Origin of the sequence: Lentibacillus sp. JNUCC-1, from assembly GCF_009741735.1 — a bacterium.
In the GTDB taxonomy this organism is placed as follows: Bacteria; Bacillota; Bacilli; order Bacillales; family Amphibacillaceae; genus Lentibacillus_B.
This window is the reverse complement of the sequence record NZ_WHOH01000001.1, coordinates 2,076,175-2,133,845: the sequence shown is the minus strand read 5'-3', so window position 1 is coordinate 2,133,845 and position 57,671 is coordinate 2,076,175. Positions and strand designations below refer to the sequence as shown.

The 57,671-nt window shown below is 43.0% G+C and carries 52 protein-coding genes and 5 pseudogenes (2 of these 57 only partly in view); 17 read left to right on the top strand and 40 right to left on the bottom strand.

What is annotated here, in order from left to right; all coding sequences use genetic code 11:
* Window positions 1-1,469: pseudogene (locus JNUCC1_RS10045) on the bottom strand (IS3 family transposase) (it extends 93 nt beyond the left edge of the window).
* A 279-nt stretch (window positions 1,470-1,748) separates the two neighbouring features.
* Between JNUCC1_RS10045 and JNUCC1_RS10040 the strand changes: the two are divergent.
* Window positions 1,749-3,032, top strand: a complete 1,284-nt coding sequence (locus JNUCC1_RS10040; RefSeq protein WP_156645274.1) for an IS110 family transposase — start codon at window positions 1,749-1,751, stop codon at window positions 3,030-3,032.
* Window positions 3,033-4,023: 991 nt separating this feature from the next.
* A pseudogene (locus JNUCC1_RS10035) lies at window positions 4,024-6,023 on the top strand (acetoacetate--CoA ligase).
* A 59-nt stretch (window positions 6,024-6,082) separates the two neighbouring features.
* On the opposite strand, the gene JNUCC1_RS10030 reads toward JNUCC1_RS10035, so the two are convergent.
* The 7 genes from JNUCC1_RS10030 to JNUCC1_RS10000 all read right to left on the bottom strand — a co-directional run bounded on the left by JNUCC1_RS10030 (window position 6,083) and on the right by JNUCC1_RS10000 (window position 10,476).
* Window positions 6,083-7,105 carry a DUF4097 family beta strand repeat-containing protein gene (locus tag JNUCC1_RS10030; RefSeq protein ID WP_156645273.1) on the bottom strand — a complete coding sequence of 341 codons (1,023 nt, stop codon included), beginning with the start codon at window positions 7,103-7,105 and terminating at the stop codon, window positions 6,083-6,085.
* Between the two features lie 98 nt (window positions 7,106-7,203).
* On the bottom strand, window positions 7,204-7,593 hold the full coding sequence (locus JNUCC1_RS10025; RefSeq protein WP_156645272.1) for a thiol-disulfide oxidoreductase DCC family protein: 390 nt from the start codon (window positions 7,591-7,593) through the stop codon (window positions 7,204-7,206).
* 86 nt (window positions 7,594-7,679) lie between these two features.
* Window positions 7,680-7,835 carry a hypothetical protein gene (locus JNUCC1_RS10020; RefSeq protein WP_156645271.1) on the bottom strand — a complete coding sequence of 52 codons (156 nt, stop codon included), beginning with the start codon at window positions 7,833-7,835 and terminating at the stop codon, window positions 7,680-7,682.
* A 91-nt stretch (window positions 7,836-7,926) separates the two neighbouring features.
* Window positions 7,927-8,112, bottom strand: coding sequence for a hypothetical protein (locus JNUCC1_RS10015; RefSeq protein ID WP_156645270.1), 186 nt, complete (start codon window positions 8,110-8,112; stop codon window positions 7,927-7,929).
* A gap of 86 nt (window positions 8,113-8,198) precedes the next feature.
* Window positions 8,199-9,641: a sodium/pantothenate symporter gene (panF, locus tag JNUCC1_RS10010; RefSeq protein ID WP_156645269.1), complete on the bottom strand. Its 1,443-nt coding sequence runs from the start codon at window positions 9,639-9,641 to the stop codon at window positions 8,199-8,201.
* Window positions 9,638-9,922: a YhdT family protein gene (locus JNUCC1_RS10005; RefSeq protein ID WP_156645268.1), complete on the bottom strand. Its 285-nt coding sequence runs from the start codon at window positions 9,920-9,922 to the stop codon at window positions 9,638-9,640. Before JNUCC1_RS10005 ends, panF begins: the two co-directional genes overlap by 4 nt.
* 128 nt (window positions 9,923-10,050) lie before the next feature.
* On the bottom strand, window positions 10,051-10,476 hold the full coding sequence (locus JNUCC1_RS10000; protein ID WP_156645267.1) for a DUF4064 domain-containing protein: 426 nt from the start codon (window positions 10,474-10,476) through the stop codon (window positions 10,051-10,053).
* A gap of 264 nt (window positions 10,477-10,740) precedes the next feature.
* Here JNUCC1_RS10000 and JNUCC1_RS09995 point away from each other — a divergent pair.
* Window positions 10,741-11,234: pseudogene (locus JNUCC1_RS09995) on the top strand (hypothetical protein).
* Window positions 11,235-11,297: 63 nt separating this feature from the next.
* Here JNUCC1_RS09995 and JNUCC1_RS09990 read toward each other — a convergent pair.
* The 3 genes from JNUCC1_RS09990 to csaA form a co-directional block, all read right to left on the bottom strand.
* Window positions 11,298-11,498 carry a hypothetical protein gene (locus tag JNUCC1_RS09990; RefSeq protein ID WP_231784113.1) on the bottom strand — a complete coding sequence of 67 codons (201 nt, stop codon included), beginning with the start codon at window positions 11,496-11,498 and terminating at the stop codon, window positions 11,298-11,300.
* 105 nt (window positions 11,499-11,603) lie between these two features.
* Window positions 11,604-12,437 carry a squalene/phytoene synthase family protein gene (locus JNUCC1_RS09985; protein ID WP_197431694.1) on the bottom strand — a complete coding sequence of 278 codons (834 nt, stop codon included), beginning with the start codon at window positions 12,435-12,437 and terminating at the stop codon, window positions 11,604-11,606.
* Between the two features lie 61 nt (window positions 12,438-12,498).
* Window positions 12,499-12,831: a chaperone CsaA gene (gene csaA / locus JNUCC1_RS09980; protein ID WP_156645266.1), complete on the bottom strand. Its 333-nt coding sequence runs from the start codon at window positions 12,829-12,831 to the stop codon at window positions 12,499-12,501.
* 285 nt (window positions 12,832-13,116) lie between these two features.
* On the opposite strand from csaA, the pseudogene JNUCC1_RS09975 reads away from it, so the two are divergent.
* Window positions 13,117-14,278 (top strand): annotated as a pseudogene (locus JNUCC1_RS09975) (MFS transporter).
* A gap of 707 nt (window positions 14,279-14,985) precedes the next feature.
* Here JNUCC1_RS09975 and JNUCC1_RS09970 read toward each other — a convergent pair.
* A complete protein-coding gene (locus JNUCC1_RS09970; RefSeq protein WP_156645265.1) occupies window positions 14,986-15,768 on the bottom strand; it encodes a GGDEF domain-containing protein in 783 nt (260 codons plus the stop codon).
* On the bottom strand, window positions 15,744-16,397 hold the full coding sequence (locus JNUCC1_RS09965; protein WP_197431693.1) for a hypothetical protein: 654 nt from the start codon (window positions 16,395-16,397) through the stop codon (window positions 15,744-15,746). Before JNUCC1_RS09965 ends, JNUCC1_RS09970 begins: the two co-directional genes overlap by 25 nt.
* Window positions 16,398-16,735: 338 nt before the next feature.
* On the opposite strand from JNUCC1_RS09965, the gene JNUCC1_RS09960 reads away from it, so the two are divergent.
* The 4 genes from JNUCC1_RS09960 (at window position 16,736) to JNUCC1_RS09945 (ending at window position 20,412) form a co-directional block, all read left to right on the top strand.
* Complete coding sequence (locus JNUCC1_RS09960) at window positions 16,736-17,905, top strand: AI-2E family transporter (protein ID WP_156645263.1); 1,170 nt, start codon at window positions 16,736-16,738, stop codon at window positions 17,903-17,905.
* A 21-nt stretch (window positions 17,906-17,926) separates the two neighbouring features.
* Window positions 17,927-18,202, top strand: a complete 276-nt coding sequence (locus JNUCC1_RS09955) for a hypothetical protein (RefSeq protein ID WP_156645262.1) — start codon at window positions 17,927-17,929, stop codon at window positions 18,200-18,202.
* A gap of 33 nt (window positions 18,203-18,235) precedes the next feature.
* Window positions 18,236-19,135 carry a DMT family transporter gene (locus JNUCC1_RS09950; RefSeq protein ID WP_156645261.1) on the top strand — a complete coding sequence of 300 codons (900 nt, stop codon included), beginning with the start codon at window positions 18,236-18,238 and terminating at the stop codon, window positions 19,133-19,135.
* 209 nt (window positions 19,136-19,344) lie between these two features.
* On the top strand, window positions 19,345-20,412 hold the full coding sequence (locus JNUCC1_RS09945; RefSeq protein ID WP_331713739.1) for an RNA-guided endonuclease InsQ/TnpB family protein: 1,068 nt from the start codon (window positions 19,345-19,347) through the stop codon (window positions 20,410-20,412).
* Between the two features lie 159 nt (window positions 20,413-20,571).
* On the opposite strand, the gene JNUCC1_RS09940 is transcribed toward JNUCC1_RS09945, so the two are convergent.
* On the bottom strand, window positions 20,572-21,018 hold the full coding sequence (locus tag JNUCC1_RS09940) for a DUF2512 family protein (RefSeq protein WP_156645259.1): 447 nt from the start codon (window positions 21,016-21,018) through the stop codon (window positions 20,572-20,574).
* Window positions 21,019-21,148: 130 nt separating this feature from the next.
* Between JNUCC1_RS09940 and JNUCC1_RS09935 the strand changes: the two genes are divergently transcribed.
* Together JNUCC1_RS09935 and JNUCC1_RS09930 are read left to right on the top strand one after the other, a co-directional pair.
* Entirely contained in the window at window positions 21,149-21,607 is a 459-nt protein-coding gene (locus tag JNUCC1_RS09935; protein ID WP_331713698.1) for a YaiI/YqxD family protein, read from the top strand.
* Window positions 21,608-21,646: 39 nt separating this feature from the next.
* A complete protein-coding gene (locus tag JNUCC1_RS09930) occupies window positions 21,647-22,243 on the top strand; it encodes a DNA-3-methyladenine glycosylase (protein ID WP_156645257.1) in 597 nt (198 codons plus the stop codon).
* A gap of 253 nt (window positions 22,244-22,496) precedes the next feature.
* Here the strand turns inward: JNUCC1_RS09930 and JNUCC1_RS09925 are convergent, their stop codons facing one another.
* The 8 genes from JNUCC1_RS09925 to JNUCC1_RS09890 all read right to left on the bottom strand — a co-directional run bounded on the left by JNUCC1_RS09925 (window position 22,497) and on the right by JNUCC1_RS09890 (window position 27,648).
* Window positions 22,497-23,306: a hypothetical protein gene (locus JNUCC1_RS09925; protein WP_156645256.1), complete on the bottom strand. Its 810-nt coding sequence runs from the start codon at window positions 23,304-23,306 to the stop codon at window positions 22,497-22,499.
* Window positions 23,306-24,061 (bottom strand): hypothetical protein, encoded by a 756-nt coding sequence (locus JNUCC1_RS09920; protein WP_156645255.1) that lies wholly within the window; start codon window positions 24,059-24,061, stop codon window positions 23,306-23,308. The genes JNUCC1_RS09925 and JNUCC1_RS09920 overlap by 1 nt, the downstream gene beginning before the upstream one ends.
* Window positions 24,045-24,938, bottom strand: a complete 894-nt coding sequence (locus tag JNUCC1_RS09915; RefSeq protein ID WP_156645254.1) for an ATP-binding cassette domain-containing protein — start codon at window positions 24,936-24,938, stop codon at window positions 24,045-24,047. The genes JNUCC1_RS09920 and JNUCC1_RS09915 overlap by 17 nt, the downstream gene beginning before the upstream one ends.
* The gene (locus JNUCC1_RS09910) at window positions 24,939-25,325 is read right to left on the bottom strand and encodes a GntR family transcriptional regulator (protein WP_156645253.1); all 387 of its coding nucleotides are present in this window, start codon (window positions 25,323-25,325) and stop codon (window positions 24,939-24,941) included. It lies immediately after the preceding gene.
* A 120-nt stretch (window positions 25,326-25,445) separates the two neighbouring features.
* A complete protein-coding gene (locus JNUCC1_RS09905) occupies window positions 25,446-26,096 on the bottom strand; it encodes a hypothetical protein (RefSeq protein WP_231784112.1) in 651 nt (216 codons plus the stop codon).
* A gap of 85 nt (window positions 26,097-26,181) precedes the next feature.
* Window positions 26,182-27,081 (bottom strand): M23 family metallopeptidase, encoded by a 900-nt coding sequence (locus JNUCC1_RS09900; RefSeq protein ID WP_156645252.1) that lies wholly within the window; start codon window positions 27,079-27,081, stop codon window positions 26,182-26,184.
* Window positions 27,082-27,112: 31 nt separating this feature from the next.
* The gene (locus JNUCC1_RS09895) at window positions 27,113-27,421 is read right to left on the bottom strand and encodes a hypothetical protein (RefSeq protein ID WP_156645251.1); all 309 of its coding nucleotides are present in this window, start codon (window positions 27,419-27,421) and stop codon (window positions 27,113-27,115) included.
* A complete protein-coding gene (locus JNUCC1_RS09890; RefSeq protein ID WP_156645250.1) occupies window positions 27,418-27,648 on the bottom strand; it encodes a helix-turn-helix transcriptional regulator in 231 nt (76 codons plus the stop codon). The genes JNUCC1_RS09895 and JNUCC1_RS09890 overlap by 4 nt, the downstream gene beginning before the upstream one ends.
* Before the next feature lie 431 nt (window positions 27,649-28,079).
* On the opposite strand from JNUCC1_RS09890, the gene JNUCC1_RS09885 reads away from it, so the two are divergent.
* The 4 genes from JNUCC1_RS09885 (at window position 28,080) to JNUCC1_RS09870 (ending at window position 33,386) form a co-directional block, all read left to right on the top strand.
* Window positions 28,080-29,428 (top strand): IS3 family transposase gene (locus JNUCC1_RS09885; protein WP_442915443.1). Its coding sequence is split into 2 segments (ribosomal slippage): window positions 28,080-28,542 and window positions 28,542-29,428, totalling 1,350 coding nucleotides; the frame shifts between segments, so codons are not numbered across the junction.
* Between the two features lie 598 nt (window positions 29,429-30,026).
* Window positions 30,027-31,229: a DUF58 domain-containing protein gene (locus tag JNUCC1_RS09880; protein WP_156645249.1), complete on the top strand. Its 1,203-nt coding sequence runs from the start codon at window positions 30,027-30,029 to the stop codon at window positions 31,227-31,229.
* A complete protein-coding gene (locus JNUCC1_RS09875) occupies window positions 31,226-32,437 on the top strand; it encodes a DUF4129 domain-containing protein (protein WP_197431692.1) in 1,212 nt (403 codons plus the stop codon). The genes JNUCC1_RS09880 and JNUCC1_RS09875 overlap by 4 nt, the downstream gene beginning before the upstream one ends.
* Before the next feature lie 13 nt (window positions 32,438-32,450).
* Window positions 32,451-33,386: an AAA family ATPase gene (locus JNUCC1_RS09870; RefSeq protein WP_156645247.1), complete on the top strand. Its 936-nt coding sequence runs from the start codon at window positions 32,451-32,453 to the stop codon at window positions 33,384-33,386.
* 19 nt (window positions 33,387-33,405) lie between these two features.
* Here the strand turns inward: JNUCC1_RS09870 and JNUCC1_RS09865 are convergent, their stop codons facing one another.
* Window positions 33,406-33,873, bottom strand: coding sequence for a hypothetical protein (locus JNUCC1_RS09865; protein WP_156645246.1), 468 nt, complete (start codon window positions 33,871-33,873; stop codon window positions 33,406-33,408).
* Window positions 33,874-34,125: 252 nt separating this feature from the next.
* On the opposite strand from JNUCC1_RS09865, the gene JNUCC1_RS09860 reads away from it, so the two are divergent.
* Window positions 34,126-34,611: a hypothetical protein gene (locus JNUCC1_RS09860; RefSeq protein ID WP_156645245.1), complete on the top strand. Its 486-nt coding sequence runs from the start codon at window positions 34,126-34,128 to the stop codon at window positions 34,609-34,611.
* Here the strand turns inward: JNUCC1_RS09860 and htpX are convergent.
* Both htpX and JNUCC1_RS09850 read right to left on the bottom strand, forming a co-directional pair.
* Window positions 34,597-35,484: a zinc metalloprotease HtpX gene (htpX, locus tag JNUCC1_RS09855; protein WP_156645244.1), complete on the bottom strand. Its 888-nt coding sequence runs from the start codon at window positions 35,482-35,484 to the stop codon at window positions 34,597-34,599. The genes JNUCC1_RS09860 and htpX overlap by 15 nt on opposite strands.
* A 12-nt stretch (window positions 35,485-35,496) precedes the next feature.
* A complete protein-coding gene (locus JNUCC1_RS09850; RefSeq protein ID WP_156645243.1) occupies window positions 35,497-36,045 on the bottom strand; it encodes a LemA family protein in 549 nt (182 codons plus the stop codon).
* Window positions 36,046-36,188: 143 nt separating this feature from the next.
* Here JNUCC1_RS09850 and JNUCC1_RS09845 point away from each other — a divergent pair, with 143 nt between their 5' ends.
* Window positions 36,189-36,950, top strand: a complete 762-nt coding sequence (locus tag JNUCC1_RS09845; protein ID WP_156645242.1) for a DUF3891 family protein — start codon at window positions 36,189-36,191, stop codon at window positions 36,948-36,950.
* 57 nt (window positions 36,951-37,007) lie between these two features.
* Here the strand turns inward: JNUCC1_RS09845 and JNUCC1_RS09840 are convergent.
* The 8 genes and pseudogenes from JNUCC1_RS09840 to JNUCC1_RS09805 form a co-directional block, all read right to left on the bottom strand.
* Window positions 37,008-38,263, bottom strand: a pseudogene (locus JNUCC1_RS09840) (MFS transporter).
* Window positions 38,264-38,503: 240 nt separating this feature from the next.
* Window positions 38,504-39,205, bottom strand: a complete 702-nt coding sequence (locus JNUCC1_RS09835) for a response regulator transcription factor (RefSeq protein WP_156645241.1) — start codon at window positions 39,203-39,205, stop codon at window positions 38,504-38,506.
* Between the two features lies 1 nt (window position 39,206).
* On the bottom strand, window positions 39,207-41,831 hold the full coding sequence (locus JNUCC1_RS09830) for an ATP-binding protein (RefSeq protein WP_156645240.1): 2,625 nt from the start codon (window positions 41,829-41,831) through the stop codon (window positions 39,207-39,209).
* A gap of 150 nt (window positions 41,832-41,981) precedes the next feature.
* Window positions 41,982-42,920 (bottom strand): carbamate kinase, encoded by a 939-nt coding sequence (gene arcC / locus JNUCC1_RS09825; RefSeq protein WP_156645239.1) that lies wholly within the window; start codon window positions 42,918-42,920, stop codon window positions 41,982-41,984.
* Complete coding sequence (locus tag JNUCC1_RS09820; RefSeq protein ID WP_231784110.1) at window positions 42,910-43,683, bottom strand: DUF2877 domain-containing protein; 774 nt, start codon at window positions 43,681-43,683, stop codon at window positions 42,910-42,912. Before JNUCC1_RS09820 ends, arcC begins: the two co-directional genes overlap by 11 nt.
* Window positions 43,684-43,828: 145 nt before the next feature.
* On the bottom strand, window positions 43,829-45,091 hold the full coding sequence (locus JNUCC1_RS09815; protein WP_156645237.1) for a DUF1116 domain-containing protein: 1,263 nt from the start codon (window positions 45,089-45,091) through the stop codon (window positions 43,829-43,831).
* A 117-nt stretch (window positions 45,092-45,208) separates the two neighbouring features.
* Window positions 45,209-46,951: an acyl-CoA synthetase FdrA gene (gene fdrA / locus JNUCC1_RS09810; RefSeq protein ID WP_156645236.1), complete on the bottom strand. Its 1,743-nt coding sequence runs from the start codon at window positions 46,949-46,951 to the stop codon at window positions 45,209-45,211.
* 171 nt (window positions 46,952-47,122) lie between these two features.
* Window positions 47,123-48,451 (bottom strand): uracil/xanthine transporter, encoded by a 1,329-nt coding sequence (locus JNUCC1_RS09805; RefSeq protein WP_156645235.1) that lies wholly within the window; start codon window positions 48,449-48,451, stop codon window positions 47,123-47,125.
* 439 nt (window positions 48,452-48,890) lie between these two features.
* On the opposite strand from JNUCC1_RS09805, the gene JNUCC1_RS09800 reads away from it, so the two are divergent.
* Window positions 48,891-50,555 (top strand): PucR family transcriptional regulator, encoded by a 1,665-nt coding sequence (locus tag JNUCC1_RS09800; protein WP_197431690.1) that lies wholly within the window; start codon window positions 48,891-48,893, stop codon window positions 50,553-50,555.
* Window positions 50,556-50,762: 207 nt separating this feature from the next.
* On the opposite strand, the gene JNUCC1_RS09795 is transcribed toward JNUCC1_RS09800, so the two are convergent.
* The 7 genes from JNUCC1_RS09795 to allD form a co-directional block, all read right to left on the bottom strand.
* The gene (locus tag JNUCC1_RS09795; RefSeq protein WP_331713697.1) at window positions 50,763-51,896 is read right to left on the bottom strand and encodes a YfcC family protein; all 1,134 of its coding nucleotides are present in this window, start codon (window positions 51,894-51,896) and stop codon (window positions 50,763-50,765) included.
* A gap of 44 nt (window positions 51,897-51,940) precedes the next feature.
* The gene (locus tag JNUCC1_RS19230) at window positions 51,941-52,159 is read right to left on the bottom strand and encodes a hypothetical protein (protein WP_331713696.1); all 219 of its coding nucleotides are present in this window, start codon (window positions 52,157-52,159) and stop codon (window positions 51,941-51,943) included.
* A gap of 20 nt (window positions 52,160-52,179) precedes the next feature.
* Entirely contained in the window at window positions 52,180-52,566 is a 387-nt protein-coding gene (locus JNUCC1_RS09790) for a RidA family protein (RefSeq protein WP_156645233.1), read from the bottom strand.
* A 71-nt stretch (window positions 52,567-52,637) separates the two neighbouring features.
* Entirely contained in the window at window positions 52,638-53,957 is a 1,320-nt protein-coding gene (locus JNUCC1_RS09785) for an allantoinase (RefSeq protein ID WP_156645232.1), read from the bottom strand.
* A 26-nt stretch (window positions 53,958-53,983) separates the two neighbouring features.
* Window positions 53,984-55,336, bottom strand: a complete 1,353-nt coding sequence (allB, locus tag JNUCC1_RS09780) for an allantoinase AllB (protein ID WP_197431689.1) — start codon at window positions 55,334-55,336, stop codon at window positions 53,984-53,986.
* Window positions 55,337-55,370: 34 nt separating this feature from the next.
* On the bottom strand, window positions 55,371-56,756 hold the full coding sequence (locus tag JNUCC1_RS09775) for an NCS1 family transporter (RefSeq protein ID WP_231784109.1): 1,386 nt from the start codon (window positions 56,754-56,756) through the stop codon (window positions 55,371-55,373).
* 385 nt (window positions 56,757-57,141) lie between these two features.
* Window positions 57,142-57,671: the 3' portion of an ureidoglycolate dehydrogenase gene (allD, locus tag JNUCC1_RS09770; protein ID WP_331713737.1), read on the bottom strand. It continues 520 nt past the right edge of the window; 530 of the gene's 1,050 nt are visible here — the last part of the coding sequence; its start codon lies beyond the right edge, outside the window; the stop codon is at window positions 57,142-57,144.

The following is a 57,671-nucleotide window of genomic DNA, read 5'->3' as shown; positions in this document are numbered from 1 at the left end:
GCGTTCTGGATGATGTTGCTTTGCTTGTTCATATACGTCATGCCTTTTTGCCAATATATCTTTAAATTCTCCACTATGGCATTGTGCAGGGGTCACGAAATTTAAACCGCTGTGTAAATGAACCTCGTTGTACCACTTAATAAACTGTCCTGCCCACTTTCTCGCATCCTCCAAGGAAGCAAACCCTTTATGAGGGAACTCAGGACGGTACTTAAGTGTGCGGAACATTGCCTCCGAAAATGGATTGTCATTGCTTACGCGCGGCCTAGAGAACGAGCTTTGAATGCCCAAGGTCTCAAGTAACCCAAGGAATGTCGCGGCCTTCATAGGGCTGCCATTATCAGAGTGTAGTACCAAAGGGCTGCCTTTTATCCCCTCTTTAAGCACAGCTTTCTTTACGAGTTTCTCAGCGTATTGGGCCTCCTCTGATTCCCATACTTCCCAACCCACAGCTTTGCGACTGAACAGGTCAAGAATCAAATACAGTCGGTAGAACAGTCCTTTCACAGGCCCCCCAAGCCATGTGATATCCCATGTCCAAACTTGGTTCGGCGCAGTTGCTAGATGGCTTTCAGGAACCCGTCTTTTGGGCTTCTGACTGCGGCCACGATGATTCTGCATTTCTTCTTCACGCAGTACGCGATAGAAGGTCGATTCAGATGCGATATACTTCTCCTGATCGGCCAGTTGCGGCACAATCTGAGTAGGAGGTAAATCGGCATATTCTTCTCGGTTCACAACTTCTAAAATTTCTGCCCTTTCTTCTTCCGATAGTTTATTTTTAGGCGTGGGCCGTTTGGCATGCGGGCGTTGATCGACTTTGACATCGCCTTCAGACACCCACCGCTGATAGGTCCGCACATGAATATGCAATTCTTCACATGCCTTTGAAAGACGTGCGCCATTTCGATTAGCTTCTTGAATCAATTCCACGGCACGTGCGCGATCTGGTGGGCCTATCATTCGTCCTCTTGGTCCCCCCAAATCGCTCGGGCCTTTTTTCTTAGGAGTAACAATGCGGCAGCTTCTGCCAGCGCCTTCTCCTTTTTTTGAAGATCCTTTTCCAATGTTTTGGATCGCTGTTTTTCCTCTTTTAGTTGTCCAGTTAACGCTTTGGCTTGGTTAAAAGCATTGCCGTTTGCCTGAAGGCAAACTTGTTGCCAAGCATTAATCTGTTCACGGTACAAGCCTTTCTTGCGGCAATACTCCGCTATCTCCTCCTCATTCATGGCATATGTTTCCATAACAATCAAAAACTTATCTTCACTGCACCAACGGTCGCTGTTTTGTCCGTTTCCAGGTGTTGCCGCACCTGACTCCCTGGCCTCTTTCCGCCATTTATACAACGTTGCGTCGGAAATACCTACTTCCTCACTTAATGCCTTTACGGATTCATTTTGTGGTGGCATCATCCGCTTCACTATCGCAGCCTTTCGTTCTTCTGAATAACGTATCCCATTATTTGTCATTACGATGACCTCCGTGTTATTTAGTTAATCATACCACGTTTGCCTCGTACGACAACTATCCTAACAGAGGGGGGCCACTTAATAACATAAAGTGATTGGAGCGGAGGGAAGTCGACTCCTGCGGGAACAGCACGAGTCCGAAGACCCCACAGCGAGTACATTAAGGAGCATTCCTGTAATGAAGAAATTTGAGGTTTGAACAGAAAAGAGCCCTCTTGGTATAGTACAGGGTGTCATGATCATGACCCCGAATTAAATAAATACCAAGGAGGACTCGCAATGAATTATAACCAAAATCACAAAATCGCGCAAATCACAGAATCCACATTGATCGTGGGGATTGACATCGCAAAAGACAAACACGTAGCTCGCGCACAAGATTATCGAGGTATTGAATTTGGCAAACGATTGATCTTTGAAAATCGAATACACGGTTATCAAAAGCTGCTTGATTGGGTAGCTAGGCTTCAAGAGGAAAACCAAAAGACACATGTCATGTTTGGCGTTGAACCGACTGGCCACTTTTGGAAGAGTCTAGCCTACTACCTGAACGCCAAAGGTTATGACTTTGTGTTAGTTAACCCGATGCATGTTAAAAAAAGCAAAGAGCTGGACGACAATTCGCCCACAAAAAATGATACGAAAGACGCACGTGTTATTGCACAGATGGTTAAGGATGGTCGATACTCTGTACCGAACCTTCTTGACGGTGTTTATGCCGAGTTAAGGGAAGGGATTAAATTACGAGATCAACTCACCAAACAGCTGATGATTGTCGAAGGACGCATCCAAAACGCCATACAACGGTATTTTCCGGAGTTTGATGATGTGTTTAATGACTGGAATGGTAAGACAGCTATTTGTACACTGCGTGAATTCCCATTCCCATCTGATATTCAGGATATGACCCCTGAAGACGTGCTTTCAACGTGGAAAACAGTCGTTAAAAGTGGTGTGGGCATCAAACGTGCCAATCAGCTTGTCCAAGCTGCCCAGAAAAGCATTGGTGTTCAGATAGGTTTGCGCTTTGCCAGGCAGGAATTACAGACTCTGCTTGATCAATATGAATTGTACAACCAACAACTTGTGTCATTGGATAAAGAGATCGAAACACTTATAACAGATCTACCTGGAGCTAAAGAAATGATGGCTATTAAAGGCATTGGTCCCACGACAGTGGCCACGTTTTTCGCCGAGGTCGGAGACCTCTCCAACTACAGTCATCCCCAGCAAATTGTAAGTATGGCTGGTCTATCCTTAAAAGAACACAGCTCGGGTAAATTCAAAGGGCAAACACGAATAGACAAGCGTGGACGCAAGCGATTGAGAAGAGCGATCTATTTAGCTGTGCGCCCACTGGTAGCACATAATTCGACGTTCAAGACATTGCATCATTATTACACCACGCGTCCCGATCGTCCTTTGAAAAAGCAACAATCTCTGATCGCTTTGTGCGGTAAGTTGATACGTGTCTTATTCGCCATTGGCACGAAGCAGTGTGAATTTGATGGAAGTAAACTACTACAAGGACTACCTGAATTACAAACAAGTCAGGTGGCATGAATATTGATGTTAACTACTCCACGTAGATAAGTGGTTCTGAATGAGCGATTAATAAACCTTTTTAATTCATTTGGGATGTTTCAACAAATGCATCTGATGGCCTTAGGATTGAACAAACACCAATAGTGCAGAGTCGGAGCTTATTTAACCCATTCGGGCAATAGACCCAGCTAAGGAGCATTTCCGACCTCCACCTTGTGGATACGCAGGACGAAGGAATGTATGGATAATAATCCCGTGATACATGGGAGGGTGAGCGACCATAAGTTGTGTGGAGATTTTCAGCACGGTTATCACGTCTCTTGTCACCAAATGTTCACAATTTGGGCGTTAGGATGGCATAGACTACGTCCGAAATTTCCGAAATCAACACCTGATACTCAACCCGCATTCAATATGTCAATGAAGTGTTTGAGTAATTCTAAGAAAGTAAGAGCATTTTGGAGATATTTTAATTATATAGAGGGAGGGTCGACTAAGACCGCCCTTTGCGGGCAACGTCGACATACCCCTTGCCGGGGCAAGGAGGCTGAGGCCGTGCCCGCGGCTAGAAGACACTGTTTAAGTGGTTTTCTTGAACAGATGTCGCACTTGAGCTGTGATAAAGTTAAAGCGACTTCCCGCAGCGGAAATCACGACGCTCTCACAAACATATATGGTTCAATTTGGATATATCGGAAATTTTGCATGCGATATCGGAAATTCTGAGGTTATATCGGAATTTTTGAAGTGTATATCGGCGTTTTCAACTCATATATCGGAAAATCACATGAAATTGCCATATAAGTCGTAACTTAAAACTTCCCCGAGAATTTTTATGTAGGTTTATAAAGTTTTCTTTGGTTCGCTGTTTGTGTCTACTGAGATGGGAAGTTTGTGGATGTGTTAATCAGTCTTGGGCTTGGCTTGTTTTGAGGTAATGATCTCTTTGCAGTCGGTAAACGTTTCCAATATAATGGAAGGTACAGATAGATGATGGGGAGTGGATGATATGTCACATATTAAGGAAGGCACATTGTTGTGGGAGCCTGATTCCAAGCGAAAACAAGCCTCCAACATACAGACCTATATGCAATGGCTTAAAGACAAACAGGGGAAGGATTTCAGCGGTTATCACGATCTATGGAAGTGGTCTGTCAACGATATTGAAGGATTCTGGGCGTCGATCTGGGATTACTTTGACCTGCAGTCAGATCATCCATACAAAACCGTACTCACGACACACGGCATGCCTGGAGCACGTTGGTTCCCGGAGACGACCGTCAATTACACAGAGCATATTTTCCGGGACCGCAATTGGGATGAACCGGCAATTATTCACGCTTCTGAAATGCGAAATACGGCGGAACTCTCTTGGGGTGAGCTCTACCGAAACACGGCCGCGGTTCAACAGACGTTAAAAATGCTCGGTGTACGAAAAGGCGATCGAGTGGTAGCGTACGTGTCGAATATACATGAAACCATTGCCTCGTTTTTAGCCGTGGCCAGTCTTGGAGCCATCTGGTCGAGTGCTTCACCTGACTTCGGCACTGAGAGTGTCATTGACCGATTCAAACAAATTGAACCAAAAGTGATGATCACCGTCGATGGATACAGCTATAATGGCAAAGCTTTTAACAGGTTGGATACCATTGAACAAATTCAAGACGAACTGCCGACACTCGAAGCCACGATCACCATCCCATTTTTAAATAAAGATGCTGATTTTTCTCAGTTAAAACAGCCTGTCCATTGGGAGGATATCGTTCAACACGCAAATGACAGCGAGGTGACTTATACCCGTGTGCCATTTAATGATCCGTTATGGGTACTCTTTTCTTCCGGCACAACTGGTGCACCAAAACCGATTGTACAAAGCCAGGGCGGGATTTTGCTTGAACACCTGAAAGCTCTCACCTTCCATATGGATCTCGGACCTGATGAACGCTTTTTCTGGTTTACAACGACCGGTTGGATGATGTGGAACTTTCTTGTGGGCGGTTTGCTTACAGGCAGTAGGATCATTTTATATGACGGGAGCCCTGGTTATCCCGATGTGAAAATGCTATGGGCGTTCGCTGAGGAAACAAAGATGACCGTCTTTGGAACGAGTGCCAGCTATATCACCGCATGCATGAAAGATGATACATTGAATCCAGGCGCACAATATGACTTATCCCATTTAAAAAATATCAGTTCAACCGGATCACCCCTTCCGCCTGAGGGTTTCCAATGGTGTTATGATCATGTAAAAGAAGATCTCTGGATTGCATCAGCCAGCGGTGGGACAGATGTTTGTACGGCATTTATTCTTGGCGTGCCTACATTGCCGGTGTATGCAGGGGAGCTCCAATGCCGCGGGCTAGGTGCAAAGATTGAAAGCTTTGATGACGAGGGGCGCCCATTGATTGAAGACGTTGGAGAACTTGTTCTGACAGAACCTTTCCCGTCCATGCCGATCTATTTTTGGAATGATCCTGACGGCAGCCGCATGCATGACAGTTATTTTGATATGTATGACGGAATTTGGCGGCATGGTGATTACTTGAAAGTTACCGACAGGGCACATGTGTGATCTATGGCCGCTCAGACGCCACCATTAACAAAGGCGGCATCCGGATTGGCACGAGTGAGATCTACAGGGCCGTTGACACCGTCTCGGGCATTGCTGACAGTTTGATCGTTGACGTCCCATATGGAGATGATTCCTTTGTGCCCTTGTTTGTTCAAATGAAGGACGGTTATGAACTGACCGATGAGGTAAAGCAATTCATTGTAAAAGAAATCAGAACCCAATGTTCACCACGCCATGCGCCAACAGCGATTTATGAGGTGTCCGATTTACCTGTGACGTTAAACGGCAAGAAGCTTGAGGTGCCGATTAAAAAGATTTTAATGGGGCAATCTCCTGATAAAGTCGTCAATCATGGTTCTTTGAAGAATCCTGAAACGCTTGAATACTTTGTCTCGTTTTCCAGGGATGAACTCAACAGGACAGAAACGAAAAATTAAATACGATAGAATAATCCCCTAAGTGCTGCCGTTGCACTTGGGGATTATTTTGTGATGACCTATCTGGAGTCCGAGATTCTGATGCGCCCTGTTGAGGTTTTCAGTTTAAAAGACTGTGTCCCATTGCCAATGACAGCTGTCTGCCTCGCACCCTGCCTATGAACATGTTCAAATGATAAGTTTGTACTGATGTTTTCAGGAGGCGCTGATATGTTAAAGGCAGCATCTGGCGTTTCTTCAAACGTAACGCTGATATGACCGCTTGTGGACGTTAAATCAAGCGAGCTGTCTCCTTTAACACCGAAATCCAGTTTACCAGAGCTGATACGCCCCATAGCATGACCGCTAAAACCATGTATTTTCGCATGACCTGAGGATAATTTAACCGTCCACTCAGCCGCTTGAATATTTTCACCTCTGATATGCCCAGACGATAGTTTGCATTCCACCTTGTCCCCAACTCGAATTTGCTCTAATCGCATATTTCCTGAGGACGCTTTCAGCAGCAATGAATTTGTTTTCAAGTTTAGGATGTTCATATTCCCCGAACTCAATATAACTTCTGCTTGATCACATTGTATATGGTGCATTTGCATATTTCCTGAAGAAGCTTTTAATGATATTTCCGGGGCGTTTATTTCAGCTAGCTCAATATTACCGGAAGTGGCTTGCAATGCAATCACTTCAGCCTGAATTTCACCCATTTGAATATTGCCGGATGTTGTTTTAACCGACCAGCGTTCTGCAACATCAGCCGGAACCGTAACTTGCAGACGACATGCAGGTAAAAAACCAAAATGAAAGTTTCTTTTCTTTTGGTCGGAACGTTTGGCATAGATCCGGCCCTGGTGATCATCGAAGTCGTGTTCCAGTTCAGGTCCTTCAGCAAAACTCTCCAATACCATATCCACTCTGTCTTGATTGTGAAGCTTAACCTCTACATTGGTCATGTCTGTTTCTATCATCAAATCCGTAAGATCACCAATTTCAACAGAGGCCTCCTTTATCGTCTTTTCAGGAGTATCGTGAACTTCCTTCCAGATGCTGTCTACCACCGTTTTAAAAACACTTTTTTTCTCCATCGTCACCCCGCCCCATCTTTTTGGTCTTATATTAAGTATACATAAGCCTTTTCAATGAAGCACCAAGCGTCGGAATGATTTTGTCTCAGTCCAGAGACTTATAAAAAACGTTCTTTATCTTCCACAGTTGGCAATGTGCACGCTTCTTTCTTGCCAAACCAGCGATACCTGTTTTTCGCAACCACATTATAGAAAAAGTCTCTAATCGGCCTGGGCACGAGCAAAAATGCATAGAAGATCTTCCAAGGGAAACGCAGATAGCGACACATTTTCAAAGCAGCTGTTGATTGAATAAAGGCCCTCCCTTGATCGATAAGGACAAAACTATCGGTATCCTGAGGCACACCATACTCAAGAAGCAGACGCTCCCCTACTTCACTTTGCAACGAAGCAAACTTAAAGTGACGGTGAGGGTCTCGCTTGATTATAAACTGCACACTCGCATCACAAAAATGACAAACCCCGTCAAACAATACAATGCCGCTCATTGCCCCCACCTCCTCTTAATCTTTTATACATGAACTGGCTATGTAGACAAATATGAATGATTTAAGAATTCACCAACAGAATTATTTTACGATGCCACTTTTTCACAACTGAGTTCGTTAACAGTCTTATCAATAAGGTCAGTCATTTCCTGAACAAACGATTTCAATGGCTGTCCCTGCCAGAGTAATAACGCGAGACTTTCAGCTTCAATCGCTTCTTGTGATGTTGCTTCTTTTAGCATAGTAACCTCCAAGTTATTATTAAGGTGACCATCTGCCAACCTCTATTATCTCGATAAAAATAGGCATAAACTTCCTTAGCAACTCATCTTATTATTCATTATCCAAATCATGATCGAGGAATGATTTCTTGGTCTCTTTAATCTCATGTTTCTCTTCTATAAATTGGCCAACAAATGATTTGTTAATGCCATCTTTTACAGCAGTAGAAATGACGATATACAAAATGAATAGGCCTATAATCCAGAGAATAATAGAACCTATCAGAGATCCTGCCATTTTTAAACCTCCCTCAATATTAGATGGGCCAGTCTTATCCTTTTCAGAGAACGAGACTGACCCAGATGTAAATCGTTATTCAATAATCAAATACCCGTAGCAAGCCCCGTCTTCCTTACTGTCGCCAGACTAACCAGCACGTAGGCCACGAAAGATGCAACGACCGGCATGACAACTGTGTGAAGGCCGAATGGGCTTGGGAAATAGTAATAAGACACGATATATAGACCGAGGCCGACAAACATGGATGTTAATGCCCCATATTTGTTACCCTTTTTCCAATACAATCCCATGATAACGGGCCAGAGGAATACAGCTTCCAGGCCGCCAAATCCAAATAGATTCAGCCAGATAATTAATTGCGGTGGGTCAATCGCCATAATAAAAACGATGACGCCGAGTAGAGCGGTAATCCCGATACTCATTCCTTTAATGCGCTTACCCGACGCTTTTGGATCAATATAGTTCAAATAGACATCCTTGACAACGGATGAACTGACCAGAAGAAGCAGTGAATCCACTGTAGACATGATGGCCGCCATCGGAGCTGCCAGAACCGCACCCGCGAGCCACGGCGGCATCACTTCAAGCGCAATGAGTGGCATGACTTTATCTCCGACTTCTATACCTGGTAGAATGGGACGGGCAAACACACCGATTAAATGCATATTCAGCATAATAAATCCAACAACAACCGTTCCAATGATAATCCCCCGGTGCATGGCCCGGGTGCTTTTATATGACATCGCCCTGACAGCGATTTGCGGTAGGGCAACAACGCCGACGCCGACTAGAATCCAAAAAGAGGATACATAGGCCGGTGTCAATGTTTTCTCAGCCCCGTACGGTGTAACCAGGTTGGGGTTCTCTGCCTGGAGGGCTGCCATGATGTTGGGGATCCCCCCACCTGCCATAATGACCGCAAAGAGTAAAATAAGCGTCCCAACAAACATAATCGTTCCCTGTATGGCGTCTGTAAGTGCAACGGCACGGAATCCTCCGATCGTGACATAGATCAGAACCGATGCAGCAAAGATAAATAAGGCTCCGAGATAAGACAGCCCTGTCAAGGATTCAATGAGACGTGCGCCCCCGATCCATTGAGCAGCCATTACCGAGAACAAAAATAAAATAATGCTGATTGCTGAGAGAAGCACTACCCATTTTGACTGGTAGCGTTCTTTCAAGAAGTCAACCATCGTTACTGAATCAAAACGACGCGTCACTATGGCGAATTTTTTGCCCAGAACCATAAGTACGAAATAACCTGTGGCAACCTGAGTCATCGCGAGCAGCACCCAGCCCAGTCCTTGAACATAAGCCGTTCCAGGACCGCCAATGAAGCTGCTGGCACTGCCATATGTAGCTGTCATGGTCATGGCGAGCATAAACCCGCCCATGCTGCGGCCGCCGAGAAAATAGTCATGTAAAAATGATGTTGATGTTTGCAAACGTCTGGATACCCAGAGACCGGAAACGAAAATGATTAACAGCAATAAAACCAATGGAAATAATGCCTGTGCATTCATTCGGACGGATCCTCCTCATCTTCAAGCGGCATATCGGTGAAAAACCCTTTTACAACAATGGTCACAAGCAAGACCATAACAACAAAACCGATCACACAGCTGTAAAAGAACCACTCTGGAAGACCCAATATGTATGAATACTCTTCAGGTGACGCATCTCCCAGGCCATATGCAAAACCATACCACCAAATAAAATTGAATAAAACAAGTCCAACGCCGATCAGCGCTTCTTTATTGGCGATTTCAAAGCGTTGATCAATCGTTTGTTTTGGATTTTCCATAAGACCTCTCCTCTCTACTACCTAACAATATAACGCAAAAACTAAAAAAGCGAAACATCTTTTTGAAAGCGGTTTTTTATACACCAAAAAGGCGTAATCCCTTAAAGGGGGATCACGCCTTTTGGGTGTTACATTTCCACTGTACGTGGCGGCTTTCTGACCAGTGCCATAATACCGGCAATCAGATAGAAAAGTGCACAGAATAATCCCATGAATGCTGTCGCGATTGTACTTATTACGGCTGTTACAATGAGAATAATCCCGGCTGCTTTCGGCATCTTATTGCCCTTGAGCATAAACATCGCCACAATCCCTAAAATAATTGCGATAATCGATACGACAATGACGTACCAGCCCAAGCCGCCTACAACGTCCAGAAGGTCATTAACCTCTTGAGCAGACATCGTTGGATCTTCATTGATCATTTCAGAAGTAACGTCATTTTTTATGTCTTCATTACTTCCGATCATGCGAATGAATATTCCTACAATTGCAAGGCCAGCATAAACAACAGCCCCCACAATACTCAGAATGACTTCCGCTGTTCTCTTCATCTTTCAATCCTCCCATACCCTATGATTCTATGTTCCGGTGATGAACACATTATGAACAATATACCATATGAACATAAAAGTATCGATCAATATTCAATTATAGGTGTCCATCAATCCGTGTGCTCTTTAATACGATATACATGAATGGGAAGTTTCATGTTATTTCTTTTTCTTTGGGACTTAGCCCATTATTCCCGGAAGTCATCCCACTTTGGACAATTGCACCATATGTTATAAGGAGAAAGCTTCAAGGAGGATAAATTTATGAATGATTTCGAGCACAATTTTCCACCGCATGATGATGAGCGTCAATTCAATACAGGTCAATTTCTAGGCGGATTTTTTCAGGGCTTATTTCCTGGCAATCCGTATGGTGGTTACCCCAACTACCCCGGCTATCCGGGGCCAGGTGGTTATCCAGGCGGTCCGATGCCGGAATTCCCTGGTGAGCCATTCCCAGGACAGCCGGGGGCGGGTTTCCCGGTCAGCCAGGAGGCGGCCCTACTGGTGGCCCACCAAGCAGTCCTCCCCCTTCCTTTACACCGCAAGAATCACAATATCAGCTTAAAGCTGTTGACCCCGGATCTATCCGCGGATGTATGTACCGCTACACGTATATTTGGCTGAGAAGACATTCGTTCTGGTTCTATCCGGTCTACATCGGTCGTGAATCAATCGCAGGATACAGGTGGTACGGAAACCGTTGGGTTTATTATGGCATTGATCTCGATCGCATCAGATCTTTCCAGTGCTATTAAACAAAGATTTTAAAAAGGTGCACCTGATAAAATCAGGGCACCTTTTTTACCTTGAGTGCCGGACTAGCCACTCATTCTAGTGATTAGGGACTTAACCCCGAGGTAAATCAAAACAGCGGCGAATACAACGACAGCCAGACTGCCGACGATTGCCAGAAAATCAGCAATGCCTTGTGTGATCGCTGCTGATGCTGGAACATTTGCAAGCGCAAATCCTGCCAACATCGCTGCCAGGTACAATAACACAAGCTGATACATCATCATCCCTCCTCATCATTCAGTGTATGAAGAAGAGTTGATTCGTGACTAAACACATTCTGTCATAATGAAAAAACGCGCTTATGTCATAAACGCGTTTTCAAGAGCATACTAATTTTTCTCTTCAATAATATGATCAACGGTAGATTCAACTTCTTGACGGCTCATTTTCTCTCGACCGCTACGCATAGCGTCAAGTGTTTTTTTGGCCAGTGCCAGAGGGATTTTACAGAATAACATAATGTTGCGTGTCTTAATAGCTTTCATATACTCATCAGCCAGTGCAAGGTTGTTTTCAGCATAGGCGAACACCTCATCACGTCCCCAGCCTTCAGGGATAAACCGGACACCTCGTTCAGCATAATCCTCATCCTGGTTTCTCAGAATGTTCACCGCTTGAAGCCCACGACCATAGCCAATGGCCAAGTCACGGTCAGTTTTCGTGTCATCATACCATTCCCAGATGTCCGATAGCATGACACCAACAAGTCCAGCCACATAATAAGTATAATCATCCAAGTCTTCTCTTGTCTTGATGTCCCAGTCCTGGCGTGCCCACTTGGCCATACCCGTCGCCATTTCACTCGTGGAAGATTTCACCTTACCCACGATTTCCGGCGGACATACAGTCAGCCAGTCTGCAAGTCTGAGAGATACTTCGGGCAATATATGTTCATATGGTTTGAGTAGGTTACGATATGCTTTTTCGTCGAATTGCGGCTGATCGAGAAGGACTTGTGTTTCATCCAGCAAACGTGCTTTTGTGTCATTATCAAGATCTTCATGGTCTTCAATTTCATCGATTGCGCGCATGCAAAGGTAAGCTGATCCGACAGTGTTTTTCAAAACAGGTTTCAGCAATGTAATTGGTATGTAAAATGTCCTGCTGGTCAATTTAAGCATATTCATAGCGTCTTTTTGCAATTCTTTATCTTTCTTCAACATCATTGTCCTCCTTGACCTTATTGGTCTCTTTCAGTATACCAAAAATTGCTCCATAACCCTATTAAGAAATTTTGGTGCCATTTTCAACTGGATCATCAGGCCTTAACAAGACCACGTCATCTTTTCCAGGGGTGCCGCCAACAACCAGTACTTCGGATTTGTACCCAGCAATCCTCATAGGTGGGAAGTTTACCACCGCTGCCACTTGCCGCCCAATGAGGTCTTTGGGCTCGTACCTTTTCGTAATCTGGGCAGAAGATTGCTTAATACCCAGTTCAGGACCGAAATCCACCTTTAATTTAATAGCAGGTTTTCGCGCTTCAGGAAATGGTTCAGCCTCGATCACTGTGCCGATTCGCATGTCCAGCTCCATAAAATCTTCTATTGTTGCCATAAACATACCTCCTAAGTATTTTGTCATATATATTTACTTTCTTCTGGCATTCTTTAATGTGATCACAAAGGCAAGCAGGGCACCGACCAATGCTATTATGGCCAAAATAATTGAAGCAGCAAACATAGCGTGCACCCCTTTCTCTCATTTAAGGATACCAAAACTGGCGCAAATGCGCTAACATTCAAGTATTCACTGCTGGCCCGCAGCTTGTATTTCTTTCTGTTTACGTATATCATAAGAAAGGCAACATGAGGATTTTCACAAAGAAAGGCGTTATATAAGATGGATAAAAAGGTTTACTTCTTTATGATTGTATCGTTTGTTGTCGGTATGGTGGAATTAATCATCGGCGGCATACTCGATCTCATAGCAGATGATTTGCAGATCAGTCTGGGTCAAGCAGGATTTTTAATTACGATATTCTCGCTTATCTTCGCGATTGCCGGACCGATTCTTTTATACATGACTTCAAATATCGAACGGAAAAAACTCACGCTGATGTCGCTTGTGGTGTTTCTGGCAGGAAACATCGTAACCGTGTTCAGTCCGACCTATTCGATTGTTTTCCTTGGACGGATCATTTCAGCGATCAGCGGGGCACTGCTCATTATTTTATGTCTTGTGATGGCACCGAGTGTCGTGGAACCAAGATATCGCGGCCGGGCGATCGGCGTGGTGTCAATGGGTGTGAGCGGTTCCCTCGTACTTGGCGTTCCGATTGGCCTTGTCATTGGCAATGCTTTTGGATGGCGGGCGCCGTTTGTATTAATCACCATCCTGACAATACTTGCGATGATTGGGTTATGATCTTGATGGAGCGTGTTCCGGCGCGCCCTCCCGTACCAATCCGGACACAGCTTGCCACACTGAAAAATCGGAATGTGCTTTTTTCACATTTGACGACGTTTCTCTTCCTGGCTGGACATACAACTCTTTACGCCTATTTACGCCCCTTTTTGACCGAAACGATGGGGCTTGAGGGAACGATGATCAGTGTCGTTTATTTCGTGTTTGGAATTGCAGCGGTCAGTGGCGGTGGAATCGGCGGCGCTCTTTCAGATACACTTGGTACCAGACGAACAATTCTTGGATGTATTATACTATTTGCTTTGTCGATCTTCGCTATACCTTATAGCACATTTGCAGTCAGTCTCTTCTTGCTTGTGACAGTGATATGGGGGCGTTGAGCTGGGCAATCACGCCGGCGATGCAGAGTTTCCTGATTCAAACCGCTCCTGAAACATCTGATATACAGCAAAGCCTGAATAACTCCGCTCTTCATTTTGGGATCGCATTTGGGTCTTTTATTGGCGGTATCGCCATCGAACGAATGGCAGTCGTTCACAATGCGACGTTAGGCGGTTTGCTCGTAATATTGTCCTTTGGAACCGCGCTTCTTGCCATCCGCGCGGGTTCTACAAAACAAACAGCACAGGGGTCATAACCATGATTCCCTGTGTTTTTCGTTGTACGAATCGTTATAATTACTAATCACAATTGCGGTAAACTGCGAACTAACTTATGACTGCCTCATGCAGCCGCTCGGGGAAAACACTCCGCGTCCAGTGGGCACTGATGAGCCTCCTCGCGCTGAAAGATCTGCTCGTCGTGTTGCAAGTTACTTCAATGGTGTCGCACTCCTCGCAACTCGTAGCGTATTCGGTGAGGTTATGCTCGTCGCTGTGGGGTCTCATTTAGGCTTTTGCTCCCACGGGAGTCTCCGTGTTTTCCCCGAGCTAGTTGAGTGGCGCTCACCTTCCTGCTGGCCTTCTTAAGCAGAAGGATCGTCCAAGCCATTGACAAACATAAAGTGATTGGAGCGGAGGGAAGTCGACTCCTGCGGGAACAGCACGAGTCCGAAGACCCCACAGCGAGTACATTAAGGAGGGTCGGCTAAAACCGCCCTTTGCGGGCAACGTCGACATACCCCTTGCCGGGGCAAGGAGGCTGAGGCCGTGCCCGCGGCTAGAAGACACTGTGAAAGTGATTTTCTTGAACAGATGTCGCACTTGAGCTGTTATAAAGTTAAAGCGACTTCCCGCAGCGCAAATCACGATTCTCTCATTGTGGTGGTTAGTTGCCAGAAGCAGTCATTTCAAGTTTTCACTGGTTCGCATTTTGTGTCGATTGTTCTTTAAGTGATGGTGTTTGTTAAACTTGGTGCTTTGTGGCGTATTTGGATTGATACATGGCGATGTCGGCTTTTTTGCATAGCTGTTCGACGTTTGTGCCGTCGTCGGGAGCAAATGATAGGCCGAGGCTGGCAGAGATGTGCAGGTTCGCCCATGCTTGATTTTCGGCAATAAGTCGCTGAACGTCATGAGCTATCTTATCGGCAACTTCATGAGCGCCAGAGCGATTTGTGTCTATCACCACAATCAAAAATTCATCGCCTCCAAACCGGAATGCCTGGTCTTTTGCAGTCAGATTCTCGTTAATAATCCGGGCGACCTCCCGTAGCATTCGGTCACCTTCATCATGGCCCAAATAATCATTGACTTGTTTAAAGTTATCTAGGTCCATCATTATAAATGCTGTCATCTCATTCTTGCTTACATTGCCTTTCCGGTTATAATCGGCAAATGCCGCCCGGTTTCGGAGCCCTGTCAATTCATCGTGAAACGCCAGATGCATGGGAGTCGATACCCATTTGACAATTAAATAAGACAACAATATGCTTACAACCACCACACTAAGCAATTGGATTAGGAAAACCCGTTTAAAGTGAAGCAGCGTTTGATTTAGTTCATCATGGTTGTATATAATTTCAATCGCTTTTTGTTGCGTCGTGCCTTTATCGAATTCTGAAGCATATGGGACATATCTGAATGTCGTAAGGTCTTTCCCTTTTACCTCTCTAATTTGATTGACATTAAGGCTTTCTTCAAAAGCTTTGCGTCTCTCCGGGGTCAGATGCTGCTCGGAAGTTGGCATTCCAAATGTCTGCCCCCCAGATTCAGCACATGGATGTCGTCGACGAGATCGTATTTGTCTACCAATGTTTTAATCTCACCAAAGATGTTAAACTGCTGAAAAATATCATCAGTATCCAGATATTTGCCCAGTTGTATTAAATACTCCCCATCGTCTGTCCCCGCATAGCTGTACTTTTTAACACGTCCGCTAGACTGTTCGATGTCCATCCCGTCATGGTGGAACTCTCTCAAACGACGTCTTTCTTCCAGCATTGGAATGAGCTTGGAACAACAAGCATTAAAATTAAGTCCTATATCTGGTTCATAACTGCTCGCAATAATGGTGTTCTGTTTATCAATTATGTAAATATCCATACCCGTCTGGTCTTTAAGTTCTGCATAATTCCATGATCTGACATCAGGTTCTGTCTTATACAGGTTAAGAAGCTCAGCAGTTGTTTCTCTCATTTGCTCAGCCGTGTTTTGATCGAAGAAATAATACGCTTTTTCGATTGTATGTAGAGATGCCTCAGCGGAATCTTCAATTTTCTCAAGCCGGAGCTGATTATTATGTTCAGTTGTTTCCTTCAATCTGTTATAATCTACTGTTAAGATTGTTATTGTTACAACACAAGCAAAAGATATCATCAATATAAATAATTTCAGTCCAAAATGGCGAATCACTGCTTAGGCGCCTACTTTCCATTTTTTAAGTTAGTTACATGTGCCCGTGTCTTTAGACCTAATTCACGGGCGTATATATTCTATCCGAAACCTACATAGCTCGCAAGGTTTCCGTTTTAATAATATAAAATCGTTATCATTGTAACATAATAATCGCTATTGCCTTCCAATTTATACCATATTTAATTTCAAAGTACACACAGAACATGGCGTATCTTCTGCAAAACTTTTATAATGTTATTTAAGAGAGAGATCCTGTACTTGCAATGAAGTAAAAAATCCAATACCAAAAGGTGAGTCGAATGAACACAAAAACATTCAGTCGCTTTATGAAATTCATGGGTGGCCGTGATTTAGCTTATGGATTGCTCATACTAATATTACTTGGCATTACAATCTATATTTACAATAAAGTATCGTTTATCTTCCATCCATTAATTGTTATCTTTTCGACGATCGTACCGCCAGTTATTCTGGCATTTATTGCTTACTACTTAATTAATCCTATTGTTAATCTGTTGGAAAAAGCGCATATTAAGCGCGTATGGGGCATTCTTATCATTATTCTCGGTATCAGCGGACTTTTAACAGGGGTCATTTTACTCTCGGCGCCTGCCATTGATGAGCAGGTAACAGACCTGGCACAGAAATTTCCTAAGTACATTACAAAGATGGCCGATGATTTTCAAAAATGGGTGAACCATTCGTTTCTTGGTCCGTATTATGATCAAGGCTATGAATGGGTGACCAGTCATTTAAGTGATCTTCCTTCTAAAATTACGACCTATTTGGGCGGCGCCGTCGAAGGGATCCGCAACGTGGCCAGCACCTTGACCCACATTGTTGTGGCGATAGTGACGTTCCCATTTATTCTATTTTTCCTGCTGAAAGATGGGGACCGATTCAAGCAATATTGCATTAATATTTTGCCGCCAAAATACAGAAATGATTTGAATCAGATTTTGAACAATATGGACGTGCAGGTCGGATCTTATATTCAGGGCCAGATTATTGTAGCGACTTGTATCGGTGTGCTTTTGTTCATCGGGTATTTGGTTATCGGACTTGAGTTTGCTCTGACGCTTGCCATAATTGCAGCTGTTACCAGTGTTGTCCCATATCTAGGACCTATGATTGCGATTTCGCCTGCTGTGATTATTGCGATTGTGGACTCACCATTTATGCTTTTAAAGCTTGCGATCGTGTGGGCAGCTGTTCAATTTCTTGAGGGTCATTTTATTTCGCCGAATATTATGGGCCGCACAATGAAGATCCACCCATTGACGATCATTATCGTACTGCTGGTTGCGGGGAATTTGTTCGGACTTGTTGGGGTGATTCTCGGGATCCCGGGCTATGCGATTGTTAAAGTGATCGTGCAATATTTGTACGGGAAATTCAAGAGACGGTACAACCGCTTTTACGGTGACGAGTATGGAGAGTATGAAATTAAGGGAGATCATAACGCCTAATTTTCCTGCTGGGGTGATGGTATGTGGATTTTGCTCGATGTTCTTGAGGTTCTTTTCTTTTCAATTGATATGCGAAACCCTGAGGAACACGATATCAATCGAAACATTGCTTATTTGAAAAAAGAACAGTGGTTTCAAGATTTACTTAACGATTCTGCCAATCAGCGTGTTGTCACAAGAAACAAGCAGGTGCGTAAAGTGATCGGGCGCATGAATCCTGATAAAATGCACCGTGCTGTCTATCATGATCGCCAACAAACGAAAATCACACACACGATATTGAAAAATACAGGTTAATCTTTTTGTAAAAGAACTGGAAGGAGGCTTCATATGAACCAACGTGCAACACTTCTTGCAGGACTTGTGATCGTGATCTGGGCTTCGTCTTTTGCCGGTGTAAAAGCAAGCCTGCTTGGCGGATACACACCGGCCCATTTGGTGCTCGTCCGTTTTCTGGTTGCATCAGCTCTTTTTATGCTGTATGCCCTACTGCCAGGTGTTCATTTAAAACTTCCACGAAAAAAAGATTTACTTCGAATTGGTGTGCTTGGATTTTTGGGCATTACGGTTTATCACTCTGCATTAACGTTTGGTGTCCAGACCATCACAGCAGGCAGTGCCAGTTTGATCGTTGGTTCTGCCCCCATCTTCACTGCCATCATTGCCTCCATCGCTCTCAGAGAACGGATGGAATTATTCAGCTGGATTGGGTTAGGTGTCGGGTTTTCTGGCCTTTTGCTTATTACATTTGGATCATCACAATCAGCGTTCTCCCTTTCAGGAGGAACGCTGATTGTCCTTGTAGGCACGATCGCAACCTCTTTTTTCTTTGTGTTCCAAAAACCGTTATTCAAACGTTACAAACCGATTGAACTGACGGCTTATTTCACGTGGGCCGGAACCCTGCCAATGCTTGTATTTATGCCCGGACTCGGCGGTAATCTCATGGAAGCGACGACTGGTGCTCACATAGCAGCCTTGTTTGTGGGGATATTCCCTGCCGCTATTGCATACGCCATGTGGGCCACGGCCCTATCATACGGCAATGCCGGCCCGGTTACTGCAATGATGTATCTGGAACCTGCCATTGCCATTCTAATTGCCTGGATATGGCTGGATGAATGGCCGAGTGTGCTTTCATTAACTGGCGGCGCCATAGCAATTTCAAGCGTCTTTATCGTGAACTTTTTCGGGAGAAAGCGGTATGGAAAGAGAGGGAATGCCAAGTGAGCCCCTCAGGAATTTCGAGCTGAATATCGTTGTTAGGACCACAAGACAGCCATTACCGTACTAATGAGCGGGAAAGCCCATTCCTTCAGGTGTGGGATGAGAGCGAATATATTAAGACATGATCTTAAAAATAAAAGGTTCAAAACAATTAAAATAAAACTGGAACATATGTTCTTGATTTGATATAATACAGTTGAGGAGGTGAAATGGTGCCAACAATTTCTCTGAAAGTAGAATTGCTAAAGCCGACAATAGAAAAACAAAATGTGTATCAAACAATGACACAAACAAACACGGATTTCGCTAATTGGCTTTTAACTTATGACGATCTGAACAAAGCGACATCCAAAGTATTCAAGCTGTTCTCATCCAACAAACAACTGCCCTCAGCAGTTGTTAATCAAACGATTCGGGACGTGAAAAGTCAAAAGAGACACCAAAAAGCGAAAAAATATAAACGGCTCTGGTGTGCTTTCAATAACCAAAACGCCAAAATAGAATATGACAGGCTTTATAAAATCAGCTTCCCGACACTTGAAAAACGTATCGGCGTGCCTTTGGTCGTCCGACCGTTTCAGCAAAAATGGCTCGATAAGATTTTAAACGGTGAAGCCAAACAAGGTACGGTTGACCTTTTTAAAAAGAGAGGCCGCTGGTTTGTGACAATTGCCATTTCCTATGACGTAGAAAAAACGACCAATGAGAAGGTATTGGGTATTGACCTTGGGTTGAAAAACATCGCCACATGCAGTGTCGGCACGAAAAGTTTATTTTTTAAAGGCAATCAAATAGCCTTCAAAAGAAGAAGATTTTCTTCAAGAAGACGCCAGCTGGGCAAGCTGAAAAAACTTCAAGCTATCAAAAAATCAAAAGATAAAGAGTCCCTTTGGATGAGAGAAATGAATCATACCATATCCCGTCGAATCATACGGTTTGCCAGGTCCAACGGTGTTGGACTGATCAGAATGGAAGATTTGACAGGTATTCGCATGGCTAAATCAAAAAAAGAAGCAGGCAGAAACCTAAACAATTGGAGTTTCCATCAGCTTCAGACATTCATTCAGTATAAAGCAGAAATGGCAGGCATCACGGTTGAATATGTCGTGCCAAATTATACATCGCAAACATGTAAATGCGGAAATTGTGACAAGCAAAACCGCAATGGTTTGAGGTTCAAATGTAAAAAGTGCAGCTATAAAAACCACGCGGATTTAAATGCAAGCATCAATATCGCAAAAGCCCTGTCAGGCATCTCCAAACATAAACAAGTTATATAACTCGTGTACCGGTAACAGGTATACCGCCAATTGCGGTACAATTCATAACGCAGTTGGACGGGGCCATGGCAGCCCCCTTAACTTGAGGCTAGTTCAAAACCGAAAGGGACCGCGAACGTCTTAGCACTCGAGAATCCCACTGCTTTAGCTGTGGGAGTGTCAATTGTTATCATCTGATGGTTCTTGTTCGCCTGGGTCCAGTTCTTCCGAAAATTCCGTTTGAAGTTGACCAGTCCATGCTGGTGTGGTCGCGGTAGTCTTCTCCTCTGTTTGTTCTAAAATCATCCGATGAATAAAAGGTTCCACGAACGATATGAAAAATGCTGCCGTTAGTGAAAGTGCCATAATTGGCTGGTCTGTCCCAATCGAATAATTCCCAAGCAGCCACAACCCGACAAACAGTAAGGCGAAATCGCTCAGGGTTGCTGTAAGATTGCCCGCTGTTCTCAAAATGAGCACGTCTCCAATGACATATGTCGTTACAGTCATAATAAGACTGATCAGCAGCAAATTAGGAATCGTCGTCGCGTTTGTCATCCCAAAGATTGAAAGCACCAATACTGAAATTGCAATAAATTTAATTCCAAGTATTTTTAAATGATTCATTTTGCATCCCGTCCTTTTTACGAATATATAAGTAGTATTTGCCAATTGAAGAGAATTATAACGATGTTTGACAAATGAACGGGGATTCGCTTAGATGGAGAAAGAATGTACCTTAGGGAGCGATGGAACAGTGATGATTTTTGTGGATGCTGATGCAAGTCCAGTTAATAATATAGTAATAGAAGAAGCTCAAAAGGAAGGTTTACCTGTAAAGCTCGTGAAAAGTATTAACCATTTTTCACATGATGAGAAACAGCCTGGTGTTGAAACAATCTATGTCGATGCTGGAGCAGATGCCGCAGATTACCGAATTACGGGGCTCGTTGCGCGGGGGGATATTGTCATAACACAAGATTACGGACTCGCCAGTCTATGTTTGGCAAAAGGCTGCTACGTCCTGCATCATAAGGGTTTTGCTTATACGGCTGATAATATTGACCGCCTCCTGACCATGCGTCATGCTGGTGCCAAAGCACGCCGCGCTGGTTATAAAACGAAAGGTCCTAAGGCGCTTACTGATGAGGACAAGAATACTTTTCGAAGGCTGTTGGTCCAAACGATTAAACGCGCCGATCAACGGGAAGAGTGACTATAAAAATGAACTGTATGGAATAGGAGTGCTTGATGTATGGATTTGCAGCCACCTTTTCAACCATTGCCGCCGGAATTTTACCAACAACCGACGTTAGAACTGGCTCGGTCACTGGTCGGACATATCCTTGTGAAAGATACCGAGGAAGGCCTAACCGCTGGTGTTATCGTGGAAACAGAAGCATACTTAGGTGAGCATGACCAGGCTGCACATAGCTTCGGCAAACGCCGGACAAAGCGGACAGAAATCATGTTCAGCGAACCCGGGCATGTGTACACCTACACCATGCACACCCACTGCCTCATTAATGTGGTCGCCGCCGAACCCGGCAACCCCCAGGCCATCCTGATCCGGGCAGTAGAGCCAGTGTACGGCATCGAATTGATGCAGGCCCGTCGTCCTGTTGATAAAATGAAAAATCTCACCAACGGGCCAGGCAAGCTCACAAAAGCCATGGGTATTGAGATGAGTGACTATGGCCGGACATTTTTCCAGCCGCCACTCATCATTGCGGAGGGGGCGTCTGTTGAAAACATCGCAACAGGCCCACGCATTGGCATAGACAACTCCGGGCCCGCGAAGGATTACCCGTATAGATTTTGGATAAAGGACAACCCTTACCGGTCGAGGTAGGATTTCCCAGTAAATAGAAAAAGCTCATGCCAGGGGATTCGTGCTTGGCATGAGCTTTTGAGCGTCGTAATGAACGGCTTGAGCGAAGAAATTTTCAGCCCGAGCGAAGAAATAATCCTAATGAACGAAGAAATTATCGGCCCGAGCGGAGAAATAATCCTAATGAACAAAGAAATTATCAGCCCGAACGAAGAAATTAAATTCATAAATGAAGCATTAAGGTGTGTGTGTGTGTGTGTGTGTGTGTGAAGCTTTAATTCTGCTCCTCTCTCTCGTTTCTCCACTCGTCAATGTAAAGATCTACAGGGTCCAAAGTCATGCCAGAAGGAATTCGGATGTAAAGCATTTGAGTACTGAACATTCGTCCATCCTCCACGTCTATCCAAGGATCATCCTCACTCGCCACGATCCTATCCCCACTATCAAAATGCGAGTCATTTGAAAACTCTTCTTTAATTTCGGCAAACCAGTCGTCTTGAGTAAACTGCCTAATTGTAAACTCTTGCTTCATCATGGATATTTCTTCTTGTTTTCGCCTTGGCGTTTCCACAATAAGTCCGTTACTCTCCAGATTTACCGAGGTTTCTGGAATCAACCCTGTTGTGATATCAATTCCCTCAATCACATTAGGGGTCACATACAACGTTGCTTCAATTATACCGTCATTTTCTTTTTTAGTCTCAACAACCACATTCAAGTTATCCTGCTCTTCACCATGAACGATAAGATTCAACTCTTGAGCATCTGTTTCCATTTTCCATTCATCCACCGTGTAATCCTGAAGTTCATCCTTAAAATGATCCATCTCAGATGTCATGTATAAACTCGGCACCTTTTCTTTTTCAAAAACCCGCTCCGACACGACATCAGATTCAGCTTGAAGCGGGAGAAAAAATGAAACGACAAACGCCGCTACTAAAACAATGGCATACAACGAGAGCACCCAATTTCTAATCACATCGTTTCTTTTACCAAGTCTGGATATCCGAATGCCAAGCACAACAACCATAGCAATTACAAATAACATAATGGTAATTGGCATCAAACTTTGTAAAGCAAACATCAGGCTCTAACCTCCTTTTTCCCTAACAAGAAGAACGCCCCGGTAAACAACACGACAGCCGTAATCGCTGTTTTCAAGATAAATAACAGCAGATTTGTTTCTCCAGCATAAAATATAAAGATTTCCCCTATGACTGAGGTATCTATAGTCCATTCATCAAAAAACAAAGCGCCAACGAACAGTACAGGAAGTAAAAAGATAAATACGCGATGCAGCTGAACCATACTCCCGATCAAATACCCCAACGCACCAAACATCAATAAATAAAACGTTGCGCCTAGAATACCAATTAATGGATCTAAAACAGGTGAGACGTCATCAATCATCCCTATGAAATTGTCTTTTTCTGTAAGATAAAATGTCAAAATCCTATATAAGTAATTGACCAAAGTAGCAGTAACAGCCCCGATCACACTTGCAGTTATCAAAAACAATATATTAGCAATGTGCTGAGATGTGTGGTTAGTGACAAAGAGAAAATCATCTTCACGATATGCTCGTGTCATCATAGTTATGGCGTTGATGGTAACCCACAAAAAAGTGAAAATTAAAATCACATCACCTGTGTATGAATTCAAGGACACATACATGCCGTATCCCCCGCCGCCACTAGAACTGACAGGGCCGCTCGAAAACAACAATGCCATAAGCTGCAACACAACGAGAGAGGTAAACACCTGATGATATGCTTTCAGTTTATAGCGATACTGTTTCCAAACCACTTGCCCCATCGTCACTTTATTTGAAGACATCATCAATTCCCCCTTTCGCTTTGGCTGTCAGGTATATACACGCATCACTCGGGCTTATCGGGGCTACTTGGATGCCCATTTTTTCAGCCTGATCTATCGGAAAGTCACGCTTGACAACCGCTTGCATTGTCTCTGTTGCGATCTGTTTTTTATCATGCACCGTCTTATCATACAACCATTGTCCAAGCACAGCAGACGGCCCTGTCAGGCGCACTGCATATTCCTGCAGCTCCTCTATGGGCAGGTGGAGAACCTTTTTCCCCTCATCAAGCAAAAGGACATCTTCAAGCATATGGTCCAGCTCATTTAAGTAATGGCTTGATACAATAATGGTCCGCGGATGCGCGAGATAATCCTTTAAGAGCAGCCTGTAGAAGTCTTTCCTTACCGAAGCATCCATCCCTGTCGTTGGCTCATCCAATATGGTCAAAGGCGAACGGGACGCCAGCCCAAAAATAATATTGAACGTTGTTTTCTTACCTTTTGACAGCCGCTTGTGCTTTTGTTTGGCAGGCAGGGCAAAGTAAGTCATCAGCTTCTGGGCAAATTCCATATCCCAGTTATGATAAAACCGTTCGCCTTCTTTTAGTAATTCACCTAATGTCAATGCATCAGGAAAGACCATGTGATCATCTACTAAGATGCTGTTTGCAGAGACGTCCAGACTAGTAAATGGCCGTTTCCCAAACACCATAGCCTCTCCTGATGTTTCTTTTAAGAAGCCCGCGAGGATTTTCAACAGGGTTGTTTTACCCGCTCCATTGCGCCCAATGAGGCCCGTAATGGTATTTGGCTTGATTTCAATCGTTAAATCCCAAAGTGCATAATTGCTATGAAACGTTTTTCCCAGTGTCTTTGTCTGTATAATTGGCGCCTCCATTTACTTCTCCCCCTTAAAATCATCAATTGTTTCCTGAAGCATATCGATCAATTCTTTATGATCAATTTGCAGATGCTGAGCTTCAGACACAACTTCGCGAAGCATCCGCTTTAATGTTTCATTCTTTCTTTTCTCCAAAACGCGGTCTCGGGCCTGGTCTGTTACGAACTTTCCTAAACCGCGTTTGTTGTATAGAATGTCTTCCTCAAATAACATATTTAACCCCTTGGCAGCAGTGGCGGGGTTGATGTTAAACATGTCGGCGAGCGTATATTGGGAGTGGACTTTATCATGCGGCTTAAACTGCCCATTCAATATCTCATTTTCAATCCACTCAGCAATTTGTATGTAAATGGGTTTCGTGCCATTCATATCAAGCAAGCGCATACGCCCCCTTTCTTTAAGTGATTCAGTGCATTAGTTGTGTAATGTAGTGTATTACGCCGTTCCGAAATTGTCAATACAAAAAATGCTTCCTCAATTAGAAGAAGCATTGTAAAGCAGTTGTTATACGGATTTTTTTTGATCGGGAAAGACAGTGTAGGACCAGGATGCAATCGTATCTATTGCAAAGACAACGGACCACACCTTACTGATCTGGGCAATCGTTTCATGCGTATAAGGCGACCCTTCCGCACCTTCATTGGCAAACCAGGAGAAGTCAGTCAGGTAATAAATGAAACTATGACTCTGGTCCCCGACATTCAGCCAAAACATATAATGTACCACGATAAAAATAGAGGCATGAATATACCACCACAACCGATTTTTTCGGGCAATGACAGCAGGATCCTTAGCCCGCTCCATCTGTTCAATATCTTTTTCAGTCAGGAGTTGTACTCCACGCCATTTCCCGACTTTTTCCTTGATATATCGATCGAGTTTTTTGAAGTCATTGATGCCAAACGTTACCGCATAGATCAGGAAAATCCCCACCACGATCTGGAAATTGGAAATCTCACCGGTTTCGTTGTAAACCAGCCAGGCTAGGGCGGCTTCTATAATCATGGTCAAGAGGAATAGACCCAGAAACCATCTGCTCAGTCTAACTTTAGAAAATGCATACCTCAGCAGCAAAAAAGCAATCAAAAAAAGAGATGACAGCACTTCAAGGCTGATAAACACTTCCCATTGATAAGTTACAAATCGACTCGTCATCACGTATCCCCGCTTATTTAATATTTCCTTATTTGAGTATGACGGAAGGGGTTAAGTTTAGCAACCTTGTTGTCGGCTTAGCAAGTCACTGCCAGACCAAACTGTTCCGTACCAGAAATCGTCCATCAAATTGAATTGGAACACCTTCACCATTTCGTTCTGCGTGAATGTGCAAGTGGGGCTCAGAAGTATTGCCTGAATTCCCGACATAACCCAGCAACTGACCTGTTTCAACCCCTTCGTTTTCTTGAACAGTCACACTCCCTTCCTGCATATGAGCTATAAGGACATTGACATCTTCTTTGTCACAACGGATCTGCACAAAATTTCCTTCTGGCTTCTCAGGATTGGCTTCAGGCGGTGTCAAGTCCGGCATATCGTTACGCGCTTCTATAATTGTTCCAGCGCACGGGCTGGACAACTTAGCGCCGTAAATGGCATATTTGTCAAGTTCTTCTGGATACATACCTGACGTGCGGATTCCGAGTTTATTTAACTGCACAACATCCAATGCATAGCGTTGTTCAGGATGAGCATTATGATAATTAATGCTCGTCGAAGCACCGCCATGTCCAACATAATACGTGCCATTTTTTAATGGGAACTCGAGCTCAACCGCTTCTTCATCAGGGGAATATCCCGAGAAAATCCCAATATGATAAGAACCGAATAAAAGTGCTAACGCAATGTAAAAAACAAACATCCCTTTATCTTTACCCGTATATTTCGCGGCGGGCATTGTCCTGATCCGACGCCAGCCCACATAAAGCACAACAATCAGAATCAAGGGCCAGAGATACCTGAGATAATAACTGGTCCAATCCCACCGTCCGGAGAAAAACACCCATGACGTATAAACTATAAGCATTATAGCCTGCAGCACCCAATCGAGTTTTCCTTTAAACTTGCCCATTAAAAGAGACACAACCAACACAGCTGGCAGAATCACTTGAAAAAATAGCAGCTGCACAATTGCAAATGTCAATTGACTCTCCTCCTTTCATTCATCGTATGCCTTATAATTTTCGTTTGTAATACAGAATGGCCACGCCGTGTACAATGAAAGTTATTAAGATTAACACCCAAATATAGGTGCGGTAACCTTCGTATGGCATACTGTCGGCAAAATCATTGTATACCGTCTCGATGAGCCATCCAATCGGTAAAATTGGAGAAGCTACGATATATGATTTGTTGGTAATCATTTGTCCCCGTTCATCTTTCCCTTCTGAACCCCATTGAAATTTAAAGATGACATACAAAGAGGCCAAGAAAAAAGGGACGAGTACCAAAAACGAAATCCCTTTAAATAATTCAACGGTCAATTCGGATCACCTTCCTTTTTCTCATACTGAAAAACATCATTTATGTCTACGTTAAACAGATGTGCCAATTCAAATGCGAGTTTCAGAGATGGATTGTATCGGTTATTTTCAATAGAAATAATCGTTTGCCGGCTTACTCCTACCCGTTCTGCGACTTCCTTTTGTGACCATTTCCGCTCTGCCCGCAGAACGGCAAGACGATTATATAATATTCCTGTTTCTTTCAAGGTTAAAGCCACCTCCCACCTTATGGTAATATATTTTTTACATTAAGTAAAGTATTTTTTACATAAAAGGTATTTGTGATGTAATAAATACGTTCACTAAGTTTAAATTCTGCCCTTCATTTAAGTGCTACGATCGTTATCATCAGCTTTCTTTTCATTGTAAGATATGTCATAATATAGGAATATACTGTCTTTTAGCAAAATCACTTTCTAGATTAAAGATGCTTTCGTATAGATTGTTGTTATTTATTAAAGCACAATATAAGTAAACTGCGAACTAACTAGTTAGATTTAATTTGGGATTTTATGACTGCCACTGGCAACCGCTCGGGGAAAACACTCCGCGTCCAGTGGGCGCTGATGAGCCTCCTCGCGCTGCTGAGCTGCACCCCTAATGTTGGACACCATATCCAACATTAGGAGGTATAAAAATGTCCAAGTTTACCAAAGTTTTTAAGTTACAAATAGCTAAAGACTATGTGGGCGGAAAGTTCAGTTACCGAGACCTGGCAAATAAACTCAACATTGATGAATCTGTGATTAGGTATTGGGTGTTGTTATTTCAACACCATGGTGATAAGGCATTTGATTTTCCCTATACAAACTATTCGAGAGCCTTTAAACTAAAGGTAATAGAATTCATTAATGAAACGCATTATTCCATTCGAGAGGCATCTGCCATTTTCCATATACCTGATCCTTCTATGGTTCGAAGGTGGAGGAAAAAGTGGGAGAAAAGTGGAGAAGATGCCCTTGAATCAAGAAAGGGGCCTTCTGTTATGAATTCTCGCACTCAAAAGAACAAGCAGGAACCTGAGAATCAATCAATAGAAGCTATGGAAAAAGAGCTCGAATACCTTCGTATGGAGAATGCTTATTTAAAAAAGTTGAGAGCCTTGGTTCAAGAAGACCAATCACCAACAAAACCAAAACAAAAGTAATACTTGAACTAAGGCATAAATTCCCGGTGAGTAAGCTTGTAAAGGTTGCAGGTATTAAAAGAAACACTTATTACTACAACGTCAATCTTTTAAAACAACCGGACCCTGATCGCAAGTGGAAAAGAAGAATTAATTTTATTTATCACCGACACAGAGGCCGTCTTGGCTACCGTCGCATAACAGATGTCCTTAAAGAAAAAGGCCATGAAATAAATGAAAAAAAAGTACTTCGGTTAATGAGAGAGCTCGGGATCCATTGTGTCGTCCGAATGAAAAAATACAAGTCGTATAAAGGCCCATCAGGCAAGGCAGCACCAAACGTTCTTGAGCGTAACTTCAAAGCAGAAAAGCCGAATCTAAAATGGGTTACTGATGTAACGGAATTCAGGCTGTTTGGCGAAAAACTGTACCTTTCACCTGTATTGGACCTGTTCAACGGGGAAATCATTACGTACACACTTCAAAACAGGCCTACGTTCGATCTGGTGGAAAAGATGTTAGATCAAGCCTTGGAACACAAAAAGGACAGCGACGAACTGTTAATTCATTCTGATCAGGGCTGGCATTATCGAATCCCCCGATATCGGAAAAAGCTCGAGCAACATAACATTACACAAAGCATGTCCCGCAAGGGGAACTGTTATGATAATGCCGTCATAGAAAACTTTTTTGGGATACTAAAATATGAATTCCTGTATTTAGAGGAATTTGACAGCATTGAGCACTTTAAAAAAGAACTGGAAGACTATATTTATTACTACAATCATTTAAGAATCAAATCAAGATTAAATCGAAAAACCCCAGTAGCTTATCGTAAGCTCTTTGAGTTAAATGCATAAAACCGAGTGTCCAATTTTATGGGTCCAGTGCACTGCGCGCTGTGGGGTCTCATCTAGGCTTTTGCTCCCACGGGAGTCTCCGTGTTTTCCCCGAGCTGAGTGAGAAGTGTCGACCTTCCTTCTCGCTTTCGTGGGTAGAACGGTTGAAAGTGTGAATCAGCATATAGGGATTGAAAAACATTAACGGAAATAAATCTCATAGTAAGCCAAGATTATCACTAATAAGGAACCTCACCTGTCAGTGGGCGGCCCAAGAAGTGTTCACGTTCATACCTGATTTCTTAAGTAGAACCGTCCAAGTCACTGAAAGAACATAAAGTGATTGGAGCGGAGGGAAGTCGACTCCTGCGGGAACAGCACGAGTCCGAAGACCCCGCAGAGGTGGTTTTCCTCGAGGAGGCTAAGGCCGTGCCCGCGGAAAGCGACTTCCCGCAGCGCAAATCACGATACTCTCATTGTGGTGGTTAGTTGCCAGAAGCAGTCATTCAAGTTTTCATTAGTTCGCAGTTTGTGTCGACTGTTCATTAGGTGTTTAACTATGAATCTGGCATTTTTCAGAAATGAAGTCTTACAATAAATTTTAGGATGTGTGATATGAATGTGGGAAAAAACATCCAGTCTTGAGTCAGACCATAAAAATGATTTGATGTTGTTTGCTTCTGGTATTCTCATTTTTATCGGTGGACTCACAGGTAAACCGCTGCTTTTCATGATCAGCGGGGTCTTTATTTTATATTATCTTTTAAACTACATATATGATAAAAACATCAGCGACAAACTTCTGCTCAAGAATGAACAAGAAGTCATCAGACTCTTCCCTGGAGATCAAAGCATTCTTTCTTTTACGTTCGAAAATAAATCCAGATATCCATATTTAAATGGAAAATTACGTTTTGATACGGGGAATGCCATTTCTATAGATACGGATGCAAACCAACCCGGCCAGAAAGAACATCAGCATATACTTCCATTAACCATGATCAGCAAAGGTAATACAGTACTTGAAGTTCCTATATCTGCTAAAAAGAGAGGATCCGTAAAAATAGTCAATATTGATTACCGTTTCCCTCACCTGTTTAAATTTCATCTCATTCAACTCTCTTATCTGCCATACTTTCAAAAAGAAATCATTGTTTATCCAAGGCCGTTAGTCATTCCTGGCCTAGATGATTATTTTCACACAGCCCCAGGTGAACAGCGTTTTTCAATGTCCCCTTTTGAAGATATTGAAAACCGGATTGGTACACGTGACTATCAATATGGCGATCCATTTCACCGTATCAATTGGAAAGCATCTGTTAAAGCACAGCAACTGCAAACACATACATATGAAAAGGTCATTGATGCCTCGCTCGTATTTATCATTAATCTGGAACCGCAAGAAAGCTGGAATACAATGGCATCAAGCAGTCAGACCGAGAAGAATCTTTCTTATGCCGCCTATTTGAGTCAGTTTGCAACAGAGCGGAAGTATCCTTTTGAGTTGTACCTGAACATAAGAAAATCCGGATCAACGCCATATGTACACTTGCCTGAAGGCGCTGGAATGTCTCATTATATGCGCAGTCTGGAATTGCTTGCGCGTGTCAATGAATACCCAATCACATTCCCAGCAGAGCAGATGATGTATCGAATTGGCCAGGCATTCAGCAGACCTAAAACCATGATCATAATCGGTCCGATCTCGGATAGAACAAAGCGAATATTGAATGAATGGAGCACATTTCATCGTGTCATTCATCTCTCAGAAGCGGCCGATCAAGCATTCCTTCGTCCTATAGGAAGGGGCAGTGCCTCTTGATCAAAAACAACTCTGTTCTTATAACATTAACAGCCCAGTTCCTGTCTGAAGGGATTCTTGTATTTCTGTTGTTCAGCCCTGTATTTTATTATTATTACGACTGGATACCTTATTGGTCCTATCTATTCGTGTTATTATTCATTGCATTTTTCTTTATGGTTCTTTCCCGTTTTACCAAGCAATTTTTTTGGTATATCGTTGCGGCCCCTTTTTTATGTGTTTTATACATATTGGCCGGACTTCCAATGGTACCAAGTGCTGCTTTTGCCGTTGTGCTGACATGGCGTTATAGCAAGCTCCGAGACGACGTTTATTTGGAAATCAGCATCAAATACTTTCAGTGGACTGCTGTTCTCGTCGCTGTCCTGACTTTTTCTTATAACAATTGGGAAGTCGTTGGTTTTCTTCTCCTGCAATTGTTCATCATTATATTTGGTCATATGGCCAGCAACGCCGCAATTGTTAGCAGAGATAAACGCAGTGCGTTGATTAAAAAGTTAGGTTTGATACTCAGCGGTATGATTCTTGTGGGCAGCACGGCCTTAGTACTGCTTAAGGTGTATGGAGTGAATGTTTTTCTTTTGTTCTGGAGCAGTGTCATTGTGCCAATATGGGACCTTGTTGTTACAGTTATCGCTTTTGTCGCGAGTCTGCCGATTTATTTATTCGAGTTGTTGAATATCGAGCCATCGGAGATTCAGGATTCTGAGGATGAGCAAGAAATGAATACCGGATCGAATGCCGATACTTTAAGGCACACCATAGATGACAACTCTTCAACTGACGCTTTTATCAGTTTTGTTTATATTCTGCTTGGAGCGATCCTCCTCGCGATATTGTTAATTTACGTTTATCGAACAATCAGGCGAAGGTTCATGACTGATGAAAGTGATACACAATCATCAGCGTTAGTTACATACACAGCAGAAAACGCTGGAAAGGACAAACAGAACGTATTTACCAAGTTGAACCGTTTCTTTAACCGACAGCCGAGTCACCCTGTTCGTAAAATGATTTTTCAGTTTGAACGAAAAGCAGAGAAAACTGGAAACGGACGCGAGCCTTCAGAAACACTACAAGAATGGTTTAAACGTGTCAGCTTGGATGTGGATGTTTCTGCATACGAGAAAGTGCGTTATGGAGAAGTTGATGTTTCAGAAACAGAAATCAAGCAGTTAAGAGAAGCGCTGAACGCGTGGGAATTTTAATGGGGGTTTAAAAATGGAAAATATACAGCTTGCAAAAGAGAAAATCAACCAAGTGATTTACGGAAAAGACAATGTCGTCGATCTATTCTTTATCGCCTTGCTCGCAGGCGGACATATACTTTTGGAAAGTGTGCCCGGGACTGGAAAGACAAAACTGGCAAAAAGTTTCGCAAAAGTCATGGACGGAAGTTTTAGTCGGGTACAATTCACACCTGATGTACTGCCAAGTGACGTAACGGGCATACGCTTTTTTAACCCAAAAGACCAACAATTTGAGCTTCGAGTTGGCCCGGTGATGACGAACGTTTTTTTGGCAGATGAAATAAACCGAGCTACTCCAAAGACACAATCAAGTCTGCTGGAGGTCATGGAAGAATTTCAAGCAACGGTGGACGGCGAGACAGTTTATATGCAGCCGCCTTTCATTGTGATAGCAACGCAGAATCCGGTGGAAAGCAATCATGGTACTTTCCCTTTGCCTGAAGCACAGCTGGACCGTTTTTTATTTAAAATAGACCTTGGGTACCCTGCCGCAGAAGAGGAAAAAAAGATTCTTACAGCTTATCGTCAAAACGATCCATATGACGAACTTGAAGCAACTCTGACTAAAGACGAAATCAATGACATGCAAAAACAGGTTAAAGCAGTCACTGTTTCAGATGTTGTTTCAGATTATCTGCTGGCACTTGTCCACCAGTCCCGTGAAAATCCTGATGTAGAATTGGGGATCAGCCCGCGCGGTATGCTTGGATTAATGCGGGCTGCTCAGGCCAAAGCATACTTGGAAGGCCGCAATTTTATAACGCCGGAAGATGTCAAAACGCTGGCGTCATATGTCTTCATTCACCGTCTCATTTTAACCATGGAAGCCTCGATTACAAAAACGCCCAATCAGGTCACTAATGAGATCATGAGACAAGTCCCGGTTCCAGTTGAGGGAAAAGTTTAAAAGTGAGACGCTCGCCTCTTCAACGTTGGCCGTTGTTCGCGTTTAGACGAGGTGCACTGAATAATTGCCCTTTCTGAAGCACATGGCTTAAGAAACTTGCAGCATCACCTTCAAATGTGAAAAAGCGCGCTTGGTTTTCCTGATCAAAGACGAGAAGGTACGGATTGTCTTCCGTTGAATATAAAATAACGACCTCATCGATTAATTCGTGAATCCATTGGTTATTGACCTCAACGGGTGGGTTCAATGGAACTCTGATCATGTATCCTTCATTGGGAAGCGGACTTACATCTCGGTACACATCTGTTAAGTGTTGTAAAAATGACCCCGCTTCCTGTTGCAGTTGTTTTGATGGAGAAGCTGTAAAGACAACTTTTCCCTGGACAGTGTCAAACACTTCGATATCTCTTGTCTCTGCAAATGTAGAGGATTGACTGAAGAAAATAAGGGCTAAAGCAGCTGAAGTTACTATGATAAGTTTTTGCATAACTATCACCTCATGAGTTAGTATCCCCACATGTGATTATGCATACAAAAAGCTTTGAAGATATTGGTGTACCGGACGGGATATCGGCGTTCACGATAATATATCAGCGCTCATGACAATATATCAGCGATCACGATAATATATCAGCGATCATGACAATATATCGGCGATCACAGCAATATATCAGCGCTCACAACAATATATCGGCGATCAGGACAAGATATCGGCGATCACGATAATATATCAGCGCTCATGACAATATATCGGCGATCACAGCAATATATCAGCGATCACAGCAATATATCAGCGATCACAGCAATATATCAGCGATCAAGACAAGATATCGGCGATCACGGCAAAATATCAGCGCTCACGACAAGATATCAGCGCTCGGACCAAGATATCAGCGCTCAAGACAAGATATCGGCGCTCGGGCCAATATATCGGCGCTCAGAACAATATATCAACGCTCGGGCCAATATATCGGCGCTCAGAACAATATATCAACGCTCAAGCCAAAATATCAGCGCTCGGACCAATATATCAGCGCTCAGAGCAATATATCAGCGCTCAAGCCAAGATATCAGCGCTCGGGCCAATATATCGGCGCTCGGACCAATATATCGCCGCTCAGAACAATATATCAACGCTCAAGCCAAGATATCAGCGCTCACGCTTCTCATCGTCCCCATCAAAAAAGAGCCTTCTCACGAAGGACTCTTTTTACATTTGCTGTAGGCGCTCAATGCGACTTTCGATTGTGGGGTGTGTTGCAAACCAGCTGCCGCGTTTCTTGCGTTTCTTTTTTAAAGGCACATCGATGTACATGGCCGCAGTCGCACTGTCGGCATGTTCAACATCTCGGGGATCACCACTGATTTTCTTTAAAGCGTTGATCATCCCGACAGGATTACGTGTTAGTTCAACAGCAGTTGCATCCGCCAGATATTCGCGATTCCTGGAGACGGCTAGCTGAACAAATTGGGCAGCGAGCGGGGCCAGAATCACCAATACGAGCGCAACGATCATCAGGATTGGGTTCTGTTTCTGATTGCCGCGGCTGCGTCCTCCGCCAAAGAGAAGCATGCGCGATCCAAAATGGGCAAGCATTGCAACCACGCCTACCAGAGCGATACAGATCGTCATCAGTCGAATGTCGTAATTACGAATATGCCCGATTTCATGCGCCGCAACACCAGCGAGTTCTTCTCGGTTTAACTTATCCAATAAGCCGGTTGTAAAAGCGACAGCCCCTTTCTCAGGTTTAATGCCTGTCGCAAAAGCGTTTGGAGAAGGATCATCCATCACATACACTTTAGGCATTGGGATTCGAGCTGCGATTGACAGTTCCTCAACGACATTAAACAGCTCAGGGTAATCTTTTTTCTGAACCTCGCGGGCTTTAGCCATGCTGAGAACTTGAGAGCTGGCAGATAAATACGTGATTGGAACATATATCGCTAAGATAATGACCGTAATAATCAGTCCTGTTAGCGGATCATTGCCAAACAGATATCCAATCGCCCAACCAATTACAAGGACCAATACGGTAAACAGAGTGACTAGAAAAACCGTTTTTCGTTTATTGTTTAAAATCTGTTTATAGAGCATAGGCGGCCTCCGTTAGAAACTCACATCTGGCACTTCTCGTTCTTCTTCTGGAATCGTGAGCTGGTCCTCCCGATTAAAGTTGAACATGCCGGCAATGATGTTGGTCGGAAACGATTCCCGCTTAATGTTATAGTCGGCTACTGTTTTATTGTACAACTGACGAGAATATGCCACTTTGTTTTCCGTTGTTGTCAACTCTTCCTGCAGGTTGAGGAAATTCTGATTGGCTTTCAAGTCTGGATAAGACTCCGACAAGGCAAAAATGGACTTTAAAGTACCCTGAATTTCGTTGTCTGCGTCAATTCGCTCCTGAGGTGTCCCGCTGACAAGCTGATTCCGGGCTTGAATAACTTTTTCCAATGTTTCTTTCTCATGCGTTGCATACCCTTTTACTGTGTTGACCAGATTTGGAATCAGGTCATGACGGCGTTTCAACTGAACATCGATCTGACTCCATGCCTCCTGTACCCAATTGCGGTACTTCACAAGGCTGTTGTACGTTGTCATCAGAAGGATCGCAGCAATCACGACCACAGCAATAATAATTATGATCGTCCACATAATTTCGTCTCCCTTTCTCAAGTAAAATATATGATCTATTATAGCATATACGGTTCAGCCTGCTTTAATGTTTCATATTCGCTGTTTAATGGTGCTTTGCTGTGTTAAAATAACGGGAAATGAAGTAAGAAGGAGGGTCTGAAGTGATTGTACGTGAACGCCCTGATGCTTTTGTCATGATTGAACAACATCACCATGCCCGTATATCCCGTGACGTAATTAAACATTGGAGCGGGAAGGCACTAGAGGATGAGCGTGATAAAGATTCAGTGCTCTATGCTATAGAACAGCATGATCGCGCCTGGATTCCCTTTGACAAGGCGCCCCTATGGAACGATTTTAAACAAGCCCCATACACGTTTACTAATTTCCCTGATCCGATTAAGACGGTCATGTATAAAAATGGCATAGATCAAGTTGAAGCACATGACCGTTACGCTGCCTTGCTTTGTAGCGAACATTATGTCCGTTTTATGGAAGAAAACACTTTGCAAGAAGCAAAGGAATTTGTTTCAAGCGAAAAAAATCGGCAGAACCGTGTTATAAGAGACATCGACGGGTTTGATTCAAATAAGTTCGCCATGCATTATGAACTTTTAAAGCTGGCAGATAACCTTTCACTATATATTTGCCTAAATGAACCGGGCGTCCCGAAAGAGAAAGAACATCCATTCTTTCGTGAAGGCATACCTATAGGTCCTGCATTAGGAACCAGACGCCTAAATCTAAAATGGGCCGATGCTCATACCATTCATATGGAGCCGTTCCCTTTCAGAGAACATATAGACGTCCAACTAAACGAAACCCTTGTCATTAAAAGAAACATTCATGAACTTGGCTTAATAAATGCTTCAAAGAATGCTGAAGTAAATACACGCGCCATTACCATTACAGCTTCAAATTAAAACAGAAGCAGACATACTAAAACCGGCACACTTATGATGTGCCGGTTTTGTATAACCTTATACTTCCGCTCCAGATTGTTCAACGTTCGGACGATTGTCTTCATTGATGAACATGCTGGCAATTGTACCAATTACGAGAAGGCCTGCTGCAAAGTAGAAGCCTGCATTCAATGTACCAGTCACGTCTGTCAAGAAACCAGTGATATATGGAGCCAAGATGGAACCACACATACCGATGAAGTTGTATACACCAAATGCTGTGCTGTAAGCATGCTTCGGCGCGTTGTCAGCAACAACCGCAACAAGGACTGGGTTTGTACTGATCTTACCGAAAATACCGTAACCAATCAAGGCAATATACAGAACAGTCATGCTTTCGAATGCAACGATCGAAATGATTGCCAAAATGGAAAGCGGCAGCATAAACATTAGAACTGGACGGCGTTTACCCATTTTGTCAGCTATCCAGCTGAATAGGATTGAACCTGGAATAGCAGCCCATGGGACCAAGGATGATACAAAGGCCACTGATCCGCCGGTGATACCGCGTGCGTGCTCCAAGTAGTATGGGAGCCATGTAATGATTACAAAGAAACCATAGATGGCACTGAAAATGGTAATATAAGCCATAATTAAGTTCCTGTTCTTGAACAAGTCACCAAGCTTTAGTTTGTTATCGGCTACTTTAGCAGCTTCTCTTTCTTCTTTTGAAACAGGTTTGTCTTTAATAACAATCCACATTGCAATACCGATTAGAATAACGACGACACCAATGATGTAAAATGGTGTTCTCCAGTCCATACCCCACACGTCAACTGTGTAAGTCGAAATGTAGTAACCAATTGAGGTACCAAATGCCATACCACTGTTAATGATGGCACTTCCGAGTGTGATACGCTTAGTCGGAATTGCTTCAGAGGACAGACCATACTGAGGACCGTAATAGAACCCTGGAAAATACCAACCATCAGCCACGTAGCCATAAATAAGAAGAACGTCGGCATCATACCTGTAATGATTGCGAAAGCACCAAACAAGATTACACCGGGAACGAGAATGCGCTTCTTACCAAACTTATCCCCCAGAATACCTGATGGAACGTTGAGTCCCGCATAACCCAGGAAGAAAATACTCATAATCAAACCGAGTTGCGAGTTGGACAATCCAAAGTCAACTTGGATATTATCCATAATCGGGTTTAGGATTGTACGTGTTGCATAAAGTGCAATCCAGCCGAATGTAAAGACGATGACAGCTTTGACCCAATAAGGTACAAGACCTTTTGTTTCGTGTGATACGTTTTGTTCTGCCATTATGATTCCTCCTACTCAAATGTTGTTTATAGCAGAGATAATTAAATGATTTCTAACCTCATCCAAAGCATACGATATTGTGCATTGCATACGAATAAAATAGAAAATGTTTACATTACAAAAACATTAAAATCACTAACGAATTTGGCTCTAAAATACAGGGCTTTGTTTAATATGCACAAAAAATAGACAGTCATTCATCCAAATTGCAGAATGAATGACTGCCCGTTAATTTCACATTTACAAGCTTTTAAGCATATATCCGAGTCCCGGATAAGTTACAACATATTCTTGTTTATCGTTTAGATTTTCTTTGATTTTTCGCCGTATGCGTGCAATCGCAACACGGAGATATTCTACATCATCCCGGTACTGGGCACCCCATACTTTTGTAAGCAATGTTTCATGTTGCACAACCTTATCCAGATTGATTGCCAGAATTTCCAAAAGGGACAATTCTGTGTGTGTGAGTTTAAACTCCTGATCATTGATCCAGCAGCGCTTACTGCCTATATCAATGGAAAGTTCTCCTGTTTTAATCACCTGGGTCTCCGCGGGCTGCTGCTCTGTTAAATTCGGCTGGCTTCTGCGCAGAACCGCATTCACTCTGGCAAACAGCTCCTCAAGAGAAAACGGCTTCGTCAAATAATCATCTGCACCCAGATTTAACCCTTGAACCTTATCCTGGGGATTACTTCTGGCGGTGAGCATAACAACTGGGACATTCGTGAATTTACGTAATTCTTCTAGAACATAAAAACCGTCATAGCCTGGCATCATAATATCTAAAAGTACCAGATCCGGAGAAACAAGATCAAACTTTTCCAGTAATTCTTCGCCAGAGCTCGCAGTAGACACTTCATAATTGATGGATCTGAGATTGGCTGAAATAAACCGGAGTATCTTTGGTTCATCGTCAACGACATAAATTTTTTGTTTCAAATTAGGTCTCCTCCTTTACAGGGAAATAAAGCTTAAACGTGCTACCCTCGCCAAGAACACTGTCCACCTCAATACTGCCTTCGTGTGCTTCCATAATGCCCTGACAAATGGCTAAGCCAAGCCCTGTACCACCAGTTCTTCTTGTGGCTGTCGCATCTACCTGGTAAAAACGGTTGAATATCTTTTGAATGTCATCCTGTGATATACCTATTCCATTGTCCTGAACAGAAACAATAACGTTCTCGTCATTCCCGGATAATGTAATATCAATCTTCTTCCAAGTCTCATCATTGTATCGTAGTGCGTTGGTAAACAAATTAATTAAAACCTGCTGCACTCTAATTTTATCTGCATAGAAATAGGGTTTATCACCAAGTTTGTTTGTAAAGTTAAACTCGGCGTCTTCCTGCAGAACATCAGGCACCTGTGCAATTGATTCCTCAATCACATGATCAGCTCGAACTATGTTTGGAACAATATACATCGCTCCTGACTCGATTTTCGATATATCCATCCAATCACTCACAAGATGCTGAATACGATCAATGTCTTCGTGAACACCTTCCAAAAGCTCCTGCTGAAATTCAGGTTCCCATTCTACCTCAGATCGAAGCAACGTTTCTACACTGCCTTTTATATTGGTTATCGGTGTCTTGAACTCGTGTGAGGTCAGTGAAATCAAGTTGTTTTTTAACGTGTCGATTTCCTCTTCTTTTGTGATGTCTCTAAGCAAGAGTCCTTCACCGATCTGTTCTTCATCTGAGATCACTGAAAACTTATGCAGCATATAGTATTTAACTTTTCCGGATGGAAGCACTTTTTCAAGCTTCAAGGCATCATCACCGTTATCAAAGAAAGCATTCAATTGATCTTCACTCACATCAAAAGAGGCTATAAAGCGTTCGTATACATCGTTTATATGAAGAATCCCTGTCTTATAATGGTTCGTGCCATTGACTTCTTTTTGGAAGAATTCATTAACATAATCGACCATCCGATCATTGTTCAAAAGCATGATTCCCTCAGACATGCTCTCTAACACGGCTTCCAGTTCCGCATGTTTATTGCGAAAACGCTCAAATAACAGTTTGTTTTGCAGCATAATTGAGAGTGAACTGGCAAACGTCTGCAAGAATTCTTTATCATCTGCTGTAATCAATTGGTCATTATGCAGATCGACAATCAGAAACCCTGTCTGGTTGGAGGTAATATGAATTGGTTCAATATATTGTTGCTCTTTGCGCATATCATCATTTAGATAACGGTCCATGCTCTGTTTTGTCTGGATGCTTTCATTCGTAACTGCATAGCCTTGAAATAAAATATGAATGGAATAATTCATAAAAGGTTCGATTTGGCGCAAACAATGTTGAATGAAATGGGTGATATCTTTTTCGGTAGATACTGAGGTAATCAGTTTATTGACAGCTCTCAGTTCCATGTTTTTACTTCTCAAATCTGCCGTCCGATCTTGGACGCGCGATTCGAGTTCAGAGTTAAGGTGAATTAATTCCTGACGGTTTTTTTCAACTTCATGAATCATTTTGTTGAAATGCAGAGATAACTCTTCCATCTCTTTCGGGCCCTCGATGCGTTTTGTCACAAACGTTTTTTCTTTATAAGCTCTCGTATAATCTTTAATATATTCAAGCAGATTTCGCAAAGACTTTTCCAGTCTTTCTGAAAGCACAAAGCTGATGCCGATCATAAAGACAGCTGTAATAAGTATAAAAATAATGATCGTCATAATTGCATGTGTGTAGGTGTTTGAAATGACCGATGCTGGCTTACCAACCCAGACCGTCCAGCCATTAAATGCGTCAATTTTTTCGTAAGTGATATATTCCTTCTGCTGGGCACCATTTGGTGTAAAATATTCTCCGCCGGCACCGCCGTACTGCCCGCGGATATACTTAACTATGGGGTCATCACTCATATTGACTAATTCTGTTTGTGGATCTATTTCAGGATGCACCACAACATTATTGTTTTGGTCCAGAACGACCGCATAGCCTTCCTTTCCAAAACTGCGATTCTTAATGTGCTCTTCAAGCGCTGTTAAATCAAGCGCCCCTAAGATATATCCTTCCATATTCTCCTGGTCATCCAACAATGGAGAGGCCAAAGTTACGAGCATTTTATCAGTGCCGCCTCTCCCTATAAAGGCAGAGGATATGACCGTATCTTTTTGTTGCACCAGTTCTTTATAATACTGTCGATCACTGAAGTCTTGATTGCGCACTTCTGCACCATCCTCAGATACTTCAGGATAAAAGACAAGAGATTTGCCATCTTGATCTCCAACATACAAATTGACAAAGCCTGGATAATTGTTTTTGATGGATTGAAGCTGCTCCCGCACGATATCATAGTTGCGGTCTTTCAGGTTTCTTTTTATATCTGGAATCTTGGTTTCAATCGCTTTTTGATATTCTTGCACATAGGAAATGATATAGTCTTCCAGAAATTGAGTCGTTTGGGCCTGGCTCTTCTGATTTTCATCAATTAAGGAAGACAATTGATAGATTTGAAAGGCGCCTAAAAATAAAATACTGACAAGAGAGACTGTTAAAAATGAATATATGAGTTCTTTTCTGAATGAGCGTGAACGTTTCTTTTTCTCCATCAAATCACCTTCTTTCTCGCACGTGTCGAATGGTGTCTTATTTCAGTATAAATGACTTTTTTCATATGTCTATAGTAAACATAAAAATGGTATCAGTCTCCGGTTTACACGGAGTACTGATACCATTTTCGAAAATCTGATTTCTATTTGTTACCCAACGATATGCGTGCCGGATTTGCCTTCCATAGCTTCATCCGCTTTACCAAGTGAACAAATAATGGCACGACCGCCAGTTTCTGCAAAGTTAATAGCCGCTTCCATTTTAGGTCCCATGCTGCCTGCTGAGAATTGTCCTTCAGCTACATATTTCTTAGCTTCTTCAAGTGTGATCTCAGTCAAAGCTTTTTGATCTGGCTTACCATAGTTGACATAAACGTTCTCAACGTCCGTGAGAATCATGAATGTGTCAGCTTTAGCTTCTTCTGCCAATTTGAAACCGCTGCGGTCTTTATCAATAACAGCTTCAATACCTTTAAATGTGCCATCTTCCTGTTTCACGACAGGTACGCCGCCGCCACCTGCTGCAATAACGATTGTGCCTGCATCTGTGAGTGATTTAATGACCTCTGAATTGTGAATGGTTTTTGGCTCAGGAGAGGCCACAACACGGCGCCAGCCGCGACCAGCATCTTCTTTCACGATCCAGCCTTTTTCCTCTGCAAGTTGCTTGGCTTCTTCTTCTGAATAGAAAACACCAATTGGCTTAGAAGGATCTTGGAAATCAGGGTCATCTTTAGAGACCTCTGTTTGTGTCAAAAGACCAACAACTGACCGGTTCTCTCCCAGCTTCAGCAATTCGCTTTTTAGCGTCTGTTCCATCATATAGCCGATGAATCCTTGTGATTCCGCACTGCATACATCAAGCGGTAAAGCAGGAACGACATGTTTGGCCTCTTCGTTCTGACGCAGGATGTTACCGACTTGCGGTCCATTTCCGTGTGTAATGACAACACTGTGACCATTCTTAATGATTTGTGCAATGATCTCTGTGCTTTGACGTACGTTTTCCAACTGATTTTCATAAGTGGCTTCTTGTTTTGGCTGTAAGATGGCATTGCCACCCAGTGCAATTACGACTTTATCTCCCATTCATTGTCCTCCTCAATGCCAACATGCCCAACAGCATGCCAAATGACGTATCAACTCCTGAGCTGTGGCCCATTGGCAGTAAATTTAATATATGATCTTCTAGTTCTTCAGGATTTTCCAGAGTGAGATCCTCTGCTATCTGAACGACGGCAGAGCTGAATTCACCTTTCAGGGCGTATCGCAAATACTCTTTACCAACGTCTGTTGTAATCGTCTCATGATATACGAGCGCTTTTACACCCTCGACAAACGCATCACTTAATGCACCTGTTATTGTGTGGAGGGCGAGAAGACCCACAACATGATCATCTCCTGACGGGGTTAAACCTTTCCCTCTCCCCAGAAAATATCGAAGTGTCGATTCGATATGACGGGGATCGTCGGAAACAGCAGCATCCATCAGATCATATACCCGTCTGACTGATTCCTGTTCTAAATGAATTTCACCAACATAGTCTAGCATAAATTGTTCAACGTCAAGCCCAAGTCCAGTCGGTTCATCATTACTGATCAGAACAGTCAAGAAAGCATCTAGATGCTGAGTGACGATTTCAGTTTTCTCTGGTTGCTGCTTCAATTTATTCATGAACGATCGACCCTTTGAAAGCGTAATGGTGATGCCGTGCTGCTTAAACTCTAATGTCTGTTTAACATGATCCCAATATACCTGATCATTCTCCCTGATGAGAGATACCAGTATATGGACATCGCTTGTTTGTAGATGGAGTCCAAATGGAAGCTGTCCATTTTTATCTGTACCCATAAAAAACAAACCTTCGCCCATTTGGATATTCAGACCATTTGCAAAGACACTATGCACAAAACCTTCAGGACGCTCTGAAAAGGAAAGAGGAATATGTTCGTTATATTCCTCCACCTTAAATAAATCTTTATGGGGAATGCTCAAATTAGATCAGACCCAGTTTTTTAGCATATGCTTCAAGTGCCTTTTCAAAGCACTCTTTTGGCGCACGAACAGTACCTGCACCAACCTGGCCGAGTCCTGCCTTCTTATGAGCAATACCAGTGTTGATGATTGGTTCAATACCGGTTTCAACAACTTTACGTGCATCAATGCCGAGGCATGTGCCCTGGAAATCCCAAGTTGGAATTGTAAAGTTACTGTTTTGGTCAACACAGATTTCAGTCATTTCATTACTTGTAGAAAGGGCATCCTGGAAGCCGCCCGCACCAACAAAGCGCGTAACGCCTGGAGCTGCGATCATGGCAAAGCCGCCGACACCAAATGTTTCTGTAATGGCACTGTCACCAATGTCCGAATTGGCGTCGTCCTGGGAATAGCCAGTGAAGAACAGGCCCTGTGGCGTGTTAACTGGTGCGGTGAACCATTCGTCACCCATACCGCTGATGCGAATACCGAAGTCTTTACCGTTACGGCACATTGCTGTAACAACAGTACCTTCTTCAATCTGTCTTGCGCCGTCAAACACAGCTTTACCTGTAGCCATCATGACGTTCAAGAAGAACTGGTCTGTATCAGCAAGGAACTGAATGACTTCATGACGTTCTTTCTCGTCCATATCAACCTGTACAATATATGGGCTGATTTCTTTAAGGAAGATCAGTGATGCTGCAATATTACGCTGGTGGAACTCATCGCCCATTGTAATTGCTTTAGCAATCATAACGTTCAAGTTAAGGCCATCTTCAGTCAGTTTCAATGCTTTTGCAATGGTTGGTCCAAGTACGTCCTGCATCCATTTCAAACGATTGACAACTTCATCTGAATAAGCACCAAAACGAAGTACTTTACCAATGCCCTCGTTCATAATGCAATAAGCTTCATTGCCTGTAGTGCGATTTTCTACGACAAACACTGGCATATTAGGTGAAGTAATACCACCCATAGGACCAACTGCTTTTACATGGTGGCATGGTATGAATGTAACTTCTCCACCTGCAAGCATTTTTTCAGCTTCCTCTGCTGTTTCAGCCCAGCCTTCATATAAAGAAGCACCAATACATGAGCCTTGCATAGGACCTGTCATGTCATCCCATTTGATAGGTGGTCCGGCATGGAGCAGAACTTTTCCTTCGTTAAATTCTTTTATTTTGGATTTAGCAGGAACAACGTCTACCAAAAAAGGAGCAGACCCAACAATTTGATCAATAACGGCTTTGTTTGCTTCATCTACTGAATTGTATTTCATTGTATATCCTCCTTGTTAATTTGCGGCCAGTAAACTCTTGTCCGCAATCATAAATTGGGGCCAACCAGACAAAAAGAGGGGGGCGTCTGGTTGGCGGAATCTTTCTCGGATATCAGTCTATTTGAGCAAGCTCAAAATTTTACGCATTTTTTCATTGCCGCCAGCAATTGGGCGCCAGTCGTATTGGACAACTTGTGCATTGTTATTGACAAGTGCATCTGTAAAGCTCTTCAGACCAACGTTAATGACAGATGGACGGTCATTAACAAATGACTGAATCTGCTCAGACACGCTTAGGTCTTTATTAGTAGCAGGAGCATCCACGTGCGCTTTCTTCACATCGTCAACTTCTAGACCGACGATGGAAAGGGCTGTGCGGACAGCTTCGTTATTGTTGTCTTTAACGATGATGCCGGCTTCACGCAGGCGCTTGATATGACCTTGATAGTCCTGTGGATCGTTTGTTGTGCCACATACAGATGCAACAACATACAATTCACGGCCTTCTGATTTGGCATGTGCAACACCTTTTTCAATTGCAGGTAAGAGCGCACTGGCCATATCTTCGTGTGAACCATAGCCAAGGACAAAATCAAGTACAATGACTGCTGTTTTTTCGTCCTGGGCTGCCTGTTCGATAAACTTAGCACGTGTCTCAGGATCAATCATCGGATGTGGTTTGCCTTGTGTATATTTGTCATCACCAAGGTCAACAACCTCATGGCCTTCTTTCTTAAACACATAGCCTTCTTCGTTCGTAATCTGTGTGCCAAGGCCAAGTGCATCTGAGAGAAGTACAGCTGTTTCGGACGCAAGTGTACCGCCTGAGAATAGGCCTTTTACAGCGTTCTGTCCTTCTTTGAGAGAGACACCCTCAACACTGTAGTCACCAGCGTTATAGTCTTCTTTAATGTCATTGCCTTTCAGCAAGTCGACGGCGATGTGAGCTGTTTCAGCAAGCGTATATGCCTGATAGACATTGCCTTCGTGCTGTTCAGGCTTCTCACCTAAGAAAATTGTTACAACAGGTTTTGACACACTGTGCAGCAATTCGACAACTTCATCACGAACTTCCTTAGCTGGTGGCTTGGAAATAATGGCAATCACGTCTGTTTGTGAGTGATTTTCAAGGGCTTTGATACCGTCCATCATTGTGATGGCACCAACTGGATCCTTGAGGTCACGTCCGCCTGTACCGATGGCATGGCTGACACCTTCGCCCATACGGTCAATAATGGATGACACTTCCTGAATACCTGTTCCGGAAGCACCAACAATACCTATGCGTCCTTTATCAACAACGTTGGCAAAGGCCATTGGGATACCGTCAATAATCCCAGTACCACAGTCAGGGCCCATTACGAGCAAACCTTTTTCATGAGCCTTTTTCTTAAGAGCTACTTCATCTTCCATAGGAACGTTGTCACTGAACATGAATACATGCAGTCCGCGATCAAGTGCTGCATGCCCTTCTTCAGCTGCATATTGACCAGGTACGGAAATGAGTGCCATGTTTGCGTTAGGCAGTGTTTTTTCGGCCTTGTCCCATGTACGTACAGTTTCGAAGCTTTGCTGTCCGCCACTGATGGACTGGTCTTTCAAATACTGTTCAGCTCTTTCTACCACTTCATCGACTTTCTCTTTGCTCTCTGCATCGACCACAATGGCCATGTCATTTGATTCTGCGCCTTCAAGCTCCTCAGTGTGTAGACCGGCGCCTTTGAAAATATCTTTGTTGGCAGGTGTAGCCATCATAACTTGAACTTTGTTAACACCCTCTACTGCGGACAATTCATTCGTCAACAGCATCAAGTTAATGGAATCCTGATATGAATTCTTCTTGATTATTGTATGAATCATGTTCATCCTCACCTCATCATTGTATTTGGTTTCTTTAAACCAGTTGAAACTAATGGGTTATTCCTGACAAAATTGTTTACAGTACTATTGTACCGGACAGACCATTAAATTCGAATAAAATTGAAAGTGGTTCCATTAAAAAAACATTAAAACCCATATATTAGAAGCGATTTACATCACCCCTTTTACTTCATGTTTTACACGGTACTTGTCCCACTTAAACATATTTTCCAATATGAGTGACAGTATTGTTCCCATGAGCAGCCCGTTTGAAAGTAGCGGTCTGACATACCCCGGCAAAGATTCAAATGCAACTGCTGGCAATGTCATCAGAATAAGACCAACAAACAGCGGAATGCCAACCCGATAAAGGTTAAGTGTGTTAATGTTGACACTTTTGAACCATTCCCAAGAGGAACCAAAAAGCTGAACATAAGAGATAAACAGGACCGCGCTCCCGATACTAAGTGGAAGCAGCGTAAAAAAGTATCCGACAGACGGAATCGCGCCCATCACAAAAAACATAACCCCACCGAAGATAAACGGCATTCGCTTTACGACGCCAGTTTGCTGTAAAAAACCGATGGATGACACAAATGGTGAAAATGGGACAAGCCCTAGTATGCCAGAAAAGACGCCAAATGTTCCTGTAATCACAAATGAATTACGATAATCTTTGCGAGTCGGCTCCTGGCCTTTATATAAAAAGTTACTCCCTTTAATCGACCCGTACTGCTTGGAGAGATTTAATATGCCGGTAATAACGGCTGTAATGATGATACCAATGTTCCATGCCGGTGCGCCTAGTGGAAACAGATGCAGTTCAATCGCTCCAGTTGCACCGCCCAATTGACTTTCCGGATCAAATAGCAAAGCAAACAACGGCCACCCGACAACGATGCCAATCAGCATAGAATATTTGGCAACTTTATTTGGTGCCTTAATGGTTAGAATGAGAACAAATATCGCCACCAAAAAAGATAAGCCTGCAACACTCAAATCTATCGTCTCAGATCCTGTTGCTCCGGAGATGCCGAGCATTCCTTCAAAGAAGTTAATGCATAAAGCCACTCCAAATAAGAACATAAAAACACCCATGACACTCGGATTAAAGAGTTTTTCCAAGTAATATCCGATTCCTGTTACGCCGACTAAAACCGTGAGAATACCTGAAATGATAATTCCGACTGTGAGACTGCCTCCTACGACTTCCAATGGAACCCCTTGGGCAGCGGAAATAGAAGTTAGAGCCAATATGACACCCCACCATAGACCTGATGGACCGGACATAATGGCCCGCTTATGTCCAAATACCGCCTGCAGCACACAGGCAATCCCGCCGAGCATAAACGAGAACTGCATGATACTCACAACTTCTCCTTGGGACAAACCATATGCCGCACCAATTGTGATTGGTACAACGACTGTGTTTACAAAAATGTACATGAGCCATTGTAAACCGCCTAGCCAATTGCTTGAATCCAATAATTCCTTTTTCATCCTGATGTCCCCCTCTTCGTTGAATGGATTGTGGCAAGCGTTTTCAAATAAATTCTGCCAGATAGATCAGCAGCTCGCGTGGCATCTAAAAAGAACCTTTATTATTGTTAGCTTCTTCTTCGTGGTCATACATATAACAAGGTTTTCTCTTAGCTTTATGTGAATTCAATCACATACAAAACATCACATCATATTCTTCAGGTGAGATCCCATTAATGATTGCTATCTAAAAAAGAGACTAAACCTAGCAGATGAACCTTTGCTGCGATCATCTTTTACACCTTTAATTATACGTGAAATAGATGATTTCGTCATTGTTCAAAGTGGCCAAATAACACTTTGAATATTGGTCACTTTTGATGTATAATAGAATAGAATATATTTATCTGCATCAACATATCAATTGTCATTTTCATCTATGAAAAGGAGCTGCCCTAGAATGAAAACATTAAATGACTTATTCATCTTGGAGGGTATGAAAGAATGTGATGTCCTTGCAGGTCACCGAGGTTTGAATAGAAATGTTCAATTTGTCAATATATCTGACACGCCGGATGTCATTCATTTTCTGGATGAGCACCATCTGTTGCTCTCCACATGCTATGCTTTTCAAAATGACCCACAGAAAATGTGTGACCTTATCCAACAAATGCACGATATGAACTGCTCCGGGCTGATTATCAAAGTGAATCGTTTTCTTAAGCAACTGCCTGAAGAAGTGAAATTGCTGGCTGATGATCTTGCCTTCCCGATCATCGATTTGCCAACAGCACGGACGTTAGGCGATCTATCTCGCCATATCTTGAACTATTTAAACGATCACGAATCTGAACAGCTCTATTATGCTTTGCACGTTCAAAAGGAATTTTCCGATATGATGCTTAAAGAATACACCACCAATGCTCTCGTTGAGCACTTAGGACACTTTCTTGTCAGACCGACTCTGTTGTTAAATCATCGGGGTGAGACGATTGCAAAAAGCCATCATTTTCGGCCCAAAGAAATGCTTGAACTGCAAGAAAAAATGATAGGTATGATTCAATCCAACCTATCTGCTGCCCGCGCTGGCCAGACATTTACGTTTAAAGAGGACGAACATCCGCCGTTTACAACCTTTCCGATTCAAACAAAACGGCGTTATTCCAGCATTCTTGTTATTCTTGACTCCCTGACACTTCCGTATCCATCCTCACAGATGGCTATTGAACAAGCTGGGAATGTGATTTCATTTACTTTGATAAAAGAGCAGGCAATTAATGAAAATGCACGCCTTCTGAAGAATAATTTTTTTGCAGACCTGATTGAAAAGCGGATTCATTCCGAAGAGGAGATCATCAGCCGTGCAAATTATTATGGTCTTCAAGAGAATCTGCATAGTGTCTGTATGATCTGTACCGTTGACAAAGATACAAAAAGCTACGAAACACTGCAGCTATATGAAAAGAAAATTGGTGAATTGCACAACTATATTTATGATCAGCTCGAAGATGAAATTGCACATAGCAACATATCGGCGACCTTATTCACAAAAGAAACCTATTTCGTTATGATCCTGCAATTCCCCCGATATACAGACAAAGAGATAGCACTCGTGGAGAATTTCGCCAAGACCATTCAAACCAACATGGATCAGACGCATACAATTTCATTTGGAATCAGCTATCCTTTTCATCCGCTATCAAATATGTCAAGTGCCTATCATGAAGCTGCAGAAGCCATTTCATATGGTCAAAATATGCATATGAAAGAGTTTATCTATTTTTATAAAGCAAAAGAAATTAAAGAATTGCTTGCCACCATCCCGAAACAAGACTTAAAGGCGCTTTATTCAAGTACGCTGAAAGACTTAGCATATCCCAAAACAAAAGAAGACCAGGAATTGTTAAAAACTGTTGAGGTCTATCTGAATTGTCAATGTGAAATATCAGAAGCTTCACGAAAACTGTATGTACACCGAAACACCGTTAAATATCGCATTAAAAAGGTTGAGGAACTATTGAATTGCACACTTCACGACCCTGTCAACTCCCTGCGCATCAGAGTTGCACTCGTCATTGGAAATATATTATCAGATGAGCAACATGAAGAAGAAACAATTGTCTAATCGATCCAAGCAGAAACGCCTTGATCACCTCCGAGAAGCATAAGCAAAAATGTGTCGTGGCAGTCTTCATCCAGAAACGTTCTTGCTTATGACTCGAGGAGAGGCGCTGAAGCTCCAAATGGCCACTGACTATGGTCATGAACAGCTTAGATATATCATAACTCCCTTAGCACCAAAAAAGGCCCTTGTACAAGGGCCTTTTTTGGATTAGCTCCATTGAATCATCTGAGCAATGACCAGTGAAACAATTGATATTAACGCAAATATGACGAAAAGCGGCAGGAAAAACCTGAGCCATTTTTGATATGGAACGCCTGCTATGGTAAGGGCAGCCATAAAGTATCCTGAAGTTGGGTACAAGATATGTGCAAATCCGTCACCAAGCTGGAAGGCTAAAACCGCTGTCTGCCTTGTTACCCCAATTAAGTCGGATAATGGGGCCATGATTGGCATGGTAACAAGCGCTTGCCCGCTGCCTGATGGAATAAAAAAGTTAATAATCAACTGAATGAAATACATTCCACCCGCTCCCAGTACTGGAGGAAGCTCATTCACTGCTGAGCCAAGACTGTAAACAATGGTATCCATGATATGACCGTCTTCCATTACAACTGCCACAGCACGGGCAATGCCCACAATGATCGCACCTACAAGCACGTCTCGAAATCCCTGGTTAAACCCTTCAGAAATCTCTTTCGTATTTAAACCGGCGATCAAGCCGACCACAATACCCATGAAGATGAACAAGCCGGACATTTCAATCATAAACCAGCCGCGCCCAATAACGCCATACACCAATATTCCAAAAAATATCAACGTCGTAATTGCAGCGTATTTTTGACGCGTGGTCATGTGTTTTTCTTCCACTTCTCCCTGGTCACGATACATCTTTCTTTTTTCTTGGTCATCTTCATAGACAAGACTCCGCGTGTCATCATCTTTAACCTTTTTAGCGTAACGCAAAATATAAGCAATTGCAGCAGAGACGACAACAATAAAGATAATCAGTCTAAAGCCAAGTCCTGAAAATACGGGCAGGCCAGACACTTTTTGCGCAAGTCCTGTGTTAATCGGATTGAGTACGCCTGCAGCAAAACCAATTACCGTCCCACAAAGCGCAATTGCCGCCGCAACAATCGAGTCATACCCCAAGGCAATCATCAGTGGCATAATTACTGGAATATACACAAGCGATAATTCTGGCGTTCCAATCAGCGTTGCAACGGTTGCAAACACAGTAATGAGAATTGGAATCAGCAAAAAGCTTCTCCCGGAAAACTTTCGCGCCAGTTTATCGACCACGATTTCTATGATCCCTGTATGGCGAAGTACCATAAACATTCCGCCAATAATAAACGTAAAGAACACAACTTCGCCAGCATCAATTAATCCCGTGGTATCACAGTTAGAAAATCCGTTATACCAACTGGTGTTTGCTCCACCGAAGTATATGAAGTCGGATCGATCGTTGTGCGCCCCTCTGGACCCGGGACTCTCTCATATTCGCCTGCTGGCACAATATATGTAGCAATTGCCGAAAGAACGATCAAAATAAATAAAATAACGTAAATGTGGGGCATTTTAAAAGATCTTTTTTTGGTCATTCTTTCACTCCTTTTAAGAATTAATGGCGCTTGGCTACAAACTCAATTTCCACATCTGCTTCGAGCGGCAGTTCTAATACAGCGACACACGTTCTTGCAGGGTATGGCTTTTTAAATTGAGTTTCATAGACTGCATTCATAGCTTTAAAATGCTTCATGGACGTTAAGTAGACATTGACTTTAACGACATTGGATTCATCAAGGTTCATTTCCTCAAGCACTGCATGCAAATGTTTAAAGCATTGTTTCGTCTGAGCTGTGATGTCTCCTGCCACTTTTTCGGCAATACTTGTGTCTTCAGCATTCATAGCTGTCTGACCGGATAAATAAATGTAATCCCCAGTGTCCACTGCGTGTGAATACGGTCCTGATGCTGTTACGCCTTTGCCATTAAAAGTTTTTCTCATTTTAACATGCCTCCCAAATATGATAAATGACCCCGCTTCAAGTAGATTGAAGGCGGGGTTTTTGTTTATGACTATTTGATCTTACCATTTTCAAAGATGACCTTGCCACCCACGATGGTTTGTTTTACATTGCCTTGATACGTTCTTCCAACATAAGGTGAATGCTGATGACGATAGAATAAATCGTCTTTTTCCAACGTGAAACTTTCACTTAAATCAACCAAGGCAATGTCAGCATCATAACCCGCTGCAATTGAGCCTTTGGCCGGCAAGTTAAATATTTTTGCCGGGTTGGTTGCAGTGACTTCGGCAATTTTCTCAAGTGGTACACTACGTTTGAAATATCCTTCTGTCAAAAGGATGTTCAGCAGGCTCTGAGCCCCAGAGATACCGCCCCAACCTTCAAAATAGTTGTCGGTGATGGTTTTCATATCAGCAGGAGCTGGAGAGTGATCCGACCCCACCGTATTAATTTCACCATTTTTCAGTGCCTCCCAAAGCTCACCCACTTCATCTTGATCACGAAGCGGTGGCATGCACTTAGCTACACCACCTTGTTCCTCAAGGTCTTTGACCGTAAGTGACAAGTAATGCGGACACGTTTCAACTGTTACATCAACACCGCGTTTTTTGGCTGCTTCAATGACTTGAACCACTTTGCGGCTGCTGGCATGGACAATATGCAATTTACATCCTGTTGCCTCCGCGAAAGAAATCACACGTCTCACTGCTTCAATCTCAGAAATAATGGGTCTGGACTCTACGAAGTCACGGGCACTTGTTTGACCGTTTGCTTGCTTCTCTGCAGCGAGCTGTTCACAAATCACCGTGCTCTCGGCATGCACAGCCAGTAAAGATCCAAGTGACTGGATTTGCTTCATACCGTTATACAGAGTGGCGTCATCTGCATTATTGAAATCATCGATACCGCTTGGTGACATAAATGCCTTAAAACCAATTACGCCGTTTTCATGCAGCTCTTTGAGGTTCTCAATGTTTTCTGGAACGAGCCCTCCCCAGAACATTGGATTAACGACTGATTTCTCAGCAGCTATATCGCGCTTTTTAAGCAAGTTCTCTTTATCTATGACTGGAGGTGTACTATTCAGCGGCATATCAAAAAATGTCGTTGCACCACCCGCTGCCAGACTCTTGCTCCCCGTTTCCAGCCCTTCCCAATCCGCTCGGCCAGGTTCATTAAAGTGAACATGTGAATCAATCACACCAGGGAACACATGCAACCCTTCAGCATTTATTGTTTCATTTGAATCTGCTTCAATGGTGCTGGCAACTTTAATGATTTTGCCGTCCTTAATGGCGACATCTGCTTCGATTGTGTTTTCCGCAGTTACAACAGTACCGTTCTTGATAATGACATCATACGTAGCCATGATCGTCCCTCCATATATTTACTGACTTATTTAGCGGACATTAATTTCCCGATTGGTTCTCCTACAATTCCCTTTTCTAAATCAAACACAACATTTCCACGTACGATTGTCTTGGTGACACGGCAATCAATCTTTCGGCCTTCATAGGCACTGTGTTTGTTTTTGTAATAAAGATCCTCTCGTTTAACAGTGTAGGACTGGTTTGGATCGACTAAAATAATATCGGCATCTTTGGAAATTGCAATTTCACCTTTGTTTGGCAGATTAAACCGTTCAGACGGTGTTGTGGCAATTAAATCAACAAACCGGTTTACTGGAAGACCGCGTTGTTTAACGGCCAGGTCAAACATTAAATCAACGTTGTTCTGAGCGCCGCTGATACCACCCCACGCCTCAAAAACATTGCCTTGTTTCAAGTCTTCTGTGCATGGTGAGTGGTCAGATGTCAACCAGTCTATATTTCCTGCCATCAGTTCGTCCCACAATTTCGCCTGATCTGCTTTCTTTCGGAGCGGCGGCATGCATTTAGCATATGCGCCTATTTCTTCAACATCCTCTGCTGTCATGGCAAAATAATGCGGACAGGATTCGACCGTTACATTCACGCCTTCAGCGCGTGCCTTCAATATTGCCTGGACTGCTTCTGATGTGCTGATATGGACCAGATGCAATTTACAGCCGGTTTCTTTAGCAAATAAAAGGGCACGCTGAACAGCTTCTACTTCTGTAAATACAGGACGTGATTCAACGTAATCCATCGCTGTCGTCTTACCGGCTTCCACCAGTTCCTCTGTCAGTTTGTCTGTTACAGTCGGGTTCTCAGCATGAATGCATAGGATCTGGTCGAGTTCAGCCAACTTCTGCATACCTTTATACAACGTGTAGTCATCCACATTTGTGAAATCGCCGGGAATATCGCTTCCACACGTTGAGATAAAACATTTAAATGCCAGCACACCAGCGTCACTTAGCCCTTTAAGGTCATCAACATTTCCTGGAATAAGTCCGCCGTAGAAGCCGTAATCCACATAATTTTGGCCTGGAGCAGCTTCCAGTTTCAAATCAAGAGCATCCGTATTTGTCGTTGCCGGAAGGGCATTGAGCGGCATTTCAACATAACTTGTCGTCCCGCCGGCAGCCAAAGATTTCGATCCGGTTTCAAATCCTTCCCATTCTGTGCGACCCGGTTCACTGATATGGACGTGCGTGTCCACCATGCCCGGCATAACATATTGCCCCGTCGCATCCACCGTTTCTTTCGCTTCATCTTCAATATGCTCAGCAATACAGGTGATTTTTTCATCTTTTACACCAACATCACATCGGCGTACGCCGTCTCGAAAGACGACGTCACCTCCTTTAATGATTAAATCAAACATGATCATTTGCCCCTTTCAAAATGCAGATTTGAACTTAGGCTTTATCCTCATAAATTGTGCCCTGTTTAAATTTTGATCCTTTGAAGGCATATTTGGACAGCAGAATATAAGTGATACCAGCAACTATGAATCCAATAATCCATGCAAGGTCTACTTTAATAAAGGCAGCACCTGCACCGATAAAGAGTGCCAGCATAGCAGCAGGATTATACCCGGCATAAGTGCCCTCTGTGTTATACAGATCTGTTAAATTCACTTTTTGCTTTCTTAAAATGTAATATTCAACAAGCAGGATAGCTACAATTGGACCCAAGAACGCTGAGTAAATCAGGATAAACATGTCAAGACCTCTTGAGTTGTCCTCCTGAACCAATAACCAAGGGAAAGCACCCATGGCGAGCAGACCTGTTACGGTTACCGCTACTTTATATCTTGCTTTCGTTAACATCGTAATAACATAAGTTGGCGGGATGATATTGGCAACCATGTTTGTTGCAATGGTAGCCATTACAATAAACGCAGATACACCCACTGTTACATATGGATTATCAATAACAATCGCCAAAGCTGACGGCGGATTTGTAACACCGGTTACTGTTGCCACCATCGTACCTATAATCAGGACAGCACCATAAGCCATCACTATAGGTGAGAAGTACATTAAACCCCGTTTTGTATCACTGATACCTGTTTTTAATTCACGAGAGTAGTCCGCCGCATTCAAGAAGATCGCAGCATAGTTCCCTAAGAAGACCATAATGTAGCCAAAGAACGGAAGTCCCCATGAACCTTCAGCAAGTACCCAGTTTTCGTAAAGGTCGCCTCGGTAATCTTTCATCAAGATAATAAATACATAAACCATTGCTGCCATGATCACAATCGATGCAAGACTCTCAACCCACTTAATAGCAGTAAACCCGTATAAAGATAAACCAATTTGAACAACCTGAAGCGCTACGAAACAAATGGCCACACTATCGAAGGCACCATCTGTGAAGATTTTCAGAATTTCGTTCAGCGCTGTACCACCAATCCAGCTTTGAATACCATACCAGATAATGGCCGGTACACCTCTCATGAGGGATGAAATTACTGTTCCTTTAAAACCAAAAGACATTCTTAATTGTACAACATAAGGAATACCTTCCTTATAGCCTGCACGGTCATTCAAGGCAAAAATACCCGAGATAATCAAAATTGCAACAACAGCTGCGGCAATTGTCTGCCATATGTTAAGCGTGGCAACTCCAGCCACGACAACACTGGCACCAAGCGTCATATTTCCCATATTAACGCCGTCGCCTACCCACATAAACATATATGGGATCTTACCAACCGTTCTATCTTCAGGACCATTGGCTTTCAGGGACCCGTCGACGCCAGCGGTCTTTTCAATTTCTGTTGCGTCTAGATTAGCCATTATGCACATCTCCTTTTTGTTGTTTTTTTATGTGGTCTCTTTATTGTTTATCCCAAGCTTCCATTATAGTTAAAGTATTATTGCTAAGTGATGTCAGCTTAGTCAATTAAACGCTTTCATTGACCACGGTTTCATTATATAATAATTTGTCTGCTATGTATTCAGACTGATTATACAAAATGTACAACCCGCGTTGTTTAAGCTGCATAGTTTTTAATCGCATTATAGCTTAATGCACTGTCGCATGTTCAATTTGCACAAGGGTTAGCTTAATCCTGTTTTAATTTCCCCTTTACCTCAATCCCTATCCTTTTATATGCTCGTTAACATATTTGACCAATTTTAAACATGAAAAAGCCGCCCACCAGAGTGAGCGACTTCCAGATCACTTAGCAAAGGGATCTTTATGGTCATAGGCATTGTGATGAATCGCATCAGATGTGAGATAATCATATACATCATCAACAATCTCAATGCCATCACTGGAATAGGCTTCTTCTCTTTCAGCACTTCGCTGTCCCGGGTAGTAAACTTGATCAAAACCGGGAGCTGGTTTGATAGCGTTGAGGTCTTTCATGGTTTGAGAAATATGTTGTTTAAACGTATTGATTTCAGTGAAAAACAGCGGGTTAATCACAATATGCAATTGTCCAAGGTCCCGTCCTTTTTCCAGGTCATGATACATAGAGGAGACATTTTTGCCAAAGGGCAGGCCTAGTAAAACACCAGATAAAATGTCGACCATCATCATCAGACCATACCCTTTTGGACCGGCAATAGGCAATAGGGCGCTCACTTCAAATGGGTTGGTTGTCGGCTCTCCATTTCCATCTACAGCCCATCCTTCAGGAATTGCTTCATTCTTTGAGCGGGCATGTAAAATTTTGCCCCATGCCTGGACGGTGGTGGCCATAT

What these genes read in the sequence shown, in the direction of transcription:
- JNUCC1_RS10040 (WP_156645274.1), top strand. Translation starts at nt 1,749, where the DNA reads ATGAATTATAACCAAAATCACAAAATCGCGCAAATCACAGAATCCACA.
- JNUCC1_RS10030 (WP_156645273.1), bottom strand. Translation starts at nt 7,105, where the DNA reads ATGGAGAAAAAAAGTGTTTTTAAAACGGTGGTAGACAGCATCTGGAAG.
- JNUCC1_RS10025 (WP_156645272.1), bottom strand. Translation starts at nt 7,593, where the DNA reads ATGAGCGGCATTGTATTGTTTGACGGGGTTTGTCATTTTTGTGATGCG.
- JNUCC1_RS10020 (WP_156645271.1), bottom strand. Translation starts at nt 7,835, where the DNA reads ATGCTAAAAGAAGCAACATCACAAGAAGCGATTGAAGCTGAAAGTCTC.
- JNUCC1_RS10015 (WP_156645270.1), bottom strand. Translation starts at nt 8,112, where the DNA reads ATGGCAGGATCTCTGATAGGTTCTATTATTCTCTGGATTATAGGCCTA.
- panF (WP_156645269.1), bottom strand. Translation starts at nt 9,641, where the DNA reads ATGAATGCACAGGCATTATTTCCATTGGTTTTATTGCTGTTAATCATT.
- JNUCC1_RS10005 (WP_156645268.1), bottom strand. Translation starts at nt 9,922, where the DNA reads ATGGAAAATCCAAAACAAACGATTGATCAACGCTTTGAAATCGCCAAT.
- JNUCC1_RS10000 (WP_156645267.1), bottom strand. Translation starts at nt 10,476, where the DNA reads ATGAAGAGAACAGCGGAAGTCATTCTGAGTATTGTGGGGGCTGTTGTT.
- JNUCC1_RS09990 (WP_231784113.1), bottom strand. Translation starts at nt 11,498, where the DNA reads ATGATGATGTATCAGCTTGTGTTATTGTACCTGGCAGCGATGTTGGCA.
- JNUCC1_RS09985 (WP_197431694.1), bottom strand. Translation starts at nt 12,437, where the DNA reads ATGTTGAAGAAAGATAAAGAATTGCAAAAAGACGCTATGAATATGCTT.
- csaA (WP_156645266.1), bottom strand. Translation starts at nt 12,831, where the DNA reads ATGGCAACAATAGAAGATTTTATGGAGCTGGACATGCGAATCGGCACA.
- JNUCC1_RS09970 (WP_156645265.1), bottom strand. Translation starts at nt 15,768, where the DNA reads ATGCCAACTTCCGAGCAGCATCTGACCCCGGAGAGACGCAAAGCTTTT.
- JNUCC1_RS09965 (WP_197431693.1), bottom strand. Translation starts at nt 16,397, where the DNA reads ATGATATCTTTTGCTTGTGTTGTAACAATAACAATCTTAACAGTAGAT.
- JNUCC1_RS09960 (WP_156645263.1), top strand. Translation starts at nt 16,736, where the DNA reads ATGAACACAAAAACATTCAGTCGCTTTATGAAATTCATGGGTGGCCGT.
- JNUCC1_RS09955 (WP_156645262.1), top strand. Translation starts at nt 17,927, where the DNA reads ATGTGGATTTTGCTCGATGTTCTTGAGGTTCTTTTCTTTTCAATTGAT.
- JNUCC1_RS09950 (WP_156645261.1), top strand. Translation starts at nt 18,236, where the DNA reads ATGAACCAACGTGCAACACTTCTTGCAGGACTTGTGATCGTGATCTGG.
- JNUCC1_RS09940 (WP_156645259.1), bottom strand. Translation starts at nt 21,018, where the DNA reads ATGAATCATTTAAAAATACTTGGAATTAAATTTATTGCAATTTCAGTA.
- JNUCC1_RS09930 (WP_156645257.1), top strand. Translation starts at nt 21,647, where the DNA reads ATGGATTTGCAGCCACCTTTTCAACCATTGCCGCCGGAATTTTACCAA.
- JNUCC1_RS09925 (WP_156645256.1), bottom strand. Translation starts at nt 23,306, where the DNA reads ATGTTTGCTTTACAAAGTTTGATGCCAATTACCATTATGTTATTTGTA.
- JNUCC1_RS09920 (WP_156645255.1), bottom strand. Translation starts at nt 24,061, where the DNA reads ATGATGTCTTCAAATAAAGTGACGATGGGGCAAGTGGTTTGGAAACAG.
- JNUCC1_RS09915 (WP_156645254.1), bottom strand. Translation starts at nt 24,938, where the DNA reads ATGGAGGCGCCAATTATACAGACAAAGACACTGGGAAAAACGTTTCAT.
- JNUCC1_RS09910 (WP_156645253.1), bottom strand. Translation starts at nt 25,325, where the DNA reads ATGCGCTTGCTTGATATGAATGGCACGAAACCCATTTACATACAAATT.
- JNUCC1_RS09905 (WP_231784112.1), bottom strand. Translation starts at nt 26,096, where the DNA reads ATGACGAGTCGATTTGTAACTTATCAATGGGAAGTGTTTATCAGCCTT.
- JNUCC1_RS09880 (WP_156645249.1), top strand. Translation starts at nt 30,027, where the DNA reads ATGTGGGAAAAAACATCCAGTCTTGAGTCAGACCATAAAAATGATTTG.
- JNUCC1_RS09870 (WP_156645247.1), top strand. Translation starts at nt 32,451, where the DNA reads ATGGAAAATATACAGCTTGCAAAAGAGAAAATCAACCAAGTGATTTAC.
- JNUCC1_RS09865 (WP_156645246.1), bottom strand. Translation starts at nt 33,873, where the DNA reads ATGCAAAAACTTATCATAGTAACTTCAGCTGCTTTAGCCCTTATTTTC.
- JNUCC1_RS09860 (WP_156645245.1), top strand. Translation starts at nt 34,126, where the DNA reads ATGACAATATATCGGCGATCACAGCAATATATCAGCGATCACAGCAAT.
- htpX (WP_156645244.1), bottom strand. Translation starts at nt 35,484, where the DNA reads ATGCTCTATAAACAGATTTTAAACAATAAACGAAAAACGGTTTTTCTA.
- JNUCC1_RS09850 (WP_156645243.1), bottom strand. Translation starts at nt 36,045, where the DNA reads ATGTGGACGATCATAATTATTATTGCTGTGGTCGTGATTGCTGCGATC.
- JNUCC1_RS09830 (WP_156645240.1), bottom strand. Translation starts at nt 41,831, where the DNA reads ATGGAGAAAAAGAAACGTTCACGCTCATTCAGAAAAGAACTCATATAT.
- arcC (WP_156645239.1), bottom strand. Translation starts at nt 42,920, where the DNA reads ATGGGAGATAAAGTCGTAATTGCACTGGGTGGCAATGCCATCTTACAG.
- JNUCC1_RS09820 (WP_231784110.1), bottom strand. Translation starts at nt 43,683, where the DNA reads ATGGGTACAGATAAAAATGGACAGCTTCCATTTGGACTCCATCTACAA.
- JNUCC1_RS09815 (WP_156645237.1), bottom strand. Translation starts at nt 45,091, where the DNA reads ATGAAATACAATTCAGTAGATGAAGCAAACAAAGCCGTTATTGATCAA.
- fdrA (WP_156645236.1), bottom strand. Translation starts at nt 46,951, where the DNA reads ATGATTCATACAATAATCAAGAAGAATTCATATCAGGATTCCATTAAC.
- JNUCC1_RS09805 (WP_156645235.1), bottom strand. Translation starts at nt 48,451, where the DNA reads ATGAAAAAGGAATTATTGGATTCAAGCAATTGGCTAGGCGGTTTACAA.
- JNUCC1_RS09800 (WP_197431690.1), top strand. Translation starts at nt 48,891, where the DNA reads ATGAAAACATTAAATGACTTATTCATCTTGGAGGGTATGAAAGAATGT.
- JNUCC1_RS09795 (WP_331713697.1), bottom strand. Translation starts at nt 51,896, where the DNA reads ATGTTTATGGTACTTCGCCATACAGGGATCATAGAAATCGTGGTCGAT.
- JNUCC1_RS19230 (WP_331713696.1), bottom strand. Translation starts at nt 52,159, where the DNA reads ATGACCAAAAAAAGATCTTTTAAAATGCCCCACATTTACGTTATTTTA.
- JNUCC1_RS09790 (WP_156645233.1), bottom strand. Translation starts at nt 52,566, where the DNA reads ATGAGAAAAACTTTTAATGGCAAAGGCGTAACAGCATCAGGACCGTAT.
- JNUCC1_RS09785 (WP_156645232.1), bottom strand. Translation starts at nt 53,957, where the DNA reads ATGGCTACGTATGATGTCATTATCAAGAACGGTACTGTTGTAACTGCG.
- allB (WP_197431689.1), bottom strand. Translation starts at nt 55,336, where the DNA reads ATGTTTGATTTAATCATTAAAGGAGGTGACGTCGTCTTTCGAGACGGC.
- JNUCC1_RS09775 (WP_231784109.1), bottom strand. Translation starts at nt 56,756, where the DNA reads ATGGCTAATCTAGACGCAACAGAAATTGAAAAGACCGCTGGCGTCGAC.